We start from the raw sequence: 46,316 nt of genomic DNA, 5'->3' as shown, positions 1-46,316 counted from the left end.
AAGGACAAGATCCGCTCGACTTGCATGTATTAGGCACGCCGCCAGCGTTCGTCCTGAGCCAGGATCAAACTCTCCAAATTGGTGTTTGAAATGCTCATTACTTTTTATCGCTTTTCTAACGATCCGTGAGGATCGTAAGGGCAGTTATTACTCGTTGTTCAGTTTTCAAAGAGCAATCTTTTTTCTTTCGTTGTATTGCTTGTTTTGCTTGCCGTCCGTGTGTCTCTCTCGGCCGGAAATAGAATATACCATGTATTCGCCTATAAGGTCAAGCGTTTTATAAATTATTTTGAAACAAAATGTTTGAATCTGTCGATTGTTGTTTATAGCTCCCGTTTTTCTTGCAGCTCCCGCCACACTTTTTTGTTGCTGTACTGCCGCTCGGAGCTGATATCCTTGCCAAACCAATCCGGTGCCTGGAACGTATTCGCGGCTTCTTCCGAGTCAAATTCAACTTCAAGCACAGAAAGCTCGATTTGATCATACGTATCGATTTCGATTACGCGTCCATCCCATTCCGCCGTTATCCGGTTTTTCGTCAGCGGCACGAAACCAAAGGCATTTATAACCTGCCCATATATGCTCTCCGATATAGAGTACTCAATTTCTTCGCGTAACATACCGTTGCCTAATTTAAACGTATGCGTATAGGTAACATCGCCGCTTGCCAAATCCACGATGCGGCGAACGCGCAGCTCCTGATTTTCGTCTATGGCTAAATAGGTTTGTTCGATTCGCTGTTCGGAAAGCACCTTCAGCTTCGAGTCTTCTACTAAAGCACTCGGAAATTCCGGCAGCAGAAACTTGCGTTCGATTTCTAATGACATCCTAAACCGCTCCTTTATTGTTCATCTTCCAAGAAAAGCTCATGCAGCATCTTTTCCCGGTTATTAATAAACTGCTTCATCAATATAAAGTGATCGGTTTCCTCTAATGTGGTGCGCTCAATGCCCTCTGAAGTTAAATTATAAATCACCGCGTCGGGATAGGCCATTAGAATAGGCGAGTGAGTCGCAATAATGAACTGAGAGTTCTGCCCGACCAGCTGGTTAATCCGAGAAAGCATCGCCATTTGTCGAAAAGGAGACAACGCCGCCTCCGGCTCATCCATCATATAGAGTCCATTTCCTCTAAAACGATGGAGGAACGCCGCAAAAAAAGACTCGCCATGCGATTGCTGATGGAGCGACTTCCCGCCATAGGAATCGACTAATCTCGGTCCTCTCGGTGTCTCGCGATCCATTTGATCAATATTAGTCGCCACGTTATAGTAGCTCTCCGCACGAAAGAAAAAGCCGTCTCTCGGTTTATTCACGCTGCGGACAAGCCTCAAATAGCGATGGAGCTCGGAATGCGTCTCTTCGGTAGAAAAATTAAAATTAATCGTCCCGCCTTCCGGATTGAACCCGAGCCCAATCGCGATCGCTTCCAGCAGCGTAGATTTTCCCATGCCATTCTCACCGACAATGTAGGTTACCTTGGGATGAAACTCAAGCTCCTCCAAGGTACGTATGGCATTCAGATGAAAAGGGTAAGCATCGAAGGAGGGTACCGTCTCCCTAAGGAGCCTGACGCCTCTTAAATAAAGTCCTTGCTGGCTTTGTCTCACGGCGCACGCCCCCCAGCCCGATTAGGTCTTGCTTAGTACTGCCTGCTCTGCTAGCCGCAGCATTTTTTGAACTTTTTACCGCTTTCGCAAGGGCACGGGTCATTACGTCCGATTTTTTTCTTGGACTGAAGATCGATAACCTCAGCTTGACGTGCTTGATTAGGAACATGATTCAGCAGCATGCTGGCGCTTGCTCTCTTCGCAGACAGCTCTTCAGGGGAATACCCTTTGATGGCCCACTGCTTGGTGCTGTTCATTAAAGGAACCAATAAATTCGTTACCGCATTCACCGTTTCCAAGTTCGGCATATCGATAAATTCCTGCGCCAATTCGATTACGTCTGCCAGTGAGCTTCCGTTTTTGGCAGCATCCACAATTTCCTCTGCCATTAAATCCGCTTGTTCCCGGTCAATCTCGTAACGATGTAGAACATAGCGAACGAGATTCATATAATGGCTGTTCCGCTCAACATACTCGGGCTCTCCCGCTTTGAGCAGCTGCTGCTTCGTAAACGGACAAAAATCCAGATCATGCCTTAGCGAACGCTCTTTCATAATCGCTTGCGGATCTACCACCCGAGAGTCGGAGATCGTGTCGTCTGCATGGATTTCGAATTGATCATAATATTGAGCGGCGTCGATTAAGACATCCATAAACTCCGTAGACGCTTCGGCTCCGTCTCCCTCGGAAATAACAAACGATATTAATTGTTCGACCGTTAACGTTCCATAATAGTAAAGCAAGCCTTGCGTCATCCGAATCCATTCCATGCTGCGGCTGACGTTCGGCTGATCTTGTACCGCATTGCCCTCTTTCATTGTCTCCAGTAATTCCAAAGGCATGAGGACAACCCGCTTCCCCTCCACCGTTCCCGGAAAAAGAAGCCCGCGCTCGCGGAAATATTCATACTGCTGAAGCTCCAGCAGCGGCTTATCCCAAATGCCGTCGCTCTTTGCTATTTTTTGAAGGAGCTTGATCCTGTTTTGGTCAAAGCTGCGCACCGCTTCCGAGAGATGCTCCGGAATCTTCACGGCCAGCTTTTCTACCAGCCCCTGTTTATTGAGTGAGCTTAGGTTGCTAATTTGCAAATTCGTACGAATACTAGTCAATTGCTGCTTTGATAATGTGCCCAGCGCATCCGCAAACGATAAGGGATAAGTCAGCTGCGGCCAAAATTTATCCATTGCTTTATCCAGCTTTGTAGTCATGGTATTCTCCTAAATCGTAGATGTATTTCATGCTCTTCTAGCAAATTAAAGGGTAACCCCAAAAGACATGCAGGTTCAAAGATAACAAAAATCGAAGCTGGAATCAAACAAAATAATTTAATATATCCCCTATAAAATGTAGAATCAACCTATAAATAGAGGCTGTCTCCGCAGGCAATCAAGCCTTTTCGAGACAGCCTCTTCAACTGGTTTCCTCATGATTTTTCCACGCTTTTTAAGCTAAGCAGCGAGTTTAACTGTTCTAGTAAATTACCGCCGCCCGTGAGTGAGATCGTTCCGATCTTCTCGCAAATTTTCTCCAGAAATTCTAGCTCCTTCAGCCGGAACAACGTACCGTTCTCATCCATCAGCTTAGCGGTATTAAGCAGACTGCGGGTCGATGCCGTTTCCTCGCGGCGCGTAATAAGATTAGCCTGCGCCTTCTTCTCTGCTAGCAGAACCGTATTCAATATATCCTTGATGTCGCCCGGCAAAATAATGTCCTTGAGGCCAGCGGATATAAACTGCACGCCGTAATGCTCCTTCTGCTCATTCAAACGAGTGAGCACAAACGTCGCGATTTCCTGCTTCATTCGCAGCAAATCATCCAGCTTAAGCGTACCGACATACTCCCGCAAAATGAGCTGCAGCATAATATATACCTGTTCCTCGAACGACTTGATTTGGAACGCTTTAAGCGGATTGACAACCTTATATTGGCATACGAAGTTGAGCCGCAGCGTGACCTTGTCCTCCGTCATGATTTCTTGGCCGGTCATGTCCAGCTGAAGCTGGCGCAAATCGACTGTTTTCACCTGCACGCTCGTCGGACCCTTCCAGAAATAATACCGGCCGGGACGAAGCTCCCTCTGCAATACGTTATTGTAGAAAAGAAGGCCGGATTCGTGGCTGGCAACCTCGAACATTTGAATATAGCCCTGCAGCTTCGAGAGCAAGGAACGGTCGATCTTCTCCGATATTTCGGGAATTCTAATGTCCACGCGTATAAACGAGTGCTTCTTGATCGCATTCCAGAAAGCATACACCCCTGCTGTCAGAAGCGAATTGAACTTTCCGTCCTCAAAATGTAGCGCGTATTCGTAATCCTGTACGTCAGCAACCGTTAACTCCTCCAGCAGCTGCTTATCCTGAAGAAACAGACTCAACTCCTTGTTTGGAACGGCGAAGCGCTTCGTTACATTTTGCAAAATAACACTGTCGTCTGCAAAGGAAGCATGCCGGTATACGCCCGGCTGCAAAAGCTTGATATAGCTGCCTTTTTTGAAAAGCAGACCGCGTTCATCGTTTTTGATGATTACTTTTTTGAACATGAACAAACACCTCTTTGCGGTTTTGGTGGCCTTGGTAACAGAAGCTCTCCTGCGGCTGGGCCGGAATCAGGCTTGAGTAAGGAGCGGTGCTGTTTTATCGCTTCGGCATTCCTAGACGCATTCAAATGCATGATCCATTCGTTTGCGTATTATTTCCTGCTTGGCAATAAGAGACAGCCCGCTCCGAACGGTATCCGCCGATTGCATAGGCTTTGCTGCAGCGGGGATGCCTAGGCATCCTCCGAGAGCCACTGTTAAAGGCAGAGTCAACAGAAAGTTCTCCTTGGAAGGGAGTTAGGGTGCTCCGAAGAGCATCGTCGCTTTGGAGGCGATTGTCAAAGAGAGGGGGATAAGCCCTACTCCTTCATATGGGAGATTCCGCCGAGATGGACCATACAGCATACAGGCGCATAGGATGCGCGAGCACTGCGGGATTTTCGAAAATCCCAGCCAAGGTACGCCATTCGGACATGAATCTCATCTATTATTGAAGTGATCTTTAATAGCGAAAGTGATCGTGATCGATTAGATGCCTTTAATGGCTGCCATCGGCTTGCATTTGGCTACCACGGCGGCCAAGGATGCGCCAACGACGCTGTCGATAATTTGATCCACGTCCTTGTAGGCCTGCGGGCATTCATCGAGAATCGTCTGCAAGGAAGCGTGGTTCACGAGAATCTCGTCATCGGTGCCGACCTTCAGCGATTGCTCGAATTCATCGACGGTCACCAGCTGCTTCGTTGCTTTACGGGATCTTGCACGTCCTGCCCCATGGCAAATGGAATAGAAGTTTTTCAACCCTTCATCCCTCCCTACCATAATGTAGGAGGACGTTCCCATCGAGCCGGGAATGAGTGCCGGATGCCCCGTTTCCTTGTAGACTGGCGTATTCAAAAAATGTCCCGGCGGAAGAGCCCGCGTCGCTCCTTTGCGATGAACGAGCATCGGCTGGTTACGGTGAAATTCCTTCAGCGCGTAATTATGCATCAGGTCATAGAGGACAGGCATTTCCATGCCCGCTCCGAATACCTCACGAAAGGCTTCGCGAACGCCGAAGGCAATCATATGCCGATTGCTTACGGCAAAGTTGAGCGCGGAATACATGAGATTCAAATAGGTCTGCCCTTCTTGGCTCGCTATCGGCGCATAAATCAAATTCGGATCCGGATTGCTTACGCCCCACTGGTTCATGGCTTCCTTGATGGCCTTGTTATGCTCCCGGCCGACCATACCGCCCCAAGAGCGGGAGCCGGAATGGATCATGACGACAACCTGACCGTCGAACAGGCCCCATTTTGAAGCTAAGTCCGCATAAGCCTCATTGATCTCCAAGTACTGAATTTCAATGAAATGATTCCCGCTTCCGAGCGAACCTAGCTGGCCCCGCGCATATTTCAATATTTTTGGAGGAAGCTGTTTCAGATAATTAGTATCGAATGCAAAATGCGATTGCTCGACATGCGTCAGCCATTGCTCATCCGGCACATACTTTTCAGGCAGCCCCTTCAGGCCATGCTCCACTACGCTCAACACATCGATATCGTCGTAGTTCGTATTTTTTCGCTCGTTTGTCGGCACGTATTTCTCGATGGCCGCAATCAACGCTCTGCGAACATCCTTCTCCTTAATATCCCGCTTATGCAGCGGAGTGGTGTGAACACGCATTCCGCATCCAATATCCGACCCGACGATCGAGGGAGATACGCAGCCGTCCTTCATATTCCATACCGCCGTTGTCCCAATGCAGGTTCCGATGCCGACATGCGCGTCTGGGGTGTAGCTCATATATTGATTCCGCGGAATTAGCAGGTTATGGTTAGCCATTTCATATACTTTATCTCCGAACGTTCGGAATACCTCATCGTTTGCGAAAACATGGAGTTTGCCATGCTCAAGCTCCAGCTCATGATGATTGCCGCCATGCTTCTTATGCTGCATCAACATTGTAAAACCTCCCTTTTCTTGCTTTCATTCTTCCGGTGTCCCGTCTTCTTATAGCCTTATTTTGCATGTTTTTGGAGGGCGTGAACATGGCGAAAGTATGACGACAAAGGAAAATTTTCCTTTTTGTTCAAATCGGCAATCTTCCTGTTAAGATAGATAAAGAATATCGATTTGGACGGAGGAACCCCTACATGGCGAGAGAAAGCTTTGATAAGGAGATCCAGTTTTTGCGCATGCTTGTTCTTACCAGCGGGGCATATAATCGTCAGCAGTACGCAGACAGACTCGGCATCTCCATTCATACCTTCGATAAAACCATCAAACGTTTGAAAGAAATCGCTAACGCGGTTTACCAGCAGCTTCCCGCGGACAAAGGTAAAGAGTTTGCGGAGACGGTCCGCTACAGCTATCTAGATTCATCGGATCCCATGCTGCTGTTTTTGTTTCGGGCCAAATCGCTTAAAGAATCGGAAAGCCAGCGTCTATCTCTGCTGCTTGCGGCTATGCACGAGAAAGCTTTGACCGCAATGGAGCTGCTTGATCTCTGCTGCGGCAGCATGCCGGCGGAGCTTGCGCTTCCCGACGAGAAGACCATACGGGGCGATCTTAAATATTTGGAGCAGGTCGGAGTTATCCAAAAAGAGCCGGGAACGCGCCCGTTCCGGTACCGGACGTACAATGATTTGATCACGGTGCTATCCCCTGAGGAGCTGCAGGATTTATATGATTTTGTAGACATTATGGCCAATACCCAGCTGCCTTCGGTGCAGGGATATTTGCTTCGTGACGGGTTGAAAAAGCATATGGCCCGCAATCCGGACGATTACGGCCGCGCCGAGCCCTTCTTATATAAGTACCACTATTATTCCCGTATATTGGATGAGGCCCATCTCTTTACGCTGCTAGACGCGATTCGCAGCCGTCGCTTCGTCAGTTTCCTATATTTTTCGCCGAAAAAAGAAACGAGCTACGCCTCCAAAAACACTAACCCCTTATTTGAGAGGGATACCGAAGGCAGCCAGGAGATGATTCTCCCGCTAAAGGTCGTCTATGACCATCAATACGGCCGTTGGTATTTGCTAGGCCGCCATCCCCGCCATGGCATTAAGAAATACCGTTTGGAAGGTTTGACCCAAATCTCCGAAGGGGATGCCGCTCCCGAAGCGGACTATGAAGCCCATACATCCGATCTTGAACAGCGGATCCGGCAGAGCTGGCTCATCGATACGGGCAAGCCCGTTACGGTAAAAGCCCGTTTCTTCCATCCTGGGCCCGGCATATCGAACTTCGTCAAGGAGCGTGTTCTCCTTCAGGGACAATGGGGGAGCATTACGGAAGAGACCGGGGACTCTTTTATCTACGAGATAGTAGTGAACGGCATGGTTGAGATCAAGCCGTGGATTCGGAGCTTCGGCTCCAGCTGCGAGGTGCTGGCTCCCTTGAAGCTCCGAGAAGAGATGATTGCGGAATGGAAGGAGATTAAAAGCTACTATGAATCCCTTTGAGAAAATATTCAATTACCAAATCCTATCTAAACTTGAGGACTCGGGAACCTTCATTATAACGGCGCATGAGCGGGGCTGGCTGAAAATGATGCTCGGGCATCCGGCTGCCGCTCATGCTTTTGAGCCGGAAACCTTTCGCAAGCTGCAGGTTGTATTAGAGCAAGAGCAAGGCTTGGAAACTGGCGGATTGCTTCACAAAGCCGCAAGCAGGGTACGCCATGTCTATCATCCGAAGGTCCGGCTGCTCAGGCAGGCCATCACGAACAAGGCGATCCTGCGATTTAGCTACAGCATAAAAAACGGACGAACAACCGCGCTGCAAGAAGGCTTTCCCTATAAGCTTGAATATTCGATGGTTAAACGGGAATGGTATTTGCTCTGGTATCATATAAATAATCGGATGCTGATGAGTACAAGACTGGAGAAGATCGCGGAAATAAGCGAGCAAGCATGCCAAACGGAAGATTACGAGCAGTTAACCGCCATCGTCCATGCTTTAACCTCCAAACGCAGCATGAGTGCGGATATACTCGTCGTGCCAGGATACAACGGGGAGCTTTCGCGTATTTTATACGCTTTTTCTTGCTTTGAGAAGGAAGTAAGCTACGCACCGGAAACAAACGAATACACGATTCGTTTATACTTCAACAGCAACGAGAGCGAATTCGTGCTTCAAAAAACACGCTTCCTCGGAAAACGGGTCCGGATCTTGGAGGGCGGCCAGCTAAGACGGCGTATGCTGGAATCCGCGGCAAAATCACTTGAACGCTATGCGGATTCGCACAATTAATCACATTTTGACGAAAAATTTTATTTATAATGATTCCAAAATAATATTGATTTCCCTCTGGAAAGCGGTAACATATTAGTTGAGGTGCAATCATACAAAATCAATGAGGTGAAGCTATTATGAGTACAGAGAAGAACAAGCTAACGACTAGCTCTGGCGCTCCAGTTGGAGATAACCAAAACTCGATGACAGCCGGCTCACGCGGTCCCACGTTAATTCAGGATGTTCACCTATTGGAGAAACTAGCGCATTTCAATAGAGAACGTGTTCCAGAACGCGTTGTTCATGCGAAGGGCGCAGGCGCACACGGTTACTTCCAAGTTACGCATGATGTCACCCCTTTTACCAAAGCCAGCTTCTTATCCGAGGTAGGCAAACGCACACCAATGTTCATCCGTTTCTCTACCGTAGCCGGTGAGCTGGGCTCTGCCGACACGGTTCGCGATCCCCGCGGATTCGCCGTGAAGTTCTATACCGAAGAAGGAAATTATGATTTGGTCGGCAATAACACGCCTGTGTTTTTCATTCGTGACGCTATTAAATTCCCTGATTTCATTCATACGCAAAAACGCCATCCGCAAACCCATCTCAAAAATCCAAATGCGGTTTGGGATTTCTGGTCCTTATCCCCTGAATCCTTGCACCAGGTAACGATTCTAATGTCAGATCGCGGTATTCCGGCTACGCTTAGACATATGCATGGCTTCGGCAGCCATACCTTCAAATGGGTAAACCATGAAGGGCAAGCCGTATGGGTTAAATACCACTTCAAAACCGAGCAAGGCGTAAAAAACTTAGCTCCCGAGGTTGCGGCGCAGCTTGCCGGCGATAACCCTGATTACCATACCGAGGATTTATTTAATGCGATTAAAAATGGCGATTTCCCGGCTTGGAAGCTTTATGTACAAATCATGCCGATTGAGGATGCAAATACATATCGTTTCGATCCGTTTGACGTGACGAAGGTATGGTCGCAAAAGGACTACCCGTTGATCGAGGTTGGACGCATGGTGCTGGACCGCAACCCGGAAAACTATTTTGCCGAGGTTGAACAGGCGACGTTCTCCCCAGGTTCGTTTGTTCCGGGCATCGAGGCTTCTCCTGACAAAATGCTGCAAGGCCGTCTCTTTGCTTACTCCGATGCTCATCGCTACCGGGTTGGCGCGAACCATAACCAGCTGCCGATCAACCGTCCCCATTCTGAAGTGAACAACCATCAGCGCGATGGGCAAATGCGTGCCGACGGCAATGGCGGTGCTTCCATTTACTACGAGCCGAACAGCTATGGCGGACCGACGGAATCGCCGGAGAACAAGCCTGCCCCGTTCGAGGTTTCCGGCCAGGCAGACAGCGTTTCTTTTGACCATAACGACCATTATACGCAAGCCGGCGATTTATACCGTCTGCTGAGTGAAGAGGAGCGAGCACGACTCGTCGACACGATCGTCGGTGCCATGAAGCCCGTAGAGAAGGATGAAATTAAGCTTCGCCAAATCGGCCACTTCTACAAAGCGGATCCCGAATACGGACAGCGTGTCGCTGAAGGCCTTGGCTTATCCGTGTCGCAGCAATCATAGACTTCTATTATTCGCATCTTAGCTCCAGCCTTATATAGTAAAAACGAGAAGGGGACGGCTGCAATAGCCGTCCCCTTCTCGTTTCTAGCATTAATTAAACGGATAAATCCAGAAGCGCTCCGTTCCGAACCGCTCCTTTATTTCCTTGTCCTCCAGCTTTTTATTGCCGACCAGTTCCGCCGCCTGGAACTGGGAACGGTGCGCTTCGATAGAGGCCATTTTTTGCCGCAAGTAATCCTTAACGTCATTTATTAGATGAGGCTTGCCTAAAACTTGTTGATGGTTTTTGGAAAAAGCCACGCAGTAAACTGCCGGTCTCTCCTCCGGTGGCAGCTTGCCGATGACACGGATGACAGCCGCTCCGCATGCATCATGATCCGGGTGAACGCTGAAGCCCGGGTAAAAGGTATAGACATGTGACGGACGAAGCTCTTTAAGGAGCGCGTCAATTTGGCCATCCAATTGTACCTGGTCTTCAAACTCAATCATTTTATCGTGAAAGCCGAGCATTCTCAGATCCTGTATTCCAATAGCCTCACAAGATCTCTCCAGCTCCAATTTTCGTATATGCGGAAGGGTTACTCGATTAGCAAACGGCGGAATCCCCATATTTCGGCCCATCTCTCCAAGCGTTAAACAGGCATAGGTGACATAGGAGCCGCTTTCTATATGCTTAGCCAGCGTACCAGATACCGTGAAGGCCTCATCGTCGGGATGCGGAAATATAACCAAAACATTTTGAGCCATAGCTTCTCCTGTCTCCTCTCTCATTAGAAGGGTTCCCTGCTTAATTGCAACGAAACGATCAACTTTCCTTGTGAATCGTGTCCGGCAAGCAGCAGCCTATCCGTCTCGTTCTCTTCCCAGTGCGTCAAGCCCTCAGTATATATCCAGCCATGCTTCATCTTCAGCCCCACCCTGTAAGGTCCATTACCTGCAATCGATCCGTGGGAATAACGAATCATCGCATTGGTGATGAAGTTTGCTGCCGGATGTTTCGTGCTGTCGAGATGGGCAGCATAAGCCCCCGTTGTCATTTCAAGATGAACGTATAGCTCCTGCTCCTTCAAACTATCAATCCTATGCTGCACATTCTCAGCATGAATAAGCTGCATCGGTATCCCTCCTCTATCTCCTTAAGGCACGCAATATTTATAAGAATGCAATCATTCTAACACACTTAACCCGAAAGAAATAACGTAGGTTTTTGTGGTATACTGCTACAATATGAATATGTTGGAGGATTAGCCCCATGAAAATTTATGTGATTCAATCGTTTAATGAAGACGGCTTGGAAAATGTGTATGTAGGCTCAGACGAGGAAAAAGCGCTGTCGTTAAAATCAGCCGACTTCGACCATTGCGATGCCCTGTTTGTCGAGATCTGGGAGGATGGCGAGAAGACGGATGACTTCCGCCTCGTGGAGTCGCCTGAGGACGCCGAAGAGGAAGAGGAAAGCGTTGAAAACGAGCGATAAGCTCCTTTTTAAATAATAGGTAGCCTTGCAACCTTTTGTCGAACACTGCCGTCTAGTGTTCGACTTTATTTATAAGGAGAGAAATTAGATGTTACCTACGAAAAAATCACTATCCAAAATAGCCGTGCTTGCGCTCACTGTATCCATGCTGGCTGCAGGCTGCAATAATACCGGAAACGAACCGGCTAACCACTCATCGGCCGGAAATGCATCGAATGAAGCCGAGGTTACGGAGCAGCCTACCGATAATCCCGCAACGGACGAGCCGGCTGCTACCGAAGAACCTGCCGTTACCGAGGAGCCTGCGACAGACACTGCAACGAGTGAACCGGCTGCTACGGAAGAAGCAGCAGTAAAGCCCGCGGCTACGGCTAAGCCTACCGGCAAACCATCCGGCGGAAAGCCTGCCCAAACAACGGCGCCAAAAGAAAAGCCCACGCAGAAGCCGGCTGCAACAGCGAAGCCGACGCAAAAGCCGACCCAAAAACCAACGCAAAAGCCAAACCCAACGCCTAAGCCTACCGTAAAGCCGACTGAGGATGTGAAAGTATCCGATATCTCCGATAAAATCTTAGCCGAGATGGAGATGCCGCCCATGATCACTGCGGACGGCGAGCTCGTTAAGGATATATACGGAATTGAGGCAGGCGCTTTGCTGTCAGAAAGCATCTTCCTGCAAGCGATGATGAATACGAAGGCTACCGAGCTTGTGATCGTAAAGCTGAAATCGGAGAAAAACTACGATGAGGTGGCTGAAGCTTTGGAGGCCCGCGCCGCACAAATTCAGAAAACATTCGAAACGTATTTACAGGATCAATACGAGGATGCAAAAAATTATAAAATTATCCGTCACGGCAATTACGTCATGCTGTCCATCTCGCATGATCAAGACAAGGTCGTTGAGATTTTTAACAGTTTCTTTAAATAAGCAGCGCGATAAAATCCTGACCTTCGCCGGTCAGGATTTTTTTATTAATGCCGTTGAAACATTTTGACCGCATGGAACGTGTTAGGGATGAAGGAGTCGACGCGAATGCCAAGCAAGACGTTATTTTCGAGAGAGGATTTAGCCGAGCAGGTCCATCGTTACGCGGATATGATAATGTAAATAAACCAATAATGAGTCCGAAGCTGCAAATACAAACGTCAGTCCATTATTGGGCTGACGTTCGCATGTGAAAATTATTTCAAGCCCGTATTGGCAATGCCTTCAATAAACTTATTTTGAGCTAGAAAGAAAACGACCAGAATCGGTACAGTTGCTATGGTCGAAGCGGCAAGCAGCAGCGGCCAGTCCACGCCGGCATCCGTAGTCAGCAGCGATAAACCGATCGGCAGCGTGAACAATTCCTTCGTATTTAAATAAATAAGCGGTTCAAAAAACTCGTTCCAGCTATTCATGAATGTAAAGATGCTTACGGTTGCCAATGCGGGTGTGGCGATCGGGAGCATAATCGACCTGAACGTGCGCCATGGCGAACACCCGTCTACTTTGGCTGCTTCATCCAGTTCAATAGGAACTGTAATTAGAAACTGACGTACGAGAAATACGCCGAACATCCCTCCCGCTCCAAGCATTGGCGGAAGAATCAGAGGAATATGCGTATCGATGAATCCAAGCTTTGATATCCAGCTGAATAAAGGAATGGCCGTAACTTCCGTAGGAATCATCATCCCGCTGAGCAGGAACAGAAAGATCGCGTTTTTGAACGGAAAGTGCAATCTGGCAAACGCATAGCCTGCCAATGCGGACAAGAAACAAGTGCCTGCCGTGACGAGCACCGCGATATATATACTATTAAAAAAGTAGAGATGAAACGGCATTTCCGTAAACACGCGAATATAATTGATCCATTCCCAAGCTTCGGGTATCCACTGGGGCGGAAATAGAAACACCTCGGAATCCGTCTTCAAGGATGTGCTGACCATCCAAAAAAAAGGGAACAACACGATGAAGGAAACGATTGTTAGAACCAGATAGGATGCAAGGTTGGATGTTATCTTTTTATTGTTCATAATGTACCCATCTCTTTCTCAGTTTCCACTGTATCAAAGTCAGAACCAGGATAATGCTGAACAAAATAAATGCCAGTGCCGATGCATAACCGAATTCGTAGGAGCGGAACGCTTGTTTGAAAATGTAGAAGACCATCACGTACGTGCTTGTTCCCGGCCCTCCGCCTGTCATCACATAGATTTGTCCGAACACTTTTAGAGAACCGATAACGGTTATTATCGTTATCATGAATACGGCTGGCGTAATCATTGGCAATGTAATGGATTTAAAGGTTTCCCAGCGCGAAGCGCCGTCAATTTTGGAAGCTTCGTAATAATCCTTCGGCACATCGTGCAGAGCGGCCAGAAAGATGACCATGTTCATGCCCACGCCTTTAAGCGCACTGACCACTATAACGGTAGGCATCGTCCAAGTTTCCGAGAAAAGCCAGGAAATCTCCGTTCCGCCAAACGTTCGGATCAGCAGATTGACTAATCCGCCGTCCGTAGAGAAAATAAATTTCCATACGATCCCCCAAACCACGAGGGAAACGACTACCGGCGTAAAGATCGCGGTCCGAAACAAGCCGATGCCCCATATTTTCCGTTTCAACAGCATGGCCAGCAAAAGCGATAAAACAATGTTCAGCGGGACCAAGCCCGCAGAGAAATATACGGTATTCACGACCGTATCCCAGAAGACGGGATCATCGCGCATGGCGTAAATATAGTTATCCAAACCAATATACGCTGTATTTCCAAATAACGACCAATTCGTAAAACTCATCACGAAAGCGTAAACGATCGGGCCAAACAGAAAGATTATATATCCCGCCAAAATAGGCAGTATAAATAAATATCCCATCCACATTTCTTTTGATTTCAAAGATGCTAAACCTGCAGACTTACCTCCGGCCATTCGTGCCTACCTCCTGTTGTCAATATGACGCAACCCTCCCTATAATTTACGAGATCGCCCTATTGTTCATATGGCGATCTCGCAATGCTCCATCGTTCTGGAGGGTTATTTCAATAGAGGATTAATGCTGTCTTCCATAATTTTCAACGCTTGCTCGGTTGTCGTGGAACCGAGCAAAATCGCATCCATGTTTAATGTCACCTGCTCGTCAATCTTGACCCAGTTCGGATGGGAAGGCCGGATTGTACCTTCGGCCAACCGATCGTACGCAGCCACTTTCATCGTTTCAACAGTCGGGAACGGGAACTTGTTAAGATACTCATCGGAGTACAGGACAGACTCTCTCTGCGGCACAAAAAACTGGGCTACTTTAGCTGCATTTTCCTTATTACTAATAAATTTTAAATATTCCAATGCTTCTTCCGGATACTCTGCGTCTTTGAAGATCGAATAGCCTCCAAAACCGATAGGCACCGTGACGCCATGGTCGCCTTTCGGAAGCGGAGCAATATCCCATTCGAAATCGACTTTGTCACGGTAAGCGCTTGTACGGGTAACGTTCTCAAACGCCATACCAACCTTACCTGTATCGAAAGTTAACTGCTCACCGATGCTTGGATGCGCTTTCTTATCGAGCAGCCCTTTAAAGAGATTAATCGCTTTGGCCGTCTCCGGCGTGTTCATAGCGAATTGCGTTGTGTCTTCGTTGAAGATTTCGCCGCCCATCGCCCAAATCAATGGAATCAGATTGTCGGACCAGTTGGAGGAACTTTGTATGAACTTCACGCCGTATACCCCTTCTTGCGGTTTGGAGATCGCTTCGGACGCTTTGACCATCTCATCGTAAGTCCAGTTGCCCTCTTCATAAAGCTGCATTGGCGACTTCAATCCATTCGCTTCAAACAGTTTTTTATTGTAGAAAACGACCAGAGGCGGCGTAGAAAATGGAATACCATAGAGTTTGCCTTCCTTTTCAAATGCAGTGAGCGTGGATGGTATTATATCATCGAACGCATAAGCCGCATCCTCTTTCACGGACGAAATATCCAGCAGCTGGCCCCCATTCATAAATTGCGGAATCATGCGCTCTGAGATCCATACGATATCAGGCGAGGTTTTGGTCGCTGCCATGATCGCCAGTTTCTGCTGGTAGTCCGCCCACGGAATCACGGAAGTTTTGACTGTCACATTCGGATGGAGCTTCTTGTATTCCTCAGCAAGCTCGTCATACAACGCCACCTGGGCATCGCTGCCCCAAACGGACATCTCAAGCTCCACAGGATCTTTTGACTCAGCAGCCACTTCCGCACTCGGCGTATTGTTCGCATTTTCCTTGTTTGCCTTTGCGGCGCCATTATTGTTATTTCCTTTTCCTCCGCATGCGCTCAGCAAGCCGAGCAGCAATACAATAGACAGCAAGACTAACCCGTATTTCTTCATTTTTATGCCCCTCTCAATGTATGTAATCGCTTTCTATTACTAGTATAGATTTGATCGCTTCCAGAAAAAATAACACGAAATCGAGAAAAACTATGTAAATTCGAGTACTTTAATAGAACCAGCTGTATAACAGAATTTCGGCCTAAGCCCGCGTGACAAGGACTTAGGCCGAGAGGGTTCCTAATCGTTGACGAAGCCGACAAACACCTCATTGATTCTGGCCATCATATCGTTTGAATTGCCATTGCCCCATGACGGACGGACAAAATGGAAGCGCAAGGCAGTCGTCACGACGGGGTTTTCCAAATTCAACGTCGTATACTGACCCAAAAAAGCGTCCTGATCATTATCTCGGACTTCGGCTATCGTCTTCCATTCTCCGTCTTCCAAGATCTGCAGATCAAAATCTCTGACATGCCAGTTGGCCGAGCCTATAACCGGCACATGTCCGCTCCACAGCTTCACTTGGTTGATCGTTTGCTCCGTTGTCCAGTCCAGCATCAGATAAGGCGTTTGGGAGCCGTTTGATATCCACCGGGTTTCCAAGCTTCCGTCAAGTACTCTATCTTTTGTATTTGTACCCAGCGTGGAGTCGACCGACAACTGCGCAGCAATCGCCAGATTATTGGTTACATTAAGAACGAACGTTCCAGTGCGAGCAACGCCATCCAAGACGACAGTTGCCTGCAATGTTGCTTCTCCAGCTTGAAGCGCGGTAACCACGCCCGTATGATCAACAGTCACTAGATCCGGCGTCAGACTTATGAAAGATATGTCCGCATTTTCCAACGAAGCGTCCGATCCTGTATTGTATGTGCCGGTCACATGCAGTTGGGTAGTCATGCCCGGCACCAGCTGCGAACGATCCGCTGTTACCGCTACGGCCGCAAGTTCGACGGGAGGGTAAGTTTCAACCCGCAGGTAAGGCCTATAGCTAGGGTCGGATCCATTGTATAAATGCGTCAAGTAACCGGTTTGATTGGCATTCTGGGCATAAGCAAGCGATATCGTCCGATCGCCATCCAGACGTTCTTGCACGAGCACAGTCGCATCGAACACATACCAGGCGTACTCGCCTTTATTATTCAGCTGCACAGTCGAGAGCTTCTGACCAAGCTCTGGCGGAGACTGGTACATATTCCATTGCATTGTATCGCTGTCCCAGTCATTGCTATCCACTGCATAGAGAGAAGTTGCAGCTCCCGTCTCTCCAGCAGGGCTCTCCAGCGCTTGTCCATACACGTAGAGCCATGCGGTAGCCAGCTTGCCTTCAATAGAATTCAGATCGAATTGCTGATAGCTTCTCACCGATTCGCTATCATTTCCGCCTTTAATCTGTAAGGGATTCGCAACCGGGGCATTCTGAGCATTTTGCTGTACGCTTGCCGCCCTGGTTGCCGGTATCAGTTCGGAAACCACCACTTGATTCTCATAATCCGTCCCGGTATTTCCACTGATCTCATTGCCGAAGAGACGAATATTCGTGCCGTGTGAGATCATAACGCCATTCGTATTCCCCGTAACATGATTGTCCTGAATGACAATATTCTCGGGTATGCCTGCGCCGTTCCCGGCGTTGGTCGGATCACCGTCGTCTTTCATGGCAATTATACCCCAGAAGTCGGAAGCGGTATTGTTCACGATCTGATTGCCCTTCACAATCGTTCCGGGCGCATTTTTCAGACGTATTCCCTGGCTCCCCGCATTCGTAAATCCGGTAATGGTATTATTCTCGATAATCGTATCGGGAGATCCCAAATACACCTGTACCCCATACCGTTTAACATTCTCGATTAAATTGTTATGAATGTAATTGCCTGGTCCAGCGGCATCATGCGTAGCGCCCGGATTGCCGACGCCGACAGCCGCTTCGCCGCCGCCAACGATATGATTGTAGCTTACTTCATTCATATACTCGTCTTCTCCGTGGAAATCGATAGCGTCTAATGCCGAGTTCAAGTAGTAGTTGTTTTCAATGAGATTGTTATGCGTGTAAGAATGCGCCATCGTTCCGTGACGCAGATAAGGACCGATAAACTCGTTGTTGCGAACGACATTGAAACGAGAGTCGTCCTCTCTGCCGAGCCGGCTTTCCTTGGACTTGCCTTCGATAGAAACGCCATATCCGTTTCCGCCCTCGGCTAAGTTCGTCGCGTTGCGAAAAAGCGAATTTTCCACAATAACATCATGACTGTTCGTAATGACAACGCCGATCCGTTGAAACTTCTCGATCGTCAGTCCGTCCAGCGTAATGTTATAGGACGGTTTGCCGGAAGCGGCGGTAATCATGATCACCTGCTTAGGTCCGCCCCGATCCGGATTCGCAACCGACGTATTCGTTGAATAATTCAAGTCCCAGCTGGACGTAATCGTCATGTTGCTGATCTTAATATTGTTTTGTCCGGCCATACGGAATACGATGCCTTCAACCGTGGCATATTCTTCCTGTTCATTAGCATGGTCGGAGACCAGCAGAACGCCATCCTGGCTCTCGCCGCGCATCTGCACGCCGGATTTCATAATGAAATGGGTAACTCCGTCCATATCTGTGCTCGTTAATTGATAGTGTCCGTTCGGAAGATACACTTCGTCCCCAAGCGCCGCTGCAGCCAGTGCAGCCCGGATAGCTTGAGCGTCATCTATTCCGTCGTCGGCAGGATCGGCGCCAAAGTCCAGGACATTATACGTAGAGCCGGTCACTGTCTGAGCCTCATGCGGCACATGCGGTGTGCTATCCGCATAATAGAGACCTGCTTTTGTCGGAATTGGGGCATCCGGATCCGGTCCCGTTGGCGGAATCTCCACATCACTTAATATAAACCCGTCCACATGGGGAGGGTAAACCTGAATTTCTGTAATGCTTGTCCATTCGCTTGCTCCGCGCCCGACCACCCGTACATAACGGGCGGTGACGGTTTCAAAACCAAAGGCCTCAACCTGGATCGTCGTGCCGCTGCTATCGCCGCTGTATACGCGGGTCCAGTTGTTCTGGTCGTTCGAAACCTCGATATCAATGGTCTTGCTGCGATTGTCTCCCCGGTAGAAAGCGACTCCCAGATAAGAAACCAGCTGTTCCGACCCCAGATCCAGTTCGACCCATTGCCCGTCATCATACGCCGACCACCTTGTCTGAATATCACCGTCAATGGCATATTCCGGAATATTGGAATCGCTGCCGCTGGCCCGATAACCCGCGATCGTCAGCGGGGTTGCTGATTCTCCGCTAAGTGCCGGTGTGGATACGTTCACCTCATTGCTCGGCACAGTGGCAAGCTCAGTCGTCGTATGCGCTTTTATGGTAAAGGCATATTCGGTGCTTGGCTCCAGATTGAACACAAGCGCGCTATATAGACCGCCATTCGCATCATAAGTGGAAGAACTTACGGAAACCGCAGGGCTGTCGCCGTTATAGATCACATATTGGCTCACATCCGAGCTTGGCAACGGATTCCACTGCAGCTTGACAGTCGTGCTCGTCGTCTCCATGGCGTGAACAACGAATGGCGGTTCCGGCGCAACACTGTAATCGTCCAGAGCGCCGTTCTCGACATCCTCGAATACGATTCGGTTGGCAGACTCCGCATCGGCTTCGGCCTGCACGCGGCTCGAGCCCATCAAACCCGTGAACAGCATACTCAGGATTAATAATAACGCTGTAGATCTTTTTGTAAGACTAGTCATTATCCACCACATCCTTTCTTTCATGTCATTTCATTTGCTCTTCATTTGCAGTTTTTTGTAATCGCTTTCAATTAAACCTAACCCAAGCTTTCACATTCACCTCCCGAACATCCGAATGTAATCATTAATCATTCTGTCGCAATTCATGAAGTCTCTGCACCAATTGGGAGCGCTTAACAATAAGTATACAAGTCAGCCTGTCAGTGAAAAACAGCGTATTTTCGAGAAAAACTACGATATTCATAGCATCTGTTTTGTTTTGTGCTCAATGATCTGGCCGGCCTTAACTCAGCGGCCTTTTTCTATATTCGGTAGGCTTCGCTCCGCAATGCTGCCGAAACACGGCCATAAAGTGATTGGCGCTGGCATAGCCGCAAAGGTTGGCGATCTCGTATATTTTCAGATGCGTATGGGTCAGCAGCTCCCTAGCTTTACTCATCCGGCATGCAGTCACATAATCAGAATAATTTTGTCCGGTTTTCACTTTAAACAATGTGGATAAATATTGATGATTCAAATGCACCTGCTCCGCAATGAATGGAAGTGAAACATCCTGATCCAGACAAGAGACGACCAGTTCCTTCACTCTTCGAATCGTCTGATCTTCATGGGCCGCTTCGGCGTTAGGCGTCTCTACCGCCCGCTCGCGGTCCAGCCGCGCTTTCAAATTCAATAGAAAATGGGAAAGCTCAATCCGGTCCACCGGCTTCAGGATGTAATCCGACGCATTGTGACGCATCGCCGCCTTGGCATAAGTGAAATCTTCATGCCCGCTGATGATTAATACAGGAAGGTTGGGATACAACCCCCGGACATGCCGCAATAACTCGATTCCGTTCATCTGGGGCATACGGATATCCGTAATCAGCAAATCCACCGATTGCATTCTGAGAAGCTCCAGCGCAGCGAAACCGTGCTCCGCTTCCGCGGTTACCCTGTAACCGCCGATCACTTCCTCGATCATTATCTTTAACCCTTCTTGAATTTTCTTCTCGTCTTCTACCAGCATCACATTGTACATTCCAATTCCCCCTATCGTAATGGCAGCCGGATTCTCCATTGTGTTCCGGAAGCCTCATCGCTCTCCACGCTTAAGCCGTATTCCACGCCATAAAGCAGTTGAATGCGCTGGTGAATATTTTTGATGGCATACCCTTTCAGAGTATCGCCAAACTTTGGACGGCTGCCGTCCCGCTCCGGCTTGCACAACATCTGCTCTCGAACCTCCAATAAACGTTGCGGCGGCATCCCCACCCCATTATCCTGTACAGTCAGGAGCAAATCCTGATCCAGCACGGATGCCCTGATCGTTATCGTTAATCCGCTATTGCCCATTCCGTGCTCCAATGCATTCTCAACCAGCGGCTGAAGCAGCAGCTTTGGTACAAGACAAGATTCGAACGACGGATCCACATACATTTCCGAACTCAGCTTCTCGCCATGCCTGGATAACTGAATTTGCAAATAAGCGTTAACGAACCGCAGCTCCTCCTTCAATTGCACCGGTCGTTCCTGCTTGTCAACCGTGTATCTCAGCATTTTCCCCAAACTGGCAACAATGTCGCTGATTTCGAGATTTCTCTCCTTCAGCGCCTGCATACTTACCAATTCCAACGTGTTGTACAGAAAATGCGGATTAATCTGGCTTTGCAGAGCCGACAGCTCGGCTTCGCGTTCTCGCAGTTTCGTTTCATATACCTCTTTGACCAGTCGCTCCACTTCCGTCACCATCAGATTGAAACCCAGGGCCAATTGCCCGATTTCATCGCGATTCATCAAGTTCAAATCTGCCCGTTCGCTGAAAGCCCCGTCCTTTACCCGCCGCATGCGCGACTGAAGATAACGGATCGGCCTGACCAGCCGCTCTGACGTGAAAATCGCAAGCAAATAGGCAATGATAAGCGATATGACTGAAATGAGGATCGTAAATCCGACGATTTCCTTGCCGCCCCGTTGCAAATCGGCCATCGGGATAAGTCCGTGAATATTCACTTTCGTTGATTTGGAGTGCATGGTTGTGTACAGATAAGTCTGGCTGTTCCAATCTATCGTTCCGTCCCCGGGACCAATATCCGGGAAATTAACCGGTTCATCCGGAAATAGCAGCTCGCCGTTATCCTTTGTCAAGTAAAACTGGCTGTTGTCGCTGAGCCATACTTCTGACAATAACGCTTCGAGCTCTTTCATGTTAAAATCAATTTTGACGACCCCAATGCTCTGGCCCGTTGCAGGGTGATTCAATGCTCTGGCAGCGGAAATAACCCGTTCCGATCTTTTGTAATAAGTCGTCTCGTGAGGTTCGATAATGACAAGCCTACCTTCCGCATCCAGCACCTCCTGCATCCAGCTATTCCCTTTCTCGTTCCAATAACGCTGCGTCAGTTTTTCTTGGACGCTGTACATAATACCGTCGCGGGTGAAAAAGATCATTCGTTCAATTCCGGGCTGATCCAATGTGAGCGAAGCCGCTACTCTTGCCATTTTGGTAATTTCCGCCGACGGAATAAGCTTCTCCTCGCCTGGTTCTTCATCACTGTGCTTCTCCAAAATCCGCAGCACGTCTTCGTTATACAAGGGAGCCACCGTTATTCTATCCGCGTCTTTTATCGTATTTTCCAAATTAATTTTCACTTGATTCATAATTTGCATGGAGTACGCCCTGGAGTTTTTTTCGGTTTCCTCCGCAAATTTATTGTAAGTGCTGATTCCGCTTATCAGGAATGGAATGGTGATAAGCAGAACGAACATGGTAATAAATTTGGCTCGTATCGAAATATACCGCTTCATTTCACCGATTCCTCCTGACAGATTCTAAATGCAAACATGTACTATCACATGGTAAAAAAGGCCGCTCATCCGGTAGAATGTTTGTTTTCCAACAAACTTCCGATACGAGGCGACCTTATGAAAAAGTCTACCATGTCCCAATTATTACTTCAATTGAATTTGGTCGTTATCTCGCTGGCGGATGCGCGCTATACAGTCTGCCCACTGCGCAGCAGCGCGCCGTTATGAATTAACCGCTCCTGCAGCTGTCCAATGTCGATTTTTCCCGGTGATATACCCTGCTCCCATGCCATTGCTGCCGCCGTACCCGCAGCCTGTCCCGTCGCCATGCAGCTAGGTGTCAGACGCGTCGTTGCCAGCGCCTCATGCGTCGTCGAGATGCAGCGGCCTGCCACGAGCAGATTGTCAATCCGCTTCGGCAGCAAACAGCGGTAAGGAATATCGTATGCCCCGTCTCCCTGGACCCATGCAGCCTGTACGCCCTTGCCGGACGGATCGTGAATGTCGATGGGATAGCCGCTTCGTGCAATGCAATCGTCGAACGCGCGTCCATCTACAACATCCTGTACCTGGAGTGAATAGCAGCCGTCTATTCTGCGGCTCTCGCGTATGCCGATTTGCGCTCCGACCGAAGAGATGGAAGCGTTCTCGAAGCCTGGCAAGCAGCGGGTCATGAAATCCGCGACCATGCGCACCTGCTTCCTGCCCTGCACCTCTCCTTCCGTCAAATCCTCCAGTTCAGTTCCGTCCAGCCCTTGAACACGAGTCGTATTGACAAGCACTTCGTCCGGTCCCGGACCTGTGAAGAAAAGGACCTGGTCTCTGTTAATGGGCAGGTCAGCCTCCTTCCAATGCTTGAAGTAACCCAATACGCCGGACAATGGCAGTTCCTCCAGCTCATCGAAAGGCGTCTTCTTGTAAAATTCGTCCGGATGCTCGATCATATACCGTTTAACTCTCGCCAGGTCAACGCCTCTCATTCGGAACTTCATCGTCATCGGCTGCGTTAAATTGTCGCTGTCGCGTCCTTGCAAGCACGGCGCGCCTGAGAGATAGGCCAGATCGGCGTCCCCTGTCGCATCGATGAACTGTTTCGCCGAAATTTCGTACTTCCCGGACTTGGTAGCCAATCGTACCGTTTCAATGAGTCCTTCCCTGGTCTGCACTTCGTCCATGAAGCTGTGCAGCAGCACCTTCACGCCCGCCTCGCGCAGCATATCGATAATTAACACCTTATACACTTCAGGATCATAAGGGGTGATCGTCTTTACAAAGCCTACCGTATCGCGAACGTGACCGGGCGAAGCTCCCTCGGCCATCAAGCGGTCTACAATTTCCTGCGCCGTTCCGGCAATGACCTGCTTGCCATCCATCGTGTGAAAGGTCATCCATGGATAGACCAGAGCTGCAGTCGACATGCCGCCAAGAAAACCGTATCTTTCAATCAGCAGCGTTCGCGCCCCGCTTCTTCCAGCTGCCAGCGCCGCATTGATCCCCGCCGGCCCTCCGCCGCATACCACAATATCCGTCTCTATTTTTCTCATGCTTAACCCCTCCTCTGAAAGTACTTTCATTATAGGAGCCGGGGGACTTCTAAAGTAGTTTAACTTTAGTTTAAAATAGAGCTGTCAAGCGTTAGCGTGGACGATAGCTTTACGTTCGCATCCCCTAACCAAACAGAGAAAAGAGGAAGGCGGTTTTGAATTTGGGAACTCGTAAATCGATTACTCTGCACGATCTTTCCAAAGAACTTGGTCTTTCGATTCAGACCCTATCCAAGGCGCTGAGCGGACGAGCCGGCATGTCCGAGGAAACGCGGAGCCGCATTATTCGAACTGCCTTCGTACGCGGCTATTTGACTGTATCGCAGGCACGTGAGATGGTCAGCCGCGGCATCGCGCCCTACCCTACCTTCCAGTTTCGATTTGTATTGATACAATCCCGGCAATCTATGAATTACAACGTATTGTTGACAGAGGGGTTAAGAGAGAGGCTCGATCAATTGGAGCATCGACTGGAAAGCTATGTGCTGGATGAGGATGTGCCGGATCACGCATTCACGGACTGGATGGAGCAGCGTAATTTGCCGACGGCGGACGGTCTGTTCATCGCGCCCCGGCTGCTCTCGGACTCCACGGAGCGCAAGCTGTTCGAGCTGCCTTTACCCAAGGTGCTGATTAATTATCCGAGACCGCTTTCCCGAATCGACAGCGTAATCTGGGATGTGTTCGAAGCCGTCTGTATGGCCGTGGACCGGCTCGCGCAGCTTGGCCATACCCGTATTATGTACGTAGGGGATATTCACAGCCAGCGGGGGTATACAAGAAGATGGCAGGCGTTTGAGGAAATGATGGGTGAGCTTCAGTTGGATCATGACGCAGAACTGCAAATAACGGACGTTTGGGACGAGTGCATACTGATCGACAAGCTGCGCAGCAGCCAACCAACAGCAATCATTGCCGGCATCGATGAAGATATCGTAAGGCTGTACGACAGCCTTACCTCCCTCGGCTATCGCATCCCGGAGGACATCTCCCTAGTCGGCTTGGCCAACGGACCGGTGGCGGCGCTACCGCATTTAAGCCGCCCCCAGCTTCTGATCAGGGAGACCGGATATAAAGCGGCTGACAAAATGCTGTGGCGCCTCGCCAACCAGGGCGAGCCTTGCGAGCATATCCGTATTGCCGGCCCTTTCCATAACGGGCAAACCATCCGGCGCTTCAGCTGAGAAGCGCCGTTATCGTTTGATGTTCGGACGAGCTGTCCTCTCACTACAAAAAAAGCCAGCAAAGCTATACCGGTTGTTCGATTCGCAGCTCAACGAGGTCCGCCTTTTCCGCAGTCGCGTTCTCAGGCTTCACCGAACAAATTCGGTTGCAAATTTGACATTAAATGATATAGATTGGTAAAGCTGGTTTGCACGCAGCCCATCGGTGCTGTTCTGCAAACATCCTGTTCTACTACGTACCACTCGACTCCGTTCTCCTCTCCCCAGCGAATAATCGGTTCGAATGCAATCGATCCTGTACCGATTTCCGCAAATGCCTGCTCACCGTCTGCGGTCATATCCTTCAAATGGATAATCGGCATCCTGTCCGCATAGGGCTTGAAGAATGATGCTAGCTCAAAACCGCCCTTCTGAAGCCAATATACATCCAGCTCTGCAAGGATTTCATTGTCTGCACCAGCCTCAAGCAAGAACGAAAGCGCATCCTGCCCCTCTATCACCGTTTCAAATTCAAAAGCATGATTGTGATAGCTGATTCGGAAGCCTTCACCCTTCAGATGCTTCGCAATACTGTTCAAATCTTTCTTCAGTTGTTTGTATCCACCTTCATTTCGCAGCTCAGCGGGAATACTCGGGCAAATAATATCCCGTGTGCCAAACAGCCTGGCGTCCGAGACCACTTTGTCCGTGTTCGCAACAATGTCATGGAAACCAACATGCATGCCTGCGGTTTTCAATCCAACTTCGTCCAAAACCGCTTTGAGTTCCTGCGGGTCATAGCCTTGAAAGCCCGCAAACTGTACGCCGCCATAGCCCATTTGACTTATTTTACGAAGAACTCCCGGGAAATCTGCAAGGCATTCCTCGCGAAGCGTATACAATTGAACCGCAATCTTATCCTTCAACAAACTACCATCTCCCTTCACTTCATTAATCCCCAGTATAGTGACAACTGATTTAGAAGTGAATATCCGATTCTCTGCTTGTTGACTTATTTTGCAACATTTATGATAGTAGAAATAGTTTACTCACTTGGAGGTGGCAGCAAATGATGGACGCATCGTGGATCGATTGCCTGTTGATCGGTTATTCTCATCATACTTCTCCATTCACCGGCTCCTTGCAAAAGGGCACAGCCGACAATCGCTTGCTCCTGCGCTTCCAGGTAAAAGGGACATGCCGTGTCGAGATTAATGATGAGACACATGTTGTGCAGCCCGGTGATCTGATCATCCGCAAGCCAGGGGAATATTACCGGTTAGTGGTTGAGTCCAATAAAGACGCTGACGTCTCTCAGCCAATTGAGAGCGCCGATTACTACTTATCCTGCAGCGGAGTATGGGCTCAGCAGTGGTGCAGCAGAAATGATTTTCCAAGCAAGGTTCATCTGGATACGGCGGAAGACTTCTTGGCATTGTGGAGAAAACTGATTTATGAGAAGCGGAATATTCATGGGGATAATGCGGAAATGATGGACGCTTTGATCAAAGTTTTATGTTTAACTATCGAGAGGCATGTAAGGAAGCGGATGGCGGCGGCCTCCAGACCGGAGCTCAACATCCCTTACAAAATGAAGCAGTATTTGGAGAAGCATGCTACCGATCCGCTAACGCTGACCCATATCGCCGAACGTTATGGCATCAGCGTATCGACAGCCTCCCACTTGTTCAAGCAAGCGTTCGGGCAATCTCCAATGCGTTATGTCATTGAGATCAGGCTGTCTATTGCCTCGGAGAGAATTCTATACAGCGACATGAAACTGGAAGATATCGCCGAAGCCTCCGGGTTTCGCAGCTATCCTTATTTCAGCCGCGCCTTCCGGAATCATTTTCACACCAGTCCCAGCAAATACCGCGTCCGGAACCAGCTTCGCAAGGTAGAGAATCCTTAATTGGAACGAAGCATCTATTCTATTACCGCTGCTCCCCGCTACAGCCTTAGGCGGTATTGATGCGGAGACACGCCCATAATCCGTTTGAACAGGCTAATAAAATAAGAGGTGCTCGTAAACCCTACCTGCTCGCCGATCACTTCTACGGATTTGTTCGTCGTTTGAAGCAGACTGCAAGCCTGCTGCATTCTGCGGGCTGTCAAATAACCGGTAATGCTGCTACCCGTCTCTTGCCGAAACAGCCGGGACAAATAAGATTTTGACATATGGAGCCCGTCCGCAAGCAACTCCAGCTGAAAGGGCTCCCCGTAATGATTTTCAATCCATGCCATAACACGTTCCGATTGGCGAATCGGCTTCCTATATTCCTCCTGCTTGGGCCCCGGAATAACCTTTCGTTTAATTAACGACAACACCTTTAACAAATAAAGCGCGCTCTGCTCTTCTTTGCTGCTGGCGGAGGAAGCGAGCAGGCTATTCTGGAATGCGGAGCAAGCGGCATTCAACTCTTCATTGCAATCGATCATATCTATGCCCTGCAAAGCGATAAGCCCTTGAAGCATTCGTTTATAGACGTCATAAAGAGCCGGAAACGTTCTTAAGTAGCCCTTCATAAATTCAGGTTCGAAATGAAAGACGCTGCGTTCATACGGCCGGCTTTCATCCACTTCCACATAAACATTATGCAGTTGATAGGGTTGGAAATAAAACAGCATGCCTGGCTTAAGCTCGTACGTCTTCTGATTGACGGTAACCGAGCCGTGTCCCTGATGCACAGCCAGCACCTCGAAACCCCTATGCCAATGGTAATACCCCTCGAAATCTTGCTGCGACCAGTTGCGGTATGACCAAAGAAAAGACAGTCCCCCGTAGTCCATTTCCTGAAACAGCGTCCCCTTCACTGACAGCACCCCTTCATTTCAACAAGTCAACAGAACAACATTTTTAACCATTGTAGCGTAACTTTGTCCATTTGTCAGAGACTATAATGATAGCAAGCAGCTTAACCACAATCATGGGTCAACGAGGAGGCTTACTACAAAATGAATCAGGCATACAAAGAAAAAATATTAGTGCAATTAACCGAAAAGGTAGAGCGCATGATAAACCAAATTGGAGATAAAACGCCACATGTGGCAAGAGCCAACGGCATCTATGACAGCACAGACGATAACTGGTGGACGTCCGGCTTCTGGCCCGGCATGCTCTGGGTTATGCATGATGCAACAGGGAAAGAGTCATTCCGGGCAGCTGCTTGGGAATGGGACGCCAAGCTGGAGCGCTGCTTCTGCGAGCATCCCGTTCAATTGCATCACGATGTCGGCTTTCAGTTTCTGCCGACTGCTGTCATCAAATACGAATTAACGGGCGATCAGGAAGGTCTGCGAATCGGTTTGGAGGCGGCAAACTTCCTCGCGGGCCGCTTCAACGTGAATGGCGAGTTTATTCGTGCGTGGAACGGGCAAGAGGCTCTCGGCTGGGCCATTGTTGATTGCATGATGAATATCCCCCTATTGTTCTGGGCAAGCCGCACGACCGGCGACCCGCGTTACAAGCATATCGCGATACGTCACGCGGACACCTTCCTCCGTTGCGCCATTCGCGAGGACGGCTCGGTATGTCATATTTTATCTTTTGATCCGGAGACGGGCGCGTTTATAGAACCGCTGGGCGGTCAAGGCTTTTCCGGCTCTTCGGCGTGGAGCCGAGGCAATGCCTGGGCGCTTTATGGCCTCGCGATTGCTTACCGATGCACCGGGCTTGAGCGTTATTTGGACGCGGCGAAGCGGGTAGCGCATTACTTTGTCGCCGCGCTGCCGGAAGACTATGTGCCGTATTGGGATTTCCGCGTAGAAAACATAGAAAACGAGCCGCGCGATACTTCCGCTGCCGCCATCGCAGCATCCGGTCTGCTCGAACTTGCTGAGCTGGTTCCATCCGCGGAACGCCGGATCTATAACGCGGCTGCCGAGAGAATCCTGTATTCACTAAGCGTGAATTATGCGACCTGGGACAATCCGGACCATGAAGCGATTCTTCTCCAAGGCACCGGACATAAGCCTGAAAACGCCAACATCAACGTATCGCTTATTTACGGAGACTATTACTTCGTAGAGGCATTCGCCAAGCTTAACGGCTGGAGCCATCGAATCTTTTAGCCTGCCTCATGCCGTTTATTTTAGAGTCATTTTTTGATCTTTGCCCACTATGGAATACGAATCATAAGAAATTATAGCCTCCATCACAACTCTTACTGAGGTTTTGGAGGCTTTCTCATTCCATATTTGGGCTTGGTAGATTTCATCTTTGAGCTTGTTAAGCACCGATAACCTCAAGTACAGCGGAGTGTTAAAAGAAGAATAATCTTATAACGCAGCGCTTCTCGTTTTCCTGGCGGACAATGTATTGGCGAACATGCGTAAGAATGCCGTAGCCGCGACGCATTCAAGCAAGGTCAGAAGCAGCAGCGTAAGATCCTGTCCTGTGTTCATACGCTCGATCCTCCATCCGAGAAGCCACAAGTTAGCAACCATGAATAAGATGTGCCCGAAAAACGTGACCATGCTGAACAAGCTGATGACTTTGTTATATTTATGGACGGCCTCGCTTCGGATACGAAGAATGCCGTAAAAAATCAAAAGCGTATTCGGAAGCACGCTGAAGGTAAGCTTGTATTCCGTCGTCCATTCGCTAAACAGCAGCAAAAGCAGCGTCTCTGCAAAGGTTAGAATGACCGAAAAGATTAAAATTGGTTTCACCTTGATTTGCATAAGTTTATCCTCGAACTTCGCAAGCAGAACGCCTGCGGTAACAAAGGTGAAGCCGAAGCCGATATACCGGGTCGCAAATAAATTCAAATAGTCGAGATACGCGGGGTCGATCGGAGGAAAGCTGTTTGCCGTGACGCCTAACACCGTTTTTAAGCTGCCGGATACGAATTGAATGCCCATAAAGCCCGTCAACGCCAAAATAACGGCAAGCCGAACGTATTGCTTTTGGAATAGCCAATAGGCAGTGATCAAACCGAAAACAAGCGGAGGAATGAACCAAAATTGAATAAATGGACCATTCAGGACAATAGCCATAAACAATATCTTAGCTTGCAAAACGAGATTGCCGGCTGACAGGCCCTCGCTGATCAGCTTCGGCACGATGCTTTGCGCAATGAAAATAACGCAAAAAAAACAATAGATGATTGCGATGCGCTTGAAATATTTTTGCATATACAACCGAGGGTCAGCCGCATGGCTCCAGCTTTTATAAGCTAGAAAACCCGATACGACGTAAAAGCAAGGCACGACCACTCTGGTCGCCAAGGAAGTAAATTGAATGACCGCTTGCCCCGGCATAAGCGCCATGTATTTGATGAGCATGAGGTGGGCAACGAGAACAAGCAAAGAGCCCGCCAGCTTAAAAATAGTAATACCCGGATAGTATTTACGCATTTTTCCTCAGCTCTCCCGTCCCATTCAGCACGAGCGACTTAATTTCCGCAATGGATATTTTGCCTGTAGGCGATAGCGGGAACATGGGCAGGAATACGATGTATCGAGGCAGCTTAAAGGCCGACAAATAAGGCGCCAAATCATTTTTCAGCTTCTCCGGGGTTAGGCTTGCCCCTTGCTTGGCGACGATGCAGGCACAAACCTGCTCTCCATAAAGCTCATCCGGCACGCCAATGACGAGAGCCTCCTCCACATCCTTATGCCGCAGCAGCACATTTTCAATTTCCACAGGGGAAATCTTCTCGCCTCCGCGGCTAATCATTCTGTGCAGCCGTCCCGTAATCGTTAAATGGCTTCGGTCGTCCAGAAAACCCAGGTCACCGGATTTGTACCAGCCGTCAGCCGTGACCGACTTTTTGTCATAGACATCATTGGTATAGCGCATTACCCTGTGGCTCCGAATCGCGATCTCGCCATGCTCATGAGGAGGCAGTTCCTCTCCCGTCTCGGGATTCAATATGCGCACCTCTACAACCTTATCGACCTTTCCCCCAATGCTGTAGGTGCCTTTCTCAAATTCCTTGTAATGAATTAACCCGCTAAAAAGATTCTTATGGCTAAGCAGCCTGTACAGCAATAGCAGCGGCAAGCTGTTCTTGCGATTAATAAAGCAGGTTCCGTTCGCGACAGAGCCGGCTTCCGAAGAGCCGTAGCTTACCATAAAAAAATACAGATTCAAATTTTTCATGATTTTTTGCAAAATCGTATTGTTCACCGCGGCAGAGGTAAATGCGATGCCGAGCAATGATTTTAAATTATATTCGTTTCTTTTTGGGGACAGCATCATTTGCTGAATCATGTAAGGGGTGCCTATAAGCACCCTGCACTTTTCTTTTTCTACGGCTGATAGCGCGTTTAGGGGGTTGAAGTGGCCAAGCATGACAATCCGGATATTACAGGCCTTCAAGCCGGTAAAAAGAGTGGCAAATCCGCCAAGGTGGTACAAAGGCAGCAAATTCATCACCGAAAAAAACCGCGTGATTTTATCGCTCAGCATCATAAGCAATGAGCTGCTCTTCCCCGGCTTATCAACCAAATTAGACGATAGCAAGAACGAAGCCGTGGAGCGCATAACGCCCTTCGGAAGGCCCAGCGTGCCGGAGGTATAAAGGAGAATGAGCGGGTCTTGGGGGACTAACGACTCGCACGCGGCTGAAAAAACCTTCTCCTCCACAGCTGACCCAAGCATAACCAAATCCGAATAGGATTGAAAAGGCTCAACGCCTTCATTCTTTTCATCCAGCACAAAAATATGCTCCGGCAGCCAATCGCCTCCTGCACCTTCCTTGCTGCAATCCAGAATGATTTCCTGCATGATCGCCGGAAAATGGTTATGCTGCGCCTCGCTCCCCATAATCAGGGCGACCGGCCGGGCGTCCTTCAAATAATGCTGGAGCTCCAGCTTCTTTGAATAGGTATTAATCGGGACGATGACCGCACCGACGCAGGCTGCCGCAAACATCGAAATCACCATTTCCGCTCTGCCCGGCATAAGGATGGCAATCGCATCGCCTTTCTTAACGCCGAGCTGCAGGAGACCTTTGGCCAGCAGCCGCGACTGTTCCCAAACCATCCGCCACGTATAGTGCTGATCAAGAGACGGAAAGCTGTAGGCAACGTCATGCGTGCTTTCCGCTGCTCTTTTTTGAAGCAAATAAGGAATCGTATTCCTATTCCATGCGCCCGTATTCTTATTCTTCATCTACCTTAACCCCCGCATTTGTAAAATAAACGGTACAAGCCATTAACAAAGTTAAGCATCCTTCATAAAGAACGATAGGGAGTAAAAAAATACAATCGCCGCAGCCCCATAGCGTCAATATGTATAATATATCACCTTAACAGTTCTTAATAAAGAACAATTATTCAAAAAAAATACGCCGCAGCGGCTTGTGAGAAGCGCTTGCGGCGTATATTGTATTATTTGCCCGAAACCGTTGCCGTTACGGGTTTAACTCCAGCCTTTTCTTTCTCTGGCTTTGTACTCGGCCGCTCTCCGCGCTTTGTCTTTCCTATGAATAGGCTTAGCGGAAGCGCAGCGACTGCTACCAATGTAGCAACGACGTAGACATCATTCACGCTCATCGTAAATGACATGATTCCAATATGAAGCTCATTGGTATCTCCGGCTTTCATTAAATCGGTCGCATGCGAAACCGATCTCGAAGCGAGCATCGTCGTGAAGATCGCGATGGCAAACGAGCCGAATACATTCCGTGTCCAGTTCGTAATGGCTGAAGCATGCCCCGAGAGCTCGGCAGGAATCTGCTCCATGGCCGCATTGCTTGAAGGCATAACGACAAACGCGATCCCGATATTACGAACGATCATCCACCATATGACATAGGAATGGGAAACATCGACGCTTAACCAGCTTAATGCCAGCGTACCGATCGTGAGCAGAACGATTCCGCCGGACATGAGCCAGCGCGGCCCGATAATGCCGTAAAGCTTTCCGACAACGGGCATCAGCAGTGCCATCGCCAGTGAAGCCGGCAGCAAAATCATGCCCGTATCCATCGCCGATACATGCTGGATTCTTTGAAGGAATACCGGCGTCAGCAAAGTGCCTGAATATAAGCTGATTGTAATAATATTAGAGATGACCGCATTCAGGGTAAAACGTCTGTCCTTGAACACTCTTAGGTTAAGCAAAGGCGTCTCTGTCGTAAGCTCGCGCCATACGAATAGAAGCAGCGCAATCACGCCGACGGCGAACAAAGAAACGATCTTCCAAGATCCCCAGCCCCAGTTATGGCCTTGGCCAAGCGCAAGAAGCAAGGATGAGCTGCTTATGATTACCGTCAAGAAGCCAAGCCCATCGAAACTTTTTGGAATATTCATCCGATAATAAGGAATGTAGGCATACACGAAGCCTATGGCAATCAACCCGATGGGAATGTTCATAAGGAACAGCCACTGCCAATTCATGTTTTCCAAAATCCAGCCGCTGATGGTAGGTCCGAAAGCAGGTGCCAGCATCGCGGACAAACCCCAGAAGGCAACGGCCATCGCTTGGCGTTCTCTTGGAATGATTTGATAAATAATCGACATCGTAGCCGGAATGATCAGTCCGCTGAATGCGCCTTGCAGCACACGAAAAAAAATGAGCGAGCCTTCGCTCCATGCCGTCGCGCACAGTATAGATGCCAGCGTAAAGCCGATTAATGAAAACAGATAAAGGCGTCTGAAGCTGAACCTCTCGCCTAAGTAACCGGCTATAGGTGCCGTTGTCCCCATCGCCAGCATAAACCCGGTTAAGGTCCACTGCACAGAGCCCAGCGTCGTATTAAAATGATCCGTTAAAATTTCGAGCGCCAGGTTAATCGTAGCCGACGCCAATACGCATAAAAATGATCCGATAAAAATTGCAACCATTATAGGCCAGAAACGCACCTTTTGAGATTCTGCTTGATCCATTTGATTATCCCACACCCTTTGAAATTACTTTACAGCTTAACTATTATATTTTAGTTCTAAACTAATTTCAATGAAATGTTAGGTCTTTTTCCCGCGCCTCCAAATGAAAGCGCCGCTACTCTTCTCCGCTGCTCAAGGTTATAATAAAAACGGGAATATGAAAATTAAGGAAGTGAATGATAGTATGGCATTTCATTCTCAAGAAAATACATCTCAAGCAGCAGGCAAGAGCATGCAGAAGCAAAACATGCCATCTCAAGAGCAGCATACTACTGCTTTAAGAGAGCAATCGGCAGCGGGCGTATCCTCTGCAAACCTCTTACACTTACAAAAAAACATGGGAAACCGCGCCGTTACGCAGCTTATGTCGGCGCAGGGCGTTGTCCAAAGAAAAATTTCAATTGAAAATAATGCAGGAAGCGATGATATTTTGGAATACTGCAAGTCCAAAATGCTTTATTACGTCTCTCCCTCCGAGATCATGGACGAAGTCATGAAAGAGAAGCCGCCGCATATCAAGGAGCAGTTGGAGCAGGAGCTGCTGCTCGGCTTCAGCTTCTCTAAGCTGAACAGCTTCTTGGAGGATTGGCACAAGGACGGCAAATCGTTTACATACAGCAATGACGGCAAGGGCTTCAATAAGCTGGCCAAGGACGCCGTTAAATATCATTTGAACAAACATTACAATTGGCGCAGTATCGGTACGGCCGAGTATATGACAGGCGATGCTACTGGACTCGCGATGGTTCCTTTAGTCGATCCCAGCCTCACGGTCAAGGTGCTTACGGGCGATCAGAGGAAAGCCCCCTCGCACCCGGAAACAGCCGAGAACTTCCTAAAGGATCCTCCTCCCCAAACGGAGAAAACCAAGAGGATTCAAGGTCCCTCGTTTTTGAAAAACCGCGAGCAGCTCCCGGAATACTTTGATGCAGCGCAAAAAGCAGGGGGCATCGCATTCAGCCAAACCGACGATAACCGCGCTTACCAGGGCACGTCCGACCGGTATTCTACCGTCTACAACGAGCATACGCCCGGCGCCGTAAAACCTTGGAACAAAGAAACCTACGAGGCTACGCGAGTGATTGGCGAAGCTCTGCATGATCCCGAGAAAACAAAAGTGCTGCGGGAGCAAATTCAGCTTGGAAGCTCCGAAGGAGACCAAGCGCTTAAGCTGAAAATCGAGGAATACAAAAAAGTAATGCTGGACCCCGTACTAAAGGGCAAACAATGCCTCATTCTATGGGGACGCAACAGCGGGCAGAAAGGCGGCGCGCATAAGGAACTCGACTCGCATCAGCTTATGGTTTTTCAGTTAGCCGCTAAGCTGAGGGCTTCCTTTCCGGCCCGCCAGCTCGTCTTTGTCGGTGACGAGGTCGTAACCAAAGAAGAGCTGGGCGCCCGGAACGAAGTCGTGCATCTCGGGGAATTCTGGAAGCCGCAAAACTCCGGCGAGGAATATGCCCCTTCTCTCCGCGACCGCAATGCGCAGCGCTATTTATTTCAGCTGCTGCATCAAGAAAACGACGCGGTATCCATCGGCATGCGGAGCGGAAGCTTGGAAGGGATGGCGCTGCTTGGCCTGAATGTCATCTTTATTGATGACAAAGACAATAATGCCGCGGGACGAATGGAGTTTTGGGCCGGAGACGCTGCAGATGAACGGGCAGCCGCTCTTTCCGGGCACGAGGATAATTTCGAAGAGCAGGCTGCTTGGGAGAAGTCGAAGGAAGGCCCTTTGCCGAACTACAAACGCATCTCTACCGTACAAAAGATGGGCGACGAGATCGATAAACGATATGCAGTTTTACAAAGGGGTTTAACGTTTTATCGAAAGCTGTTATCGGAAAGAGACCATACCGATTTACCGGTTTGCACATCTGAAGGCACGGATTCCGGCATAAAAATGACCGCTGACATTTTGAGCAAGAGAGAGTATGCCGATACGTTTTTCGCGAATAAAATGACGGATAAGCCCGCTGTCATCTCCGCTTTTCTCAAAGATTACGATAGCCTGATAAACACGATATCCAGCGTGAATTACAAAGGCAAAGCCGCTGTTACGAGAGCCAGCAGCTTTAAATTTAATGAGGCTAACATTCGAAAAATGATGGCAAACATTGCCCAATTGGATGAGAGCCCGGAAAAAACGCATGCTCTAAGCCACTTAAACACGATTTTGGATAAAAAGGATGTTACGCTGGCGAGTTTGGCTGGCGAATGGGGCGACTCTAAGGGTGCGGAAACCCTTCTGAAGAGCATTGCGGCGGATGCGCCTTCCTCTAAGCAATTGCAAGCCTTCAACGCCTCGTTCGATAAGGTTAAAAGCGGCTTTGACGGAAAAAAAGAAGACGCTGCCGCAGGAAAAATAAAATTTAAAATAGCGGATATCAACTCGCTGCTGGCTGCACCGGAGCTGCTGCTCAATCACAATGCACTGCAGACGAATGAAAAGGATCAGGTATCATTCCTCGTTAAATACTTAAGTCCAGACAAAAAAGAAACAAGCCTCGCGAAGTGAATTCCGAGGCTTGTTTCTTTGTCATTATTTCTTCGCAGCGCTTGTTATTTGTTTTCCCCACACCGCGGTTCCTTGTTCGTTCAAACCCGTGAAAACAAGCGTGGCTTTATTAAGCTCCCAATCCCATGCAGGCAGCAGGAGTGCCGTTTCCTTAGCGATAACGGCTCCATCGGCGTCATGCCAGTACAAGGTTATCGTATGGTCGCCGTCAAATTCCCAATAATCCTTTTCCTCGCCGCTTCCGATCTTGCCGTTCTTCAGCAGCGTTAACGGCTCCGAATCGACCTGGCCGTCGATCAGCTTCTCGTGTACGATTTCTTCCCATTCGCCTGCGATGCTTCCCTTCGGTATCTTCTGCAGCGTTTCGCCATCGTATCTTTCAGGAGAAACGACCGGCCAGCCATCCTGCGTCCATAACATTTTCCTTACATGAAGATACATCCAGTTCGGATCCTGCTCCGGTCTTGCGTGATGAACCAAATAATAGTCGTTGCCATCCTGCAGCACGGAATTATGGCCTGGAGACATCCAGCCCTCTCCTTCGGAAAAACGATACCCGCCGATCAGCTTGTTGCCGATCTCAAACGGTGCCTCGTACTGGTTATCCAGCATATCGCGGCCGTTTGCGTCCAGGTAAGGACCGGTAATGGCATCCGACCGCCCAACGCGTACATTGTAATCCGAAGATAAGGAGTCATAGGAAACGAATAAGTAGTATTTCTTTTGCTCCGGATTATAGACCACGTAAGGGCCTTCAACTGCGCCTTGTTCCATGGCTTGACTGCGCTTGGCAATTTTCGTGCCGTAGCCTGATTCCGCGAGCTTACCTGTCTTCTCATCCAGCGGCGATACGTAAATACCGCCAAAGAAGGAACCAAACACGAACCAAGGCTTGCCGTCCGCATCCGTCACAATATTCGGATCGATCGCATTAGGCTCGTCTGCGCCGGAGGTTTTGACAACCTCGCCCTGATCCGTCCAGGGGCCTTCGGGAGAAGCGCTCGTCGCTACGCCGATATACGACGTATTCGAGCCGAACGTCGATGCCGAATAATACAAATAATACGTATCGCCGAGCTTCTCAATATCCGGAGCCCATAGATTCGTGGCGCCTGTCCATTCCTCCGCTTCCGCAGGAATGCCGTCAAACGCATAGCCTACCCATTCCCAGCTGATCAGGTCCTTCGACTTGCGAACCATAATGCCCGGCGTGCTGCTTCCTCCGACCTTAACGTCCGTGGAATAAACGTAATACGTGTCGCCGTCCTTCAAAATAGAGGGATCATGCACATTGCTGATATTCCAGTTTTTCTCGTTATGGAGATTGGCCGTATCGTACATCGGATAAGCGGGCGGCGCCGAAGGCTCCTGCACCGCCGTGCCCTTCGAGCAGCCGGCGAGGAGAACGGCAGTCAATAGGCTTACCGCTGCGAATTTCTGTATGCCAGCTTTAGTCGGTCTCATATGCGCATTAGCCCTCTCTGCTAGCCCTTTACGCCGGAAATAGCGACAGACTCGATGATTTGCTTTTGGAATACCAGGAAGATAATAAGCATTGGCAGCAATGCCACGAAGGATGCAGCCATAATTAACGGATAATCCGTTTGAATCGCATAGGTCGCATTAAAGTTTGCGATAACAAGCTGAAGCGTCTGCTTCTCCGGCGAGTTCAAGTAAATAATCGGAGCCAAATAATCGTTCCAGATTCCCATGAACCAAAGAATGACCTGCGCTGCGACCGCTGGGCGGATTAACGGAAAAACAATTTTCGTGAAGATGCCGAAATAGGAAGCACCATCAATTTTCGCCGCTTCAATAATAGCCCCAGGCACGCTGGTCAAATATTGGCGCAGGAAGAAGATCATCATAATATTCCCGAACAAGCCCGGTACGATCAGCGGCTTTAACGTGTCTACCCAGCCAAACTCAGAAAACATGATAAACTGAGGAATCATAATGGCCGGATACGGAATCATGAGGGATGATAGCAAAAGCATGAAAATTTTGTTTTTGTGATTAAAGCGAAGCTTCGCAAATGAGTAAGCAGCTAAGCTTGATGTGAACGTTCCGATAATCGTCACGCACAGCGTAATCAGCAAGCTGTTCTGGATACCGCTGAGCAAAGGACCTTTTTCCCAAATCTCCACGTATTTAATGAAGTCGAATTTCTCGGGTATCCAAACGGGCGGCAAAGCGAATACTTCCGCCTTTGTTTTAAACGATGTGGAAACCGTCCAGGCAAGCGGAGCAATCATGAATACTGCGCCGATACTAATTAGGATAAAGATCAATACATCTGATAGTTTAAATTTTTTGGCCGATAGCATAGTCAGGCTCACTCCTTCCCTCTGTTGTCGTTATTCCAGGTCCTTCGACGACTTTTCATTCATCTTGAATTGAACGAGCGTGATCACGAAGATGAATAGACCAAGCAGCATCGCCATTGCGGAGGCATAACCCATTTGCAGGTTGCCGAACGCTTTTTGCCAAACATAGAATACGACAGAGGCAGAGCTGTACTCCGGACCGCCCGTGGATGTCATAATGTTGATTTCCGTGAAAATTTGCGCGCCGCCGATCACCTTTGTTACGACAATGAAGAAAGTAACCGGTTTAACCATTGGGAACGTGATATGCCTGAAAATTTGAAAAGCATTTGCCCCGTCAAGCTGCGCGGCTTCATAATAGTCTTTCGGCACGCTTTGCAGCGCCGCCAAATAAAGAAGCATCGAGTAACCAAGGTTTTTCCATACCATCATTATAATGAGTGCCGGTTTCACCGTATATTTATCAGTTAACCAGTTGGGGCCCTCGATACCGAATAGAGCAAGAAACTGGTTCACTAAACCATAGTCGCCGTTATAAGCCCATTGCCATAAAATCGAAATCGCCGCGAGCGAGGATATTACCGGAATGTAGTAAACGACGCGAAACGTTGTTGTACCAAGCATTTTTCGGTTCAAGCCTAGGGCAAGCAGCAGGGCTAATACTATCTCAATTGGGATACCGATCATCATGAAAAGCGTATTGAAGCTGGCTTTATGAAATTGTTCATCCATAAAAATTTCTTTGAAGTTGGCAAATCCGATAAAATCCATCCGGCCTAAGCCGTCCCAATCGGTAAAGGAACCATAAAGCGAGTATAAAAGCGGATACAACGTAAACAAGAGAAATCCAAGAACGGGAGCAAGCACAAATAAATACCCGTAGTAGCTTTCTTTGCGATAGAGATTCGACTTGGTTTTCATCTTCCACCCCTGATTCACCCGGCATAAGAGCGATGCTAGCTCTGCGAGAGGGCTAGCATCACTGCTTGCGGGTTAAAAATGATTAACTCAATTATTTCTTTGATTTCGCTTCTTGTTCGATCGCTTTATCCAGCAAGCTTTGCATTTTTGGCTGTTGCGATTTCACGTAATCGGCAGCTGTAACTTTACCGTCAAGCACCGGTTGAACGTCTGTGAAGAACAATTGGTACCATTCTGCATTGTAAGTCAATGTGTTAGGCATTGGTTTACCGTAATCTTGAACGATATCAAGGAATTCTTTCTTGTTCGCTGGTTTCGTTTCGGAATTAGCAGCCCAAGTTTCAGCCATGTCGATCAGGTTAGGAATTTGAACCTTGGCATCAACCAGCTGCTGTTGGCCTTCTGGCGAAGCAGTCAAGTAAGTCACCAGCTTAGCTGCAAGCTCAGGGCTCTTCGAAGTGTTAGATACGCCGATTCCGAGCGATCCAACGAAAGTTGCCGATTTGCCGGTAGAACCAGCCGGGTAAGGAATCAGGTCATAATCGAAAGGCAGTGTTTCGTAAGTTGCCAGATCCCAAGGGCCTACAGGGAAAAATGCAAGCTCGCCTTTCATCCAACGCTGGTAAGTATCAAGTGTTGCCGCATCTTCAATAGAAGGCGTAATTTTGTAAACATTTTGCATGTCGGCGAAGTATTGCAAGGCTTCAGCAAACTTAGGATCGTCGATGGTTACTTTGGTATTCGTTTCATCAAGCCAGTCAGCACCGTTGCTCCATACGAAAGCTTGCAATGCCCAGTTTACGTTAAAGCCTGTACCGTATTGGTCGATTTTGCCGTCACCGTTATTGTCTTTCGTCAGCTGTTGGTTAACTTTAATGAATTCATCCCATGTGTAAGGTTTGTCTTTATCCGGCAGCGGAATGCCAGCAGCCTCAAACATTGCTTTGTTGTAACCAAGTGCGAAAGGACCTACGTCTTTCGGCAAGCCGTAAATACTGCCTTGGCCTACGGTTTCACCGTCGTAACGGTAGCTGTCAACGCCGTATTTCCAGATGTTATCGAATTTTACATCAGACACGTATTCTGTGATATCTTTAAGTACGCCGCCGTTTGCATACGCTCTCAGATCGCCCGGGTCAAAATAAAATACGTCCGGAACGCTTTTGCCTGTAATAGCAGCTTTCAATTTTGTTGCGTATTGATCGCCTGTTGTTGTGATGATTTTAACTTTAACGCCAGGGTTGTCCGCTTCGAATTTCTTAACGGTTGCCTCATATGCCTTTTGCTCTTCAGGTCCGCCTCTAAACATAAAAGAAATTTGTTTGGATTCTGTTTTTTCGCCTGTGCTGCCTGTGTTACCAGAGTTGCCTGCGTTGTCTTTGCCACCGCATGCAGAGAGTACTACGACTAACGACATCATGACTGCGAACATTGAGAATAAACTTTTTTTCTTTGCCAACTTGAACCCCTCCTGAATGTACTGCCTTCACAAGATCCATTAATTATCAACAAATTCACCAAGTAAGCATATTTGTTAAATAATTAATACTTTTGTTAAACTTATAATAGTGCAAAGCGCTTACATTGTCAATACATGTCGAATGAATATTTGGAAACGCTATCTACACCTGGTTTTTCATAGATAAACAGCTGTATCAGCTCTTTTTTAATCAACCGATGGATTGTTAACTATGAAAACCAGATGTCATTAACATAAGAACAAACAACCGCTCCCCTATTCTATCCCTACCGCTGCGTCCGCAACTGGAATACCGAAATCCGGAGTACCGTCAGCATGCCAGCCAAATACCTGCGCACGGGTATGACGATTCGGATCATAAAGAGGATCTCCCTCAATTTCTTTGTAGTTGCGTGCATGATAGACAAGAATGTCTTGTTCCCCGTCAGGGCTTACCGTAAAGCTGTTGTGACCTGGCCCATATTGGCCATTTGCTTCATTGGTTTGGAACACGGGCTCCGCTGTTTTCGTCCAAGATGCCGGATCAAGCAAATCGCTCGTCGCCTCCGCTGTGAGCAGACCCATGCAGTAATTATGATCCGTGGCGCTTGCCGAGAAGCTTATGAAGATTTTCCCGTTCCGTTTCAGCACGGCAGCCCCTTCGTTGACTAGAAAACCTATTTTTTCCCAGTCATATTCAGGAGTTGCAATCATAACCTGCTTCCCGCTAATCGTCCAAGGGTTGCTCATTTGCGCAATATACAAATTGGAGTTGCCGGTTATAGCTGGGTCTTGCTGCGCCCATACCAGATACTGAATCCCCTCATGCTCGAATGACGTAGCATCCAGCGAGAACGACTCCCAGTTTGCTATAATTTGCCCTTTTTCCGTCCAATTACCCTCAAGCGGATTAGCGGATTCGTTTTCAAGGACGAACATCCGATGATCAAACAATCCATCAACGGTTTCGGTCGTTCTTGCCGCCGCAAAATAGATATACCATTTGCCTCCGACAAAATGGATTTCCGGCGCCCAAATGTTTGCGCTCATTGGACCTGTATCGTATTTTCTCCATACAACGACCGGCTCCGCCGAGCCGAGCTCCCCAATCGTCTTTGCTCTTCTAACTTCAAGACGGTCGTACTCAGGAACGGATGCCGTAAAATAATAATAGCCGTCGGTATGCTTGTAGACCCACGGATCTGCCCGCTGAGGAATAACCGGATTCGAGAACTGCTGTGCTGCCGCTGCTTGTTTGCTTATCATAAGATGAAGACCCCTTTATTATAAAATAAGTTGTTAGTATGCTTCCAAACTGCTAATCTTCTTGCCCCATACCGCTATTCCGTTTTCCGTAAGACCGGAGTACACCAGTGTTGCTCTTTCCAATTCCCAATCCCATGCAGGCTGGATTGATCCTCTGCAGGACATAAGCTTACGCGTTTCCCCGCCATGCCAAGGATAGGAAAGCCGAAGCTCGATTATTTCCTGGTTGGCGATGCGCCATGATTGCCCTTCGGCAGGTCCGCTTAGGCTTCCGTCTGCTAACAGTGAATTTGGGATAGCCTCAACGATCGAATCGGTATCCGGATCATGGATAATCCACTCCCAATTTCCTGGTATCTCCGATGGGGAAATGATACGCGGCGGCTCTCCCGCATACCGCTCCGGAGATACAAGCGGCCATCCTTCCTTCGTCCAGCTCATTTCCCGGACATGAAGATGGAAACAGCTCTTGTTCCTTTCTTCTCGGGCATGATGCACCATATAGTAAACGCCATTGTCCTCCAGAACGGAATTATGGCCTGGAGCCAGCCATCCTGCTCCGGTGCCGAAGCGATAGCCCCCCAACAATTTGACCCCGATTCGGGACGGCTCGGCATGCTGCGTATCCGTCATCGGTTGGCCCAGGTAATCCGTATAAGGGCCGGTGATCGACCGGGACCGCGCTACCCGCACATTGTAGTTGGAGAAGAGCGAATCATAAGAGACGAACAAATAGTAATAATCATGTTGAGGGTGATAAACGAGATAAGGCCCCTCAATTGCGCCGTCCCTTACGTTTCGGTCGCGGCGTGCTAAGAGCGTTCCCGTTCCGCCTGCCAGCGGTTTTCCTGTCTGCCGATCAAGCTCCAGGATATAAATGCCCCCGAAAAAAGAGCCATAGACCATCCACAAACGCCCTTCTTTATCAAAAAGCACATTAGGATCAATAGCGTTAACCTCAAGATCATCGCCTTCCGCCGTCTTCATGATCTCGCCTAAGTCTGTCCACGGGCCTTCCGGACTTCGCGCCGAAGCCGCACCAATAAAGGATTGGCGTGTTCCAAACCTTGAAGCGCAATAATAAAGCAAGTAGGTATCGTTAACCTTAATCACATCAGGCGCCCACAGCCCCTCGGCTCCGGTCCATTCCTTCGCTTGCTCCGGCACGCCGTCAAACGCATGGCCTATCCATTCCCAATCCACCAAATCCTTTGACCGTCTTACTTGTACGCCCGCGCGAAAAGGCGGTCTTTCCTCTTCCCGATACATCGCGTCCGTAGAAAACGAGTAGTAGTTCTCCCCGTCTTTGAATATGCCGGGATCATGCGTATTCAACGTTTTCCAAGTCGTCTCATCCTCAAAGGTTTTCGGATCAAACAGTCGCTGCTCTGGCGGTTTTCTCGGATGATTCATCTCAATTCCTCCACGAGTTGTTAAAAGCTTTTCTTAAAAGCATTCAATTGTTTATATATTTATTCATTAATTCATGTTAAAGTGAATTTTATCAACTGATGGTTGCTGTTGTCAATTGATAAATTTATTAACTACTTTATTAACATCAGAAGAACTGTGGGGGATTTATGTTAAACAAAGTCAATCTGCACCATCAAATCCATGCAAACAAGAAACGATTCGAGGGTAAGCTCTCGCTCCGAAGTAAACTAGTCATCACTTTTGCGATTATTCTATTGGGACCCGCATTGCTCATCAGCACTCTCTCCTACAAGACATCCAAAGACGAGGTTTCCAAGCAGGTGATAAACGGTGCGGAACAAAACGTACAGCTCTTAAACTCCGTTATTACGCAGTACACCACTGCTGAATCTGCCAATACCGATTATTTAGCTTCGCTTATTAATGAAACCGCATACACAGGTGCATCGCAAACGCTGCAAAGCAAAATATTAGATCCTTTCTACCGGACACACCCGATGATATCCAACTTGGAATTCGGCGGAAAATCAGGTTATTACCGCAACGTAAAAGGAACGCCATGGGCACAAGACGGGAACCATCTCACTTCGGATTGGTATTTATCCGCCATGGAAAGCTCAGGAACGATCGTATCGGCACCTTATGTTTCTGCTGTAACCGGGGAATTTGTCATCGGTATTTCGAAAGCGGTATCCGATGGGAGCGGAGTCATTCGATCGGAGGTAAAAATCGAGGAGCTGACCGCTCTGGCTGATGCGGTTCAAATCGGCGAATCTGGAAATGCTGTCATTTTGGACAATGACCATAAAGCGGTTTATCATCCCTCGCTTGCGGCTGGAGAGCTTGCTGAAGGCGATTGGGTAGATCAAATGTTCGCGGCAGACGATGGAAAATTCGAATATTCGCTCGACGGCAAATCCAAAATGATGACGTACACGACCAATACGCTCACAGGCTGGAGGATTAGCGGAACGCTGTACACGAGCGAGTTTACCGAGCAAGCGAAGCCGATCCTGAACCAAACGCTTCTGGTCGTCAGCATCTCATTAGTCGTAGCCGGAGCGCTTATCTATCTCATTTTGAGCGGCTTATTCAAATCGCTTCGGCTTATGGTAGGGACAGCAGAAACGATTAGCAGCGGCGACTTGTCAGCGCGTATTCCGTTGATGGGGAATGATGAGCTTGGCAAGCTGAGCAGGAGCTTCAACAGTATGGCTGCGAGCATTCATCACAGCATGGGCAATATTAACGCAACCGCCCTTGCCCTGGCCTCTTCCTCGCAGCAATTAAGCGCGAGCGCCGAGCAAGCCACTAAAGCGACCGAGCATATTGCTGATTCCGCCCAAAACATTCACGAAGGCGCAGCTACCCAAGAATCGCTATTAGCTGATAATCATGAACGGATCTCTATCATTACCGAACGCATGAATGAAATTGACGGCTGCGTCTCGCAGTTAAATGAGCTTACCAGCGATGCCGGATCGAAGTCGCTTGCCGGCAGCGAGCATGTACAAGCCGTTCTGAAACAAATGGGCATCATTCATGACTATACGGAGCAGCAATCCAAAATCATTGGCGAACTGCATCAGCAATCGCATCAAATCGATAAAATTATTAAAGTAATCCAGGAGATTGCGATGCAAACGAACTTGCTGGCGCTCAATGCCAGTATCGAAGCTTCCCGTGCAGGCGAGCATGGCCGAGGCTTCGCGGTAGTCGCGTCGGAAATCCGTAAATTGGCCGAGCAAACCGCCAACTCCACGGGGTCTATAAAATCCATCATCGCGCAAATTCAAGATGCTGCATTAGGAGCCGTTTCGTCGATGGACAAGACCGTAACGGAGGTGGGCAAAGGCATTAAGGTCGTTCAAGAAACGGACCGCAACTTTAAAGGCATTTTGCAGGCAGTCTTCCCTCTATCTGAGATGAGCAGCACGCTGCGCTCCATTACAACCGAAATTGCAGGACAGTCCTCGCTCATGGCAGAATCGGTCAACCATGCGATTCACATCGCGGGCGAGAATGCCGGAGGCACGCAGAACGTTTCCTCCTCGGTAGAACAACAGCTGGCATCGATGGAGCAAATAGCTGCTTCTGCCGCTCATTTGTCCCAAACCGCAGATGAGCTCTCTACGATCGTCGATAAATTCAAGCTATAGATATAGAAAAAAGGGCTGCCCCTCATCCTTATACCGGATAAACGGGGCAGCCCTTTTGTATGCGATTATAAAATTACGGCTCGGAATTTATTGCCTGAGTATAAATAATTGTCGCTGAAAATAAAAAAACATTGTTCATATAAACAATGACTTCGGTAGAAAGTATGGTGGAGGCTGACGGGATCGAACCGCCGACCCTCTGCTTGTAAGGCAGATGCTCTCCCAGCTGAGCTAAGCCTCCGCGAAAACAATAAAACCCACAAGCTGTGGGGTTGTTTCTTGGCACACATGAAACATTTACGCCCTGAAAACTGGATACGAAAGTTTAGGTTTGCTGAAACCTTTTTAGCTGCTGTCTGCCGGATGTATGGGTCCGGGGCAAACTTAAGCGTATGCTTACGATGTAAGTTTGCTTCTCAAACGT

General features: G+C 48.7%; 37 protein-coding genes, 1 tRNA gene and 1 rRNA gene. 11 read left to right on the top strand and 28 right to left on the bottom strand.

Going from position 1 to position 46,316, the window contains the following annotated elements:
- From MRBLPE1_RS10455 to MRBLPE1_RS10425, 7 genes are all read right to left on the bottom strand, one after another.
- Positions 1–80, bottom strand: a 16S ribosomal RNA gene (locus MRBLPE1_RS10455); the annotation flags it as partial.
- A 243-nt stretch (positions 81–323) separates the two neighbouring features.
- The gene (locus MRBLPE1_RS10450) at positions 324–827 is read right to left on the bottom strand and encodes a CYTH domain-containing protein (RefSeq protein ID WP_364145035.1); all 504 of its coding nucleotides are present in this window, start codon (positions 825–827) and stop codon (positions 324–326) included.
- A 14-nt stretch (positions 828–841) separates the two neighbouring features.
- Positions 842–1,609 (bottom strand): AAA family ATPase, encoded by a 768-nt coding sequence (locus MRBLPE1_RS10445; protein ID WP_364145033.1) that lies wholly within the window; start codon positions 1,607–1,609, stop codon positions 842–844.
- Between the two features lie 50 nt (positions 1,610–1,659).
- Complete coding sequence (locus tag MRBLPE1_RS10440) at positions 1,660–2,817, bottom strand: YecA family protein (RefSeq protein ID WP_364145030.1); 1,158 nt, start codon at positions 2,815–2,817, stop codon at positions 1,660–1,662.
- A 215-nt stretch (positions 2,818–3,032) separates the two neighbouring features.
- Entirely contained in the window at positions 3,033–4,148 is a 1,116-nt protein-coding gene (locus tag MRBLPE1_RS10435) for a slipin family protein (RefSeq protein ID WP_364145028.1), read from the bottom strand.
- A 111-nt stretch (positions 4,149–4,259) separates the two neighbouring features.
- Entirely contained in the window at positions 4,260–4,418 is a 159-nt protein-coding gene (locus MRBLPE1_RS10430) for a hypothetical protein (protein WP_364145025.1), read from the bottom strand.
- A 255-nt stretch (positions 4,419–4,673) separates the two neighbouring features.
- Complete coding sequence (locus tag MRBLPE1_RS10425) at positions 4,674–6,092, bottom strand: RtcB family protein (RefSeq protein ID WP_364145022.1); 1,419 nt, start codon at positions 6,090–6,092, stop codon at positions 4,674–4,676.
- A gap of 191 nt (positions 6,093–6,283) precedes the next feature.
- Here MRBLPE1_RS10425 and MRBLPE1_RS10420 point away from each other — a divergent pair, with 191 nt between their 5' ends.
- From MRBLPE1_RS10420 to katA, 3 genes are all read left to right on the top strand, one after another.
- A complete protein-coding gene (locus MRBLPE1_RS10420; protein ID WP_364145019.1) occupies positions 6,284–7,597 on the top strand; it encodes a helix-turn-helix transcriptional regulator in 1,314 nt (437 codons plus the stop codon).
- Positions 7,584–8,387 carry a WYL domain-containing protein gene (locus MRBLPE1_RS10415; RefSeq protein WP_364145017.1) on the top strand — a complete coding sequence of 268 codons (804 nt, stop codon included), beginning with the start codon at positions 7,584–7,586 and terminating at the stop codon, positions 8,385–8,387. Before MRBLPE1_RS10420 ends, MRBLPE1_RS10415 begins: the two co-directional genes overlap by 14 nt.
- A 119-nt stretch (positions 8,388–8,506) precedes the next feature.
- Positions 8,507–9,964: a catalase KatA gene (gene katA, locus MRBLPE1_RS10410; RefSeq protein ID WP_364145015.1), complete on the top strand. Its 1,458-nt coding sequence runs from the start codon at positions 8,507–8,509 to the stop codon at positions 9,962–9,964.
- Positions 9,965–10,054: 90 nt separating this feature from the next.
- Here katA and bshB2 read toward each other — a convergent pair whose 3' ends face one another.
- Positions 10,055–10,711: a bacillithiol biosynthesis deacetylase BshB2 gene (bshB2, locus tag MRBLPE1_RS10405; RefSeq protein WP_364145013.1), complete on the bottom strand. Its 657-nt coding sequence runs from the start codon at positions 10,709–10,711 to the stop codon at positions 10,055–10,057.
- A gap of 23 nt (positions 10,712–10,734) precedes the next feature.
- Complete coding sequence (locus MRBLPE1_RS10400; protein ID WP_364145010.1) at positions 10,735–11,079, bottom strand: YojF family protein; 345 nt, start codon at positions 11,077–11,079, stop codon at positions 10,735–10,737.
- A gap of 137 nt (positions 11,080–11,216) precedes the next feature.
- Here MRBLPE1_RS10400 and MRBLPE1_RS10395 point away from each other — a divergent pair, with 137 nt between their 5' ends.
- The 3 genes from MRBLPE1_RS10395 to MRBLPE1_RS10385 all read left to right on the top strand — a co-directional run bounded on the left by MRBLPE1_RS10395 (position 11,217) and on the right by MRBLPE1_RS10385 (position 12,620).
- Positions 11,217–11,441 (top strand): hypothetical protein, encoded by a 225-nt coding sequence (locus MRBLPE1_RS10395; protein WP_364145008.1) that lies wholly within the window; start codon positions 11,217–11,219, stop codon positions 11,439–11,441.
- Positions 11,442–11,529: 88 nt separating this feature from the next.
- Positions 11,530–12,369, top strand: coding sequence for a DUF4358 domain-containing protein (locus tag MRBLPE1_RS10390; protein ID WP_364145005.1), 840 nt, complete (start codon positions 11,530–11,532; stop codon positions 12,367–12,369).
- Between the two features lie 47 nt (positions 12,370–12,416).
- Complete coding sequence (locus MRBLPE1_RS10385; protein WP_364145003.1) at positions 12,417–12,620, top strand: hypothetical protein; 204 nt, start codon at positions 12,417–12,419, stop codon at positions 12,618–12,620.
- 3 nt (positions 12,621–12,623) lie between these two features.
- On the opposite strand, the gene MRBLPE1_RS10380 is transcribed toward MRBLPE1_RS10385, so the two are convergent.
- The 7 genes from MRBLPE1_RS10380 to MRBLPE1_RS10350 form a co-directional block, all read right to left on the bottom strand.
- A complete protein-coding gene (locus MRBLPE1_RS10380) occupies positions 12,624–13,457 on the bottom strand; it encodes a carbohydrate ABC transporter permease (RefSeq protein WP_364145000.1) in 834 nt (277 codons plus the stop codon).
- Entirely contained in the window at positions 13,447–14,355 is a 909-nt protein-coding gene (locus MRBLPE1_RS10375; protein ID WP_364144997.1) for a carbohydrate ABC transporter permease, read from the bottom strand. The genes MRBLPE1_RS10380 and MRBLPE1_RS10375 overlap by 11 nt, the downstream gene beginning before the upstream one ends.
- Positions 14,356–14,460: 105 nt before the next feature.
- Positions 14,461–15,795 (bottom strand): ABC transporter substrate-binding protein, encoded by a 1,335-nt coding sequence (locus MRBLPE1_RS10370; RefSeq protein WP_364144994.1) that lies wholly within the window; start codon positions 15,793–15,795, stop codon positions 14,461–14,463.
- Between the two features lie 180 nt (positions 15,796–15,975).
- Entirely contained in the window at positions 15,976–19,476 is a 3,501-nt protein-coding gene (locus MRBLPE1_RS10365) for a discoidin domain-containing protein (protein WP_364144991.1), read from the bottom strand.
- A 283-nt stretch (positions 19,477–19,759) separates the two neighbouring features.
- The gene (locus MRBLPE1_RS10360) at positions 19,760–20,497 is read right to left on the bottom strand and encodes a response regulator transcription factor (protein ID WP_364144989.1); all 738 of its coding nucleotides are present in this window, start codon (positions 20,495–20,497) and stop codon (positions 19,760–19,762) included.
- Between the two features lie 11 nt (positions 20,498–20,508).
- A complete protein-coding gene (locus MRBLPE1_RS10355; protein WP_364144987.1) occupies positions 20,509–22,263 on the bottom strand; it encodes a cache domain-containing sensor histidine kinase in 1,755 nt (584 codons plus the stop codon).
- Positions 22,264–22,451: 188 nt separating this feature from the next.
- Positions 22,452–23,807, bottom strand: coding sequence for an FAD-dependent oxidoreductase (locus MRBLPE1_RS10350; RefSeq protein ID WP_364144984.1), 1,356 nt, complete (start codon positions 23,805–23,807; stop codon positions 22,452–22,454).
- Positions 23,808–23,962: 155 nt separating this feature from the next.
- Between MRBLPE1_RS10350 and MRBLPE1_RS10345 the strand changes: the two genes are divergently transcribed.
- Positions 23,963–24,991, top strand: coding sequence for a LacI family DNA-binding transcriptional regulator (locus MRBLPE1_RS10345; RefSeq protein ID WP_364144981.1), 1,029 nt, complete (start codon positions 23,963–23,965; stop codon positions 24,989–24,991).
- 122 nt (positions 24,992–25,113) lie between these two features.
- On the opposite strand, the gene MRBLPE1_RS10340 is transcribed toward MRBLPE1_RS10345, so the two are convergent.
- Positions 25,114–25,899: a sugar phosphate isomerase/epimerase family protein gene (locus MRBLPE1_RS10340; RefSeq protein WP_364144980.1), complete on the bottom strand. Its 786-nt coding sequence runs from the start codon at positions 25,897–25,899 to the stop codon at positions 25,114–25,116.
- Between the two features lie 140 nt (positions 25,900–26,039).
- Here MRBLPE1_RS10340 and MRBLPE1_RS10335 point away from each other — a divergent pair, with 140 nt between their 5' ends.
- On the top strand, positions 26,040–26,882 hold the full coding sequence (locus MRBLPE1_RS10335) for an AraC family transcriptional regulator (RefSeq protein WP_364144977.1): 843 nt from the start codon (positions 26,040–26,042) through the stop codon (positions 26,880–26,882).
- Between the two features lie 38 nt (positions 26,883–26,920).
- Here MRBLPE1_RS10335 and MRBLPE1_RS10330 read toward each other — a convergent pair whose 3' ends face one another.
- On the bottom strand, positions 26,921–27,784 hold the full coding sequence (locus MRBLPE1_RS10330) for an AraC family transcriptional regulator (protein WP_364144974.1): 864 nt from the start codon (positions 27,782–27,784) through the stop codon (positions 26,921–26,923).
- Positions 27,785–27,925: 141 nt separating this feature from the next.
- Between MRBLPE1_RS10330 and MRBLPE1_RS10325 the strand changes: the two genes are divergently transcribed.
- Complete coding sequence (locus MRBLPE1_RS10325) at positions 27,926–29,041, top strand: glycoside hydrolase family 88 protein (protein WP_364144971.1); 1,116 nt, start codon at positions 27,926–27,928, stop codon at positions 29,039–29,041.
- Between the two features lie 207 nt (positions 29,042–29,248).
- Here the strand turns inward: MRBLPE1_RS10325 and MRBLPE1_RS10320 are convergent, their stop codons facing one another.
- The 3 genes from MRBLPE1_RS10320 to MRBLPE1_RS10310 all read right to left on the bottom strand — a co-directional run bounded on the left by MRBLPE1_RS10320 (position 29,249) and on the right by MRBLPE1_RS10310 (position 33,808).
- Positions 29,249–30,328 carry an acyltransferase family protein gene (locus MRBLPE1_RS10320; RefSeq protein ID WP_364144970.1) on the bottom strand — a complete coding sequence of 360 codons (1,080 nt, stop codon included), beginning with the start codon at positions 30,326–30,328 and terminating at the stop codon, positions 29,249–29,251.
- Positions 30,321–32,090 carry a class I adenylate-forming enzyme family protein gene (locus MRBLPE1_RS10315; protein ID WP_364144967.1) on the bottom strand — a complete coding sequence of 590 codons (1,770 nt, stop codon included), beginning with the start codon at positions 32,088–32,090 and terminating at the stop codon, positions 30,321–30,323. The genes MRBLPE1_RS10320 and MRBLPE1_RS10315 overlap by 8 nt, the downstream gene beginning before the upstream one ends.
- A 218-nt stretch (positions 32,091–32,308) precedes the next feature.
- Positions 32,309–33,808, bottom strand: a complete 1,500-nt coding sequence (locus MRBLPE1_RS10310; RefSeq protein ID WP_364144964.1) for a DHA2 family efflux MFS transporter permease subunit — start codon at positions 33,806–33,808, stop codon at positions 32,309–32,311.
- A 184-nt stretch (positions 33,809–33,992) separates the two neighbouring features.
- Here MRBLPE1_RS10310 and MRBLPE1_RS10305 point away from each other — a divergent pair, with 184 nt between their 5' ends.
- Positions 33,993–36,326: a hypothetical protein gene (locus MRBLPE1_RS10305; RefSeq protein WP_364144962.1), complete on the top strand. Its 2,334-nt coding sequence runs from the start codon at positions 33,993–33,995 to the stop codon at positions 36,324–36,326.
- A gap of 24 nt (positions 36,327–36,350) precedes the next feature.
- Here MRBLPE1_RS10305 and MRBLPE1_RS10300 read toward each other — a convergent pair whose 3' ends face one another.
- The 6 genes from MRBLPE1_RS10300 to MRBLPE1_RS10275 all read right to left on the bottom strand — a co-directional run bounded on the left by MRBLPE1_RS10300 (position 36,351) and on the right by MRBLPE1_RS10275 (position 43,712).
- Positions 36,351–37,790: an arabinan endo-1,5-alpha-L-arabinosidase gene (locus MRBLPE1_RS10300; RefSeq protein ID WP_414698864.1), complete on the bottom strand. Its 1,440-nt coding sequence runs from the start codon at positions 37,788–37,790 to the stop codon at positions 36,351–36,353.
- Between the two features lie 20 nt (positions 37,791–37,810).
- Positions 37,811–38,653, bottom strand: a complete 843-nt coding sequence (locus tag MRBLPE1_RS10295; protein WP_309000034.1) for a carbohydrate ABC transporter permease — start codon at positions 38,651–38,653, stop codon at positions 37,811–37,813.
- A 30-nt stretch (positions 38,654–38,683) separates the two neighbouring features.
- Positions 38,684–39,574, bottom strand: coding sequence for a carbohydrate ABC transporter permease (locus tag MRBLPE1_RS10290; RefSeq protein ID WP_364144959.1), 891 nt, complete (start codon positions 39,572–39,574; stop codon positions 38,684–38,686).
- Between the two features lie 91 nt (positions 39,575–39,665).
- Positions 39,666–41,033, bottom strand: coding sequence for an ABC transporter substrate-binding protein (locus MRBLPE1_RS10285; protein ID WP_414698863.1), 1,368 nt, complete (start codon positions 41,031–41,033; stop codon positions 39,666–39,668).
- Between the two features lie 276 nt (positions 41,034–41,309).
- Positions 41,310–42,299: a family 43 glycosylhydrolase gene (locus MRBLPE1_RS10280; RefSeq protein ID WP_364144956.1), complete on the bottom strand. Its 990-nt coding sequence runs from the start codon at positions 42,297–42,299 to the stop codon at positions 41,310–41,312.
- A gap of 33 nt (positions 42,300–42,332) precedes the next feature.
- Positions 42,333–43,712, bottom strand: a complete 1,380-nt coding sequence (locus MRBLPE1_RS10275) for an arabinan endo-1,5-alpha-L-arabinosidase (RefSeq protein ID WP_364144954.1) — start codon at positions 43,710–43,712, stop codon at positions 42,333–42,335.
- Positions 43,713–43,879: 167 nt separating this feature from the next.
- Here MRBLPE1_RS10275 and MRBLPE1_RS10270 point away from each other — a divergent pair, with 167 nt between their 5' ends.
- Positions 43,880–45,892: a methyl-accepting chemotaxis protein gene (locus MRBLPE1_RS10270; RefSeq protein WP_364144951.1), complete on the top strand. Its 2,013-nt coding sequence runs from the start codon at positions 43,880–43,882 to the stop codon at positions 45,890–45,892.
- A gap of 165 nt (positions 45,893–46,057) precedes the next feature.
- On the opposite strand, the gene MRBLPE1_RS10265 is transcribed toward MRBLPE1_RS10270, so the two are convergent.
- Positions 46,058–46,133: transfer RNA gene (locus MRBLPE1_RS10265), tRNA-Val, on the bottom strand.
- Positions 46,134–46,316: the final 183 nt, after the last annotated feature.

It is taken from the genome of Paenibacillus sp. LPE1-1-1.1 (assembly GCF_040676435.1).
Taxonomy (GTDB): Bacteria; Bacillota; Bacilli; order Paenibacillales; family Paenibacillaceae; genus Pristimantibacillus.
The sequence above is the reverse complement of the archived record's forward strand: the minus strand, read 5'-3'. Positions and strand labels throughout refer to the sequence as shown.

Bases quoted from the DNA above. Each gene is read 5' to 3' on its own strand.
- MRBLPE1_RS10400 (WP_364145010.1), bottom strand. From the start codon at position 11,079: ATGCAGCTTATTCATGCTGAGAATGTGCAGCATAGGATTGATAGTTTG.
- MRBLPE1_RS10365 (WP_364144991.1), bottom strand. From the start codon at position 19,476: ATGACTAGTCTTACAAAAAGATCTACAGCGTTATTATTAATCCTGAGT.
- MRBLPE1_RS10450 (WP_364145035.1), bottom strand. From the start codon at position 827: ATGTCATTAGAAATCGAACGCAAGTTTCTGCTGCCGGAATTTCCGAGT.
- MRBLPE1_RS10380 (WP_364145000.1), bottom strand. From the start codon at position 13,457: ATGAACAATAAAAAGATAACATCCAACCTTGCATCCTATCTGGTTCTA.
- MRBLPE1_RS10295 (WP_309000034.1), bottom strand. From the start codon at position 38,653: ATGCTATCGGCCAAAAAATTTAAACTATCAGATGTATTGATCTTTATC.
- MRBLPE1_RS10385 (WP_364145003.1), top strand. From the start codon at position 12,417: ATGCCGTTGAAACATTTTGACCGCATGGAACGTGTTAGGGATGAAGGA.
- MRBLPE1_RS10320 (WP_364144970.1), bottom strand. From the start codon at position 30,328: ATGCGTAAATACTATCCGGGTATTACTATTTTTAAGCTGGCGGGCTCT.
- MRBLPE1_RS10335 (WP_364144977.1), top strand. From the start codon at position 26,040: ATGATGGACGCATCGTGGATCGATTGCCTGTTGATCGGTTATTCTCAT.
- MRBLPE1_RS10355 (WP_364144987.1), bottom strand. From the start codon at position 22,263: ATGAAGCGGTATATTTCGATACGAGCCAAATTTATTACCATGTTCGTT.
- katA (WP_364145015.1), top strand. From the start codon at position 8,507: ATGAGTACAGAGAAGAACAAGCTAACGACTAGCTCTGGCGCTCCAGTT.
- MRBLPE1_RS10270 (WP_364144951.1), top strand. From the start codon at position 43,880: ATGTTAAACAAAGTCAATCTGCACCATCAAATCCATGCAAACAAGAAA.
- MRBLPE1_RS10425 (WP_364145022.1), bottom strand. From the start codon at position 6,092: ATGTTGATGCAGCATAAGAAGCATGGCGGCAATCATCATGAGCTGGAG.
- MRBLPE1_RS10360 (WP_364144989.1), bottom strand. From the start codon at position 20,497: ATGTACAATGTGATGCTGGTAGAAGACGAGAAGAAAATTCAAGAAGGG.
- MRBLPE1_RS10395 (WP_364145008.1), top strand. From the start codon at position 11,217: ATGAAAATTTATGTGATTCAATCGTTTAATGAAGACGGCTTGGAAAAT.
- MRBLPE1_RS10435 (WP_364145028.1), bottom strand. From the start codon at position 4,148: ATGTTCAAAAAAGTAATCATCAAAAACGATGAACGCGGTCTGCTTTTC.
- MRBLPE1_RS10390 (WP_364145005.1), top strand. From the start codon at position 11,530: ATGTTACCTACGAAAAAATCACTATCCAAAATAGCCGTGCTTGCGCTC.
- MRBLPE1_RS10310 (WP_364144964.1), bottom strand. From the start codon at position 33,808: ATGGATCAAGCAGAATCTCAAAAGGTGCGTTTCTGGCCTATAATGGTT.
- MRBLPE1_RS10275 (WP_364144954.1), bottom strand. From the start codon at position 43,712: ATGAATCATCCGAGAAAACCGCCAGAGCAGCGACTGTTTGATCCGAAA.
- MRBLPE1_RS10420 (WP_364145019.1), top strand. From the start codon at position 6,284: ATGGCGAGAGAAAGCTTTGATAAGGAGATCCAGTTTTTGCGCATGCTT.
- MRBLPE1_RS10300 (WP_414698864.1), bottom strand. From the start codon at position 37,790: ATGAGACCGACTAAAGCTGGCATACAGAAATTCGCAGCGGTAAGCCTA.
- MRBLPE1_RS10290 (WP_364144959.1), bottom strand. From the start codon at position 39,574: ATGAAAACCAAGTCGAATCTCTATCGCAAAGAAAGCTACTACGGGTAT.
- MRBLPE1_RS10375 (WP_364144997.1), bottom strand. From the start codon at position 14,355: ATGGCCGGAGGTAAGTCTGCAGGTTTAGCATCTTTGAAATCAAAAGAA.
- MRBLPE1_RS10415 (WP_364145017.1), top strand. From the start codon at position 7,584: ATGAATCCCTTTGAGAAAATATTCAATTACCAAATCCTATCTAAACTT.
- MRBLPE1_RS10305 (WP_364144962.1), top strand. From the start codon at position 33,993: ATGGCATTTCATTCTCAAGAAAATACATCTCAAGCAGCAGGCAAGAGC.
- bshB2 (WP_364145013.1), bottom strand. From the start codon at position 10,711: ATGGCTCAAAATGTTTTGGTTATATTTCCGCATCCCGACGATGAGGCC.
- MRBLPE1_RS10440 (WP_364145030.1), bottom strand. From the start codon at position 2,817: ATGACTACAAAGCTGGATAAAGCAATGGATAAATTTTGGCCGCAGCTG.
- MRBLPE1_RS10350 (WP_364144984.1), bottom strand. From the start codon at position 23,807: ATGAGAAAAATAGAGACGGATATTGTGGTATGCGGCGGAGGGCCGGCG.
- MRBLPE1_RS10325 (WP_364144971.1), top strand. From the start codon at position 27,926: ATGAATCAGGCATACAAAGAAAAAATATTAGTGCAATTAACCGAAAAG.
- MRBLPE1_RS10315 (WP_364144967.1), bottom strand. From the start codon at position 32,090: ATGAAGAATAAGAATACGGGCGCATGGAATAGGAATACGATTCCTTAT.
- MRBLPE1_RS10280 (WP_364144956.1), bottom strand. From the start codon at position 42,299: ATGATAAGCAAACAAGCAGCGGCAGCACAGCAGTTCTCGAATCCGGTT.
- MRBLPE1_RS10370 (WP_364144994.1), bottom strand. From the start codon at position 15,795: ATGAAGAAATACGGGTTAGTCTTGCTGTCTATTGTATTGCTGCTCGGC.